The sequence below is a fragment of the Arthrobacter sp. 'calajunan' genome, from assembly GCF_046940185.1.
Classification (GTDB): Bacteria; Actinomycetota; Actinomycetes; order Actinomycetales; family Micrococcaceae; genus Glutamicibacter; species Glutamicibacter soli.
This window is the reverse complement of record NZ_JBKZDY010000001.1, coordinates 1-56920: the sequence shown is the minus strand read 5'-3', so window position 1 is coordinate 56920 and position 56920 is coordinate 1. Positions and strand designations below refer to the sequence as shown.

General features: G+C 65.0%; 50 protein-coding genes, 1 tRNA gene, 1 rRNA gene and 1 pseudogene (1 of these 53 cut by a window edge). 19 read left to right on the top strand and 34 right to left on the bottom strand.

Features of this window, described 5'->3' with window-relative positions; translation table 11 throughout:
- Positions 1–1608, top strand: partial view of an FtsK/SpoIIIE domain-containing protein gene (locus RF641_RS00265; RefSeq protein WP_424572141.1) — the 3' end only. 2115 nt of this gene lie to the left of the window's left edge; only the last 1608 of its 3723 coding nucleotides appear in the window; its start codon lies beyond the left edge, outside the window; its stop codon occupies positions 1606–1608.
- Here RF641_RS00265 and RF641_RS00260 read toward each other — a convergent pair whose 3' ends face one another.
- Positions 1609–2022: a hypothetical protein gene (locus RF641_RS00260; protein WP_053797765.1), complete on the bottom strand. Its 414-nt coding sequence runs from the start codon at positions 2020–2022 to the stop codon at positions 1609–1611.
- Positions 2023–2371: 349 nt separating this feature from the next.
- Between RF641_RS00260 and RF641_RS00255 the strand changes: the two genes are divergently transcribed.
- Together RF641_RS00255 and RF641_RS00250 are read left to right on the top strand one after the other, a co-directional pair.
- Positions 2372–2620, top strand: coding sequence for a WhiB family transcriptional regulator (locus tag RF641_RS00255; RefSeq protein WP_047118688.1), 249 nt, complete (start codon positions 2372–2374; stop codon positions 2618–2620).
- Between the two features lie 202 nt (positions 2621–2822).
- Positions 2823–5042 (top strand): protein kinase domain-containing protein, encoded by a 2220-nt coding sequence (locus RF641_RS00250; RefSeq protein WP_424572140.1) that lies wholly within the window; start codon positions 2823–2825, stop codon positions 5040–5042.
- Positions 5043–5131: 89 nt separating this feature from the next.
- Here RF641_RS00250 and RF641_RS00245 read toward each other — a convergent pair whose 3' ends face one another.
- Positions 5132–6523 (bottom strand): class II 3-deoxy-7-phosphoheptulonate synthase, encoded by a 1392-nt coding sequence (locus RF641_RS00245; protein ID WP_047118686.1) that lies wholly within the window; start codon positions 6521–6523, stop codon positions 5132–5134.
- A gap of 104 nt (positions 6524–6627) precedes the next feature.
- Complete coding sequence (locus RF641_RS00240; protein ID WP_047118685.1) at positions 6628–7302, bottom strand: lysophospholipid acyltransferase family protein; 675 nt, start codon at positions 7300–7302, stop codon at positions 6628–6630.
- Between the two features lie 145 nt (positions 7303–7447).
- On the opposite strand from RF641_RS00240, the gene RF641_RS00235 reads away from it, so the two are divergent.
- From RF641_RS00235 to RF641_RS00225, 3 genes are all read left to right on the top strand, one after another.
- Positions 7448–8221: an alpha/beta hydrolase gene (locus RF641_RS00235; RefSeq protein WP_047118684.1), complete on the top strand. Its 774-nt coding sequence runs from the start codon at positions 7448–7450 to the stop codon at positions 8219–8221.
- Positions 8218–8652, top strand: coding sequence for a hypothetical protein (locus RF641_RS00230; protein WP_424572139.1), 435 nt, complete (start codon positions 8218–8220; stop codon positions 8650–8652). Before RF641_RS00235 ends, RF641_RS00230 begins: the two co-directional genes overlap by 4 nt.
- A gap of 109 nt (positions 8653–8761) precedes the next feature.
- Positions 8762–10573: an AMP-dependent synthetase/ligase gene (locus RF641_RS00225; RefSeq protein WP_424572138.1), complete on the top strand. Its 1812-nt coding sequence runs from the start codon at positions 8762–8764 to the stop codon at positions 10571–10573.
- Here the strand turns inward: RF641_RS00225 and RF641_RS00220 are convergent.
- Positions 10546–11088 (bottom strand): hypothetical protein, encoded by a 543-nt coding sequence (locus RF641_RS00220; RefSeq protein WP_424572137.1) that lies wholly within the window; start codon positions 11086–11088, stop codon positions 10546–10548. The two genes, RF641_RS00225 and RF641_RS00220, sit on opposite strands and share 28 nt — an antisense overlap.
- A gap of 134 nt (positions 11089–11222) precedes the next feature.
- Positions 11223–14675, bottom strand: a complete 3453-nt coding sequence (locus tag RF641_RS00215; RefSeq protein WP_424572136.1) for a pyruvate carboxylase — start codon at positions 14673–14675, stop codon at positions 11223–11225.
- 352 nt (positions 14676–15027) lie between these two features.
- On the opposite strand from RF641_RS00215, the gene RF641_RS00210 reads away from it, so the two are divergent.
- The gene (locus tag RF641_RS00210) at positions 15028–15843 is read left to right on the top strand and encodes a ParA family protein (protein ID WP_047120635.1); all 816 of its coding nucleotides are present in this window, start codon (positions 15028–15030) and stop codon (positions 15841–15843) included.
- Between the two features lie 97 nt (positions 15844–15940).
- On the opposite strand, the gene RF641_RS00205 is transcribed toward RF641_RS00210, so the two are convergent.
- From RF641_RS00205 to RF641_RS00190, 4 genes are all read right to left on the bottom strand, one after another.
- On the bottom strand, positions 15941–16531 hold the full coding sequence (locus RF641_RS00205; RefSeq protein ID WP_047118679.1) for a MerR family transcriptional regulator: 591 nt from the start codon (positions 16529–16531) through the stop codon (positions 15941–15943).
- 247 nt (positions 16532–16778) lie between these two features.
- Positions 16779–17261 (bottom strand): bifunctional nuclease family protein, encoded by a 483-nt coding sequence (locus tag RF641_RS00200; RefSeq protein ID WP_113607901.1) that lies wholly within the window; start codon positions 17259–17261, stop codon positions 16779–16781.
- Positions 17262–17302: 41 nt separating this feature from the next.
- A complete protein-coding gene (gene ftsR / locus RF641_RS00195) occupies positions 17303–18058 on the bottom strand; it encodes a transcriptional regulator FtsR (RefSeq protein ID WP_244910926.1) in 756 nt (251 codons plus the stop codon).
- Positions 18059–18132: 74 nt separating this feature from the next.
- On the bottom strand, positions 18133–18585 hold the full coding sequence (locus RF641_RS00190) for an FHA domain-containing protein (RefSeq protein ID WP_047118677.1): 453 nt from the start codon (positions 18583–18585) through the stop codon (positions 18133–18135).
- A gap of 238 nt (positions 18586–18823) precedes the next feature.
- Between RF641_RS00190 and RF641_RS00185 the strand changes: the two genes are divergently transcribed.
- Positions 18824–19183 (top strand): DUF488 domain-containing protein, encoded by a 360-nt coding sequence (locus tag RF641_RS00185; protein ID WP_424572135.1) that lies wholly within the window; start codon positions 18824–18826, stop codon positions 19181–19183.
- A gap of 193 nt (positions 19184–19376) precedes the next feature.
- Here the strand turns inward: RF641_RS00185 and RF641_RS00180 are convergent, their stop codons facing one another.
- Both RF641_RS00180 and RF641_RS00175 read right to left on the bottom strand, forming a co-directional pair.
- Positions 19377–21266: an FAD-binding monooxygenase gene (locus RF641_RS00180; RefSeq protein WP_424572134.1), complete on the bottom strand. Its 1890-nt coding sequence runs from the start codon at positions 21264–21266 to the stop codon at positions 19377–19379.
- Between the two features lie 150 nt (positions 21267–21416).
- The gene (locus RF641_RS00175; RefSeq protein ID WP_424572133.1) at positions 21417–23132 is read right to left on the bottom strand and encodes an ABC-F family ATP-binding cassette domain-containing protein; all 1716 of its coding nucleotides are present in this window, start codon (positions 23130–23132) and stop codon (positions 21417–21419) included.
- 233 nt (positions 23133–23365) lie between these two features.
- Here RF641_RS00175 and RF641_RS00170 point away from each other — a divergent pair, with 233 nt between their 5' ends.
- Positions 23366–23821: a hypothetical protein gene (locus RF641_RS00170; protein WP_161450082.1), complete on the top strand. Its 456-nt coding sequence runs from the start codon at positions 23366–23368 to the stop codon at positions 23819–23821.
- Positions 23822–23847: 26 nt separating this feature from the next.
- On the opposite strand, the gene RF641_RS00165 is transcribed toward RF641_RS00170, so the two are convergent.
- From RF641_RS00165 to RF641_RS00125, 9 genes are all read right to left on the bottom strand, one after another.
- On the bottom strand, positions 23848–24678 hold the full coding sequence (locus RF641_RS00165; protein WP_424572132.1) for a PhzF family phenazine biosynthesis protein: 831 nt from the start codon (positions 24676–24678) through the stop codon (positions 23848–23850).
- A 73-nt stretch (positions 24679–24751) separates the two neighbouring features.
- A tRNA-Pro gene (locus tag RF641_RS00160) sits at positions 24752–24828 on the bottom strand.
- A gap of 102 nt (positions 24829–24930) precedes the next feature.
- Complete coding sequence (gene der, locus RF641_RS00155) at positions 24931–26463, bottom strand: ribosome biogenesis GTPase Der (RefSeq protein ID WP_047118672.1); 1533 nt, start codon at positions 26461–26463, stop codon at positions 24931–24933.
- Between the two features lie 66 nt (positions 26464–26529).
- Positions 26530–27225 (bottom strand): (d)CMP kinase, encoded by a 696-nt coding sequence (gene cmk / locus RF641_RS00150; protein ID WP_231735975.1) that lies wholly within the window; start codon positions 27223–27225, stop codon positions 26530–26532.
- Complete coding sequence (locus RF641_RS00145) at positions 27222–28322, bottom strand: prephenate dehydrogenase (protein ID WP_047118670.1); 1101 nt, start codon at positions 28320–28322, stop codon at positions 27222–27224. Before RF641_RS00145 ends, cmk begins: the two co-directional genes overlap by 4 nt.
- A 3-nt stretch (positions 28323–28325) precedes the next feature.
- Entirely contained in the window at positions 28326–29459 is a 1134-nt protein-coding gene (locus RF641_RS00140) for a pseudouridine synthase (RefSeq protein WP_053797755.1), read from the bottom strand.
- A 98-nt stretch (positions 29460–29557) separates the two neighbouring features.
- Complete coding sequence (gene scpB / locus RF641_RS00135; RefSeq protein WP_047118668.1) at positions 29558–30148, bottom strand: SMC-Scp complex subunit ScpB; 591 nt, start codon at positions 30146–30148, stop codon at positions 29558–29560.
- Positions 30141–31058, bottom strand: coding sequence for a segregation and condensation protein A (locus RF641_RS00130; RefSeq protein ID WP_047118667.1), 918 nt, complete (start codon positions 31056–31058; stop codon positions 30141–30143). The genes scpB and RF641_RS00130 overlap by 8 nt, the downstream gene beginning before the upstream one ends.
- The gene (locus RF641_RS00125; RefSeq protein ID WP_047120632.1) at positions 31058–31915 is read right to left on the bottom strand and encodes a ParA family protein; all 858 of its coding nucleotides are present in this window, start codon (positions 31913–31915) and stop codon (positions 31058–31060) included. The genes RF641_RS00130 and RF641_RS00125 overlap by 1 nt, the downstream gene beginning before the upstream one ends.
- Positions 31916–32222: 307 nt before the next feature.
- On the opposite strand from RF641_RS00125, the gene RF641_RS00120 reads away from it, so the two are divergent.
- Positions 32223–32606 (top strand): VOC family protein, encoded by a 384-nt coding sequence (locus RF641_RS00120; protein WP_424572131.1) that lies wholly within the window; start codon positions 32223–32225, stop codon positions 32604–32606.
- A 143-nt stretch (positions 32607–32749) separates the two neighbouring features.
- Here the strand turns inward: RF641_RS00120 and RF641_RS00115 are convergent, their stop codons facing one another.
- A complete protein-coding gene (locus RF641_RS00115; RefSeq protein ID WP_047118666.1) occupies positions 32750–34051 on the bottom strand; it encodes a cation:dicarboxylate symporter family transporter in 1302 nt (433 codons plus the stop codon).
- Between the two features lie 69 nt (positions 34052–34120).
- Here RF641_RS00115 and RF641_RS00110 point away from each other — a divergent pair, with 69 nt between their 5' ends.
- The 3 genes from RF641_RS00110 (at position 34121) to RF641_RS00100 (ending at position 37535) form a co-directional block, all read left to right on the top strand.
- Positions 34121–35932 (top strand): sensor histidine kinase, encoded by a 1812-nt coding sequence (locus tag RF641_RS00110; protein ID WP_052772298.1) that lies wholly within the window; start codon positions 34121–34123, stop codon positions 35930–35932.
- A 36-nt stretch (positions 35933–35968) separates the two neighbouring features.
- A complete protein-coding gene (locus RF641_RS00105) occupies positions 35969–36727 on the top strand; it encodes a response regulator (protein ID WP_424572130.1) in 759 nt (252 codons plus the stop codon).
- 67 nt (positions 36728–36794) lie between these two features.
- On the top strand, positions 36795–37535 hold the full coding sequence (locus tag RF641_RS00100) for a VIT1/CCC1 transporter family protein (RefSeq protein WP_424572129.1): 741 nt from the start codon (positions 36795–36797) through the stop codon (positions 37533–37535).
- Between the two features lie 81 nt (positions 37536–37616).
- Here the strand turns inward: RF641_RS00100 and RF641_RS00095 are convergent, their stop codons facing one another.
- Positions 37617–39533, bottom strand: coding sequence for an AMP-binding protein (locus tag RF641_RS00095; RefSeq protein WP_424572128.1), 1917 nt, complete (start codon positions 39531–39533; stop codon positions 37617–37619).
- 187 nt (positions 39534–39720) lie between these two features.
- Between RF641_RS00095 and RF641_RS00090 the strand changes: the two genes are divergently transcribed.
- The 6 genes from RF641_RS00090 (at position 39721) to RF641_RS00065 (ending at position 44997) form a co-directional block, all read left to right on the top strand.
- Positions 39721–40365, top strand: a complete 645-nt coding sequence (locus RF641_RS00090) for a GntR family transcriptional regulator (RefSeq protein WP_047118663.1) — start codon at positions 39721–39723, stop codon at positions 40363–40365.
- A 7-nt stretch (positions 40366–40372) separates the two neighbouring features.
- The gene (locus RF641_RS00085; RefSeq protein ID WP_047118662.1) at positions 40373–41890 is read left to right on the top strand and encodes an MmgE/PrpD family protein; all 1518 of its coding nucleotides are present in this window, start codon (positions 40373–40375) and stop codon (positions 41888–41890) included.
- A gap of 2 nt (positions 41891–41892) precedes the next feature.
- Entirely contained in the window at positions 41893–42822 is a 930-nt protein-coding gene (gene prpB / locus RF641_RS00080) for a methylisocitrate lyase (RefSeq protein WP_424572127.1), read from the top strand.
- 112 nt (positions 42823–42934) lie between these two features.
- Entirely contained in the window at positions 42935–44077 is a 1143-nt protein-coding gene (locus RF641_RS00075; protein ID WP_047118660.1) for a bifunctional 2-methylcitrate synthase/citrate synthase, read from the top strand.
- Positions 44078–44245: 168 nt separating this feature from the next.
- Positions 44246–44743 (top strand): DUF2975 domain-containing protein, encoded by a 498-nt coding sequence (locus tag RF641_RS00070; protein WP_424572126.1) that lies wholly within the window; start codon positions 44246–44248, stop codon positions 44741–44743.
- On the top strand, positions 44743–44997 hold the full coding sequence (locus RF641_RS00065; protein ID WP_047118658.1) for a helix-turn-helix domain-containing protein: 255 nt from the start codon (positions 44743–44745) through the stop codon (positions 44995–44997). Before RF641_RS00070 ends, RF641_RS00065 begins: the two co-directional genes overlap by 1 nt.
- Here the strand turns inward: RF641_RS00065 and RF641_RS00060 are convergent.
- The 12 genes and pseudogenes from RF641_RS00060 to rrf all read right to left on the bottom strand — a co-directional run bounded on the left by RF641_RS00060 (position 44984) and on the right by rrf (position 56918).
- Positions 44984–45481: an 8-oxo-dGTP diphosphatase gene (locus tag RF641_RS00060; protein ID WP_047118657.1), complete on the bottom strand. Its 498-nt coding sequence runs from the start codon at positions 45479–45481 to the stop codon at positions 44984–44986. The two genes, RF641_RS00065 and RF641_RS00060, sit on opposite strands and share 14 nt — an antisense overlap.
- A 21-nt stretch (positions 45482–45502) precedes the next feature.
- Positions 45503–46489: a site-specific tyrosine recombinase XerD gene (gene xerD / locus RF641_RS00055; protein WP_082123838.1), complete on the bottom strand. Its 987-nt coding sequence runs from the start codon at positions 46487–46489 to the stop codon at positions 45503–45505.
- The gene (locus RF641_RS00050) at positions 46443–47105 is read right to left on the bottom strand and encodes an NUDIX domain-containing protein (protein WP_424572125.1); all 663 of its coding nucleotides are present in this window, start codon (positions 47103–47105) and stop codon (positions 46443–46445) included. Before RF641_RS00050 ends, xerD begins: the two co-directional genes overlap by 47 nt.
- Before the next feature lie 155 nt (positions 47106–47260).
- Positions 47261–48943 carry a CTP synthase gene (locus tag RF641_RS00045; RefSeq protein ID WP_047118654.1) on the bottom strand — a complete coding sequence of 561 codons (1683 nt, stop codon included), beginning with the start codon at positions 48941–48943 and terminating at the stop codon, positions 47261–47263.
- 107 nt (positions 48944–49050) lie between these two features.
- Positions 49051–50805: a DNA repair protein RecN gene (gene recN, locus RF641_RS00040; RefSeq protein ID WP_424572124.1), complete on the bottom strand. Its 1755-nt coding sequence runs from the start codon at positions 50803–50805 to the stop codon at positions 49051–49053.
- Between the two features lie 125 nt (positions 50806–50930).
- On the bottom strand, positions 50931–51959 hold the full coding sequence (locus tag RF641_RS00035) for an NAD kinase (protein WP_047118652.1): 1029 nt from the start codon (positions 51957–51959) through the stop codon (positions 50931–50933).
- Between the two features lie 91 nt (positions 51960–52050).
- A complete protein-coding gene (locus RF641_RS00030; protein WP_424572123.1) occupies positions 52051–52842 on the bottom strand; it encodes a TlyA family RNA methyltransferase in 792 nt (263 codons plus the stop codon).
- Entirely contained in the window at positions 52839–53042 is a 204-nt protein-coding gene (locus RF641_RS00025; RefSeq protein ID WP_424572122.1) for a hypothetical protein, read from the bottom strand. The genes RF641_RS00030 and RF641_RS00025 overlap by 4 nt, the downstream gene beginning before the upstream one ends.
- Positions 53039–54055, bottom strand: a complete 1017-nt coding sequence (locus RF641_RS00020; protein WP_161450066.1) for an HAD-IIA family hydrolase — start codon at positions 54053–54055, stop codon at positions 53039–53041. Before RF641_RS00020 ends, RF641_RS00025 begins: the two co-directional genes overlap by 4 nt.
- Before the next feature lie 46 nt (positions 54056–54101).
- A complete protein-coding gene (locus RF641_RS00015; protein WP_424572423.1) occupies positions 54102–54908 on the bottom strand; it encodes a hypothetical protein in 807 nt (268 codons plus the stop codon).
- Positions 54909–55115: 207 nt separating this feature from the next.
- Positions 55116–56387, bottom strand: a pseudogene (locus RF641_RS00010) (hypothetical protein); the annotation flags it as partial.
- A gap of 414 nt (positions 56388–56801) precedes the next feature.
- A 5S ribosomal RNA gene (rrf, locus tag RF641_RS00005) occupies positions 56802–56918 on the bottom strand.
- Between the last annotated feature and the right edge of the window lie 2 nt (positions 56919–56920).

Below are 56920 nucleotides of genomic sequence, written 5' to 3'. Positions count from 1 at the left end.
AACCTGAACACCGTCATTGCGTTGCGGGTCCACGACGCGGCCGAGTCCATGGAACTGGTCGGTTCCCCGGCCGCCGCCCGGCTGTCCGGCCCGGGCAGCGCGATCATCGCGGGTTCCGGTCATGCCAACCGCCAGGTCCAGTTCGCCCTGGCGGTCAGCCCCGCCCCGCACGGGAGCGTTGCCGAACGCGGCCCCGGGAACCTGGTGCTGCATCCCGTGGGAAGCTTCGGCCGGCCTGATCCCGAGGCGGAGGGACAGGCCCTGCGCCGGCAGGTGCGCCTGCTGGCCGAACGCTGGGAGCATTCGCACCTTCCACCGTGCCCCTTTGCCCCGCAGCTGCCGCCGCCCCAGAGTGCGGCGCCGTTGCCGGAGCAGTGGGAGGGCGCCGAGGGCGGCACCATCTACTGCGGAGTCGTCGACAACCTCGCCGCGGGCCGGCTGGAGGACTTGAGCGTAGATCCAGCCCGCGGCCAGGGATTGCTGGTGTGCGGCGTCCCGGAGGCCGGCGGCCGCCGCCTGCTCGAGGGGTTCGCCCGCCTGGAGCGCCGGATCCTGTGCTTCGGCGAGGCCCTGTTCCCGGATCCCGCCTTAATGCCCGGGGTGCGCACCGTGGGTGGAGAAGACCAGTATCAATTCCTGGAAGCGCTCGACTATCTTGAGTCGCTGCCCCCTGACCGCCTGACGCTGGTGCTGGTGCACGGCATCGCCCGGCTGCAGTCCCAACTGGATCCGGCAGTCTTCCAGCGATTCGACCAGGCGCTCATCGAACTGTTGCGGCATGGAGCTTCGGCGCCGGCGCAGCTGGTCCTGCTGGCCGACCGCGACCTGAATCTGCTCAAGGCCGCCGGGCTGTGCGCCGAGCAATGGTACTTCCCGCTTAATGCCACCGATTCCCTGCGCATGTCCTGGCCCAAGCTTCCGCCTTCCAGCCAGTTGCCAGGCCGAGGGGTCAGGTTCAGTCCCGCCAACGGGCCGATGACCATCCAGTTGACGGCCGTAACCGCCAAGCAGGAACCGGATTGCCTGCCCGGGACTTTGTGGCCCGCGCGGCAGCCGTTCGTGGGCGATGGGAATCCGCGCGATCTTGCGGTGGGGCGGACCGCATTCACCGGGCAGGCTTTCGGCTTCGACCAACCCCAAACGGCACTGGCCATCTGCCCTCGCGAACGCGACAGGCAGGAGCTCGCTGCCTTCCTGGCCGAACGCTGGCAGGCGGCCATGGTGGATGGCGCCGCGCCCTGGCTGCGCTGGGTCCAGGAGTTCGAAACTGAAGGCGCGGGACCTGCAGCGCCAACGATCTGCGTCGTGCTGCACGACACCACCGACCCCAGGCTTGCCGAGCTGCGCCAGCGAACCGCCGCGCTGGGCACCCTGGCGGTGCTGTTTCTCCCTCCCTCGGCCAGGCTCGCCTACGATCTGGGGTTGCCGGGCATGATGCTCGATGACCGGCAGGCGATTGCCGTGGAGGCATGCCATCCGCAGGACCTGTTGCCGCTGGCCTGGCGCCCGCTGCCTCCTGCGGCAGGCCGCGGCTCGTGCGGGAAAAGGCAATGGCGCGCGATCGCCGGCTTTGCCGGGCAACCACGCGCCATCATCATCGGGCCATGACTACTGCGAGGGACGGTCTCCGAGGAATTGAGTGGTCTTCGGCGCGAACAGCAGCACTACGGTCGTTCCGGCCACAATGATCGACAAAACCGCCGCGGAAATGACGATCGGCATATCGGACTGGAAGAAGGAGACCGAGAGGATCAACTGGAACAATTGCCAGACGATGATCGGGGCTCGGGTGTACGCCCTGCCGCGGAAGAAGTTGATGGCCACCGAGCCCTGCCAGATGGCCAGGAAGAGGCACAGCGCAAGCATGAAAAGACGTCCGCCGATGTTCACCACGCCATCCGAGGTGAGGTGGATGGCGTAGTCGACGGCGTAGGCAAGCACCGCCAGCGCCTCGAACATCACCAGTGCTGCGACGGCAATGACACTGCTCGGACGCGGGATTTTAGTTTCTTCGTTGCTCACCCCAACCATTTTCGTTGAGGCGCTTGCGGAACTCAAACGACAGCGCCGCAACGGGCTTGTAGCCCCTGCCACATCCGCGTCAACTAGCCTAAGCCTAGGCCGATTTCCATGTGAGAAAGCACTCAGGCAATACGACATATTTCGCATCACTGACCCTTGTTTACTTTCTCGTAACATGAAAACCTTATGTGGTTGGCAAAACGATGACCCCGTCGTTCACGTCCGACGATGCGAAAAGCACTACGGCATTAACACCGTCCCCCGCTGACCTTTCCAAGGCGGGGCGTTCGTGTGTTCAGATCATGAGCATTTCGTCCCCCCTCAAAGATTTCAAGGAGCATCAATAAGCATGGATTGGCGTAGCCGCGCGGCGTGTCTGGATAAGGACCCGGAACTTTTCTTCCCGGTGGGTAACACCGGTCCGGCCCTCTTACAGATCGAAGAGGCCAAAAGCGTCTGCCGTCGGTGCGAAGTGACCGAAACCTGCTTACAGTGGGCCATCGAGTCCGGTCAGGACGCTGGTGTGTGGGGTGGAATGAGCGAAGACGAACGTCGCGCTCTGAAGCGCCGCGCTGCACGTGCCCGCCGCGCATCCTAAGAGACCGCTCACGAGGTAGATCTCGCAACCCGGGAAGCTGCACGAAATCCGCCAGAGGTAGACACCACTGGCGGATTTCGGCTTTAAACCGGAAATTCTCAGGTCGGCTGGGTACATTAAAAGGTAGTAAGCATGTTCGAAAGGAGCAGTGGGTGAATCACGCCTATGCGGCGCGCCATCCCAAGTCAGGAGTGCGTGCACCATGAGCCCTGCTCTTGCCGACCCCAATCTGGGTACGACCCTCGATGACCGTTACCGCATCGACCACCTGCTCGCGCTGGGCGGGATGTCCAGGATCTACCGCGCCATGGACAAGCGCCTGCACCGCGCGGTGGTCGTGAAGATCCTGAACGACAACTTCGCCAGCGAGTCCACCGTCCGCGAGCGCTTCGAATCAGAAGCCGTGATCGCAGCGAACATCACCCACCCGAACGTGGTGTCGATCCGCGACCACAACGTCACGGACAACATCGTCTACCTGGTGATGGAGTACGTCCGCGGACGCAACCTCGACCAGGTGATCTCCGAACGCGGTCGGTTCACGCCGCGCCAGATGCTCAGCGTGCTGGAGCAGGTCTGCCACGGGCTGGGCGCCGCCCACTCCGAAGGCATCATCCACCGCGACATGAAGCCAGCGAACGTGCTGCTGGCGGATACCGGCGAGGTCAAGGTGACCGACTTCGGGCTGGCCCGCGCGGCCAGCGCCCACACCCAGTCCGCAACGCTGGTGGCCACCCTTTCCCATGTCTCCCCGGAGCTGGTCTCCGGCGCACCGGCCGATTCGCGCAGCGACATCTATGCGGTCGGCATCATGATCTACCAAATGCTCACCGGGCGCCTGCCGTATTCGGAAACCAATGCGGCCGCGCTGATGAAGCACCATCTGGACTCCCCCATGCCGCTGCCCTCGGATGTCGTGCCCGGGCTGGCCACCGATCTGGACGAGCTGGTGCAGTGGTGCACCGAGAAGGACCCCGAGAAGCGGCCGCAGAACGCCGAGCTGCTGCTGGACGAGGTCATCCAGATCCGTTCGACGCTCAGCGAAGAGCAGCTGGACTTCGACGCGGACACGCTGGGTGGCATCGAGGACCTGACCCCTGGCTCCATGGCACACATGCCCACCACCGTGCAGCAGCGCCTGGACGACTGGCAGCGCGAGCGCGAAGAAGCCCGCGAACGCCGTTGGCAGCTGCAGGGAACCGGCGCCACGGCGGACGGCTATTCGCTGGACGCGCAGCCCGATCAGGAAGAGACCACCATCATCGCCGCGTCGGATGCCACCGAGGTGCTGGATCTGCGCGATGCGCAGGCCACCGTGGTCCACGCCCCAACGGCCGGCGCAGGCTCCCCTGGAGCAGATGCCACCGCCGCCTACTCGCGGACAGACATCGAAACCTTCGGCGCCGATGAGCCCAACGAGCAGGATCCACAGCCGGCCGCGCGCTCCCCGCGCGGCGAGAAGCGTGCCACCAAGGCGGCGCAGAAGCAGTGGCGCAAGGAAGCCCAGGTGCCCACGCACCGGCTGCGCAAGCCCAGGACCGCAGCGCAGAAGACCGGGTTCATCGCGGCATGGGTGCTGATCGTGGCGCTGGTGGCCGCCGCAGGCTGGTTCTTCGGGCGCGGCCCCGGAACGGTGATCCGCATCCCGTCGCTGAACGGCCTGCTGCAGGAACAGGCGGTTTCGCAGATGTCCGAGCAGGGCGTCCCGGTCAGGCTCGGCTCCGCCTTCGACGACGAGATCGCCATCGGGCGCGTCGTCGATTCGCATCCGGCCAGCGGCGAGAACATCATGAAGTTCCAGGGGGTCGAGCTGATCGTCTCGCAGGGCCCCGAACGCTTCGAGATCCCGCAGGTAGCGGGCAAGAGCCTCCAGTCGGCCACCGAGCTGCTGGCCGAGCACGAGCTGGCCAAGGTCAAGGAGGTCCGCGAATACTCCTCAGAGGTGGAGAAGGGCAAGGTCATCTCCTCCTCGCCGGCCGCGGGCAAGACCGCCGCGCGCAAGGACGCCATCACCCTGACGGTGTCCAAGGGACCGGCCCCGGTGCAGGTTCCGGCGCTGCAGGGCTTAAGCGAAGACGACGCCGCCGCGGCCCTCGAGTCAGCGGGACTGCGCCTGCAGGTGGGCGATCCGGTGTATTCCCGCGAGGTCCCTTCGGGCCTGGTCGCCGCGCAGTCACCTCAGAACGGCACCGCCGAGGTGGGAAGCTCCGTGACCGTGAACCTGTCGCAGGGCCCGGAGTTCGCCCAGGTCCCCTCGGTGATCGGGCTGGGTGTCGAGGAGGCGACCCGCGTGCTGGAAGAGGCAGGGTTCACCGTCAAGGCGCACCATGTGCTCGGCGACTTCTCGCAGACGGTGCGCATGCAGTCGCCGCTGAACCAGAGCATCGAGCTGGGCAGCGAAATCAGCATCTACGCGTTCTAGCCGGCAACAGCCGGTGCACGCAAAAAGGTCTGGCCCATCATCCCCGCGAGAGGTGACGGGCCAGACCTTTTCAGTTCTCCGGTGCGGGCCTAGCGGCGAGCGCGGCTCTGCAGCGCCGAGGAGACCAGGAAGGCCATTTCCAGGGACTGGCGGTGGTTCAGGCGAGGATCGCAGACCGACTCGTAGAGCTCGTCGAAGTCCTCTTCGCGGATCGGATCGGCGCCGCCGAGGCACTCGGCGACGTCGTCGCCGGTCATCTCCACGTGCAGGCCGCCCGGGTTGGTGCCCAGCGAGTCGTGCACCTCGAAGAAACCGCGGACCTCGTCCATGACGTCGTCGAAGTTGCGGGTCTTGTAGCCGTTCTTGCTGGTGACGGTGTTTCCGTGCATCGGGTCGGTGACCCACAGGACCTGCGCACCGGTGGCGGTGACCTTCTCCACCAGGTTCGGCAGCTTCTCGCGGATGTTCTTGGCGCCCATGCGGGTGATGAACGTCAGGCGGCCGGGCTCGCGGTTCGGATCCAGCTTCTCGATCAGGGCCAGGGTGTCCTCGACCGAGGTGTTCGGGCCGAGCTTCACGCCGATCGGGTTGCGCACGCGGGACAGGAAGTCCACGTGGGCGTGGTCCAGCTGGCGGGTGCGCTCACCGATCCACAGGAAGTGCCCGCTGGTGTCGTACGGCAGGCCGGTGCGCGAATCGGTACGGGTCAGCGCACGCTCGTAGTCCAGCAGCAGCGCCTCGTGGGAGGCGAAGAACTCGGTACGGGTCAGGCCCTCGAAGCCGGCGCCGCAGGCGTCCATGAAGCGGATGGCGGAGTCGATTTCGCCAGCCAGCTGCTCGTAGGCCGAGTGCGCCGGATTGGCCATGAAGCCGCGGTTCCAGGAATGCACGCTGCGCAGGTCGGCGAAGCCGCCCTGGGTGAACGCGCGGATCAGGTTCAGCGTGGCCGAGGAGGTGTTGTAGGCCTGGACCAGGCGCTTCGGGTCGTGGGCACGGGACTCCGGGGTGAAGTCGTAGCCGTTGACGATGTCACCACGGAACGCCGGCAGGGTGACGCCGTCGCGGGTCTCGTCGTTCGAGGAACGCGGCTTGGCGAACTGTCCGGCCATGCGGCCCATCTTGATCACCGGCATCGAGGCGCCGTAGGTCAGCACGACGGCCATCTGCAAAATGGTGCGCACGCGGGCGGAAATCTTGTCCGCGGTAGCGTCGGCGAAGGTCTCGGCGCAGTCGCCGCCCTGAAGCAGGAAGGCCTTGCCCTGGGCCGCCTGAGCCAGGCGTTCACGCAGAACGTCGACCTCGCCGGCAAAAACCAGTGGCGGACGCGAACCCAGTTCAGCAATGGAAGCACTATAGTCCGGGTGCTCACTCCAGGTGGGCTGTTGGGCAATAGGCAGATCACGCCACAGATCAAGTTGCGGGTCGGTGGCGGGGCCGGCTACGGATGAGCCGGGCAATGGGGTTCGGTTTTCTTCGCTCACCTTGACAAGTCTACGTGCCTTGCGCGCAAAGCACCGCGTGCAATGTAACAACCGGACGTAACACAGGGCACGCTCCCCGCTGGTTCCCCTGCCCCGGGCGCCGGCTACTTCTTTTTGGCCTTGGTCGGCGCGTAGACGTCGACGTAGCTCTGCCCGGACAGCACGTTGATGGCCTTGCGGATGTCGTCTGCCACCTGGCGCAGCACCGCCGGGTCACCTGACTGCTCGGCGAGGTGGGAGAAGTCCAGCGGCTTGCCGATCTTGATGCCGATGCGGCCCGGGTGCGGCAGGCGCTGGCCGATGGGCTGCACCTTGTCTGTGTTGATCATGGCGATCGGGATCACCGGCACGCGGGATTCCAGGGCCAGCTTGGCGACGCCGAGCTTCGCCCGGTAGAGCCGGCCGTCGGGTGAACGGGTGCCTTCGGGGTAGATGCCCAGCAGCTTGCCCTCGGCCAGGGCGGTATTGGCGCTGGCCAGGGAGGCGGCCGAGCCACGGCCGCCCGAACGGTCCATCGGCAGCTGGTTGATGTTGCGGAAGAACCAGGCGACAAGCCGTCCCTTGGGGCCCTTGCCGTTGAAGTAGTCGTCCTTGGCCAGGAACACGACCGGCCGCTCGATCATCGCCGGCAGGAACACCGAATCACTGACCGAGAGGTGGTTGGAGGCAAGGATCGCGCCGCCCGCGACGGGAATATTATTGATGCCCTGGATGTCAATCTTGAAGAAGATTCGCAGCAGCGGCTTGACCGCGAAGCGTTTCAGAAAGTCGTACAGCACGATGGGGCGGTTCCTTCTTCTCGTCATCAGGCGTCGTGGGCGGACACGCCCGTCGAGGTGTTGACTGGCGTGGGTCCGTACCCTTCAATTGTGCACTACGCTCGAATAAGAATGCAGTACAACGCAGCACCTCAAGGGGGACGTGATGAGCCACGACGTACATCAGGGCGCGGCTGGCCAGCCGGCAAGGAAGCCTGCCGTACTGCTGATCCACGGGTTCACCGGATCCAGGACCGCCATGCTGCCGTGGGCGCAGGCGCTCGAGTCCGCCGGATTCGACACCCTGTGCCCGGTCCTGCCCGGCCATGAGACCTCCTGGCAGGACATGATCGGCCGGAATTTCTCCGAATGGATCCTGGCCACCGAGCAGTCGTTCGACGAACTTGCAGCAACGCACGAGCAGGTGTTCGTCGCGGGGCTGTCGATGGGCGGCGCGCTGGCGTTGCACCTGGCTACCCGGCGCAACGTCGCCGGGGTTTCGCTGGTGAATCCGGGGCTGGTCGTGGACAGTCCGCTGGCCCCCTATACCAAGTACCTGCGGCGTATGGTGCGTTCGGTCGCCCCGATCAGCAACGACATCGCCAAACGCGGGGCCGACGAAAAGGCCTACGGGCGCACCCCGGTGGCCGCGGTGCACCAGCTGTACCAGCTGTTCGCGCAGACCCGCAGCAGGCTTGGCCTGGTCACCGCGCCGGTCCAGCTGTTCCGTTCGACGGTGGACAACGTGGTCTCCGACGCCTCGGTGCACGCGCTGACCGAAGGGCTGAACCCCGGCACCCTGGCCGAACACCACCAGCTGCTGCATTCGAAGCATGTCGCGACCCTTGACTACGACGCCGCGCAGATTTTCGAGGAATCCGCCCGGTTCTTCCACCACCTAGCCGCGCAGGCCACGCACTCCCCGAAGGGCAGGCCATGAACCCTGCAGAAAATAAGCCGTCCGGCGCCGACGATCCGCGCTGGGACGAACTCGTTGAGAATTTCCGCACCCTGGACCAGGGCGCCCCGCGCGAACCGAGCGCCGCAGAGCGCCAGGCCGAGCTGCGCCAACTGTTCTCCACCGGCCCCGGCGCGGTCACCGGCCCCCGCAACTACGAGGTCGAGGACACCGAGGAGGAGTTCATCCCCGACGAGCCGGCGGCGCTGGGCTCCGGCAACCCGATGGTCAACCTCGCCTGGACGATGGCCGCCGGCGGGCCCATCGGCTTGCTGCTGTGCGTGATCTTTTTCCGCTCGGCCCCGACCTTCGTCTACATCGGCCTGGTCGCGCTGTCGATCATCGGCGTGATCTACCTACTCAGAAGGCTACCTACCGAACGCGATCCGGGAGATGATGGAGCAAGGGTCTGATCGACTTTGAACCCGAGGAACGCTAGGTTACTGTAGAGTAATAACAATGTGATGCGGATTACCCCGCATTGCCCACCGGGTCACACCGAGTTCAGGAGATGAGACACAGATGCGCGAATACAGCACTCCGCTACGCATCCACTCGCCGGCAGAGTCGAACATCACCGACCTGCTGCTGCGCCACGCGAATTCAGCTGCTAATCCGGCGCTCTTCTCCAAACCGGCTCCCGGCGGCACCTGGCAGGACGTCACCGCCTCGCAATTCGCCGCGGAGGCCGCAGCCATCGCCAAGGGCTTCATCGCCAACGGCATCAAGGCCGGCGACCGCATCGCCCTGATGGCGCGTACCCGCTACGAATGGACGCTCGTCGACTTCGCGATCTGGTACGCGGGCTGCGTCACCGTCCCGATCTACGAGACCTCCTCCCCTAGCCAGGTCGCCTGGATCGCCGCGGATTCCGAAACCGTGGCAGTGGTCGTGGAAAGCCCGGCCCACGAAGCGGTGGTCCGCGAAGCCGCCCACCAGGAGCAGCTCGAATGCCTGGACCACGTCTGGCAGTTCGACGAGGGCCTGGCCCAGTTGACCGAGGACGGCAAGGACGTCAGCGACGAAGAGCTGGAGCAGCGACGTTCCTCGGCGAACCTGCAGGACATCGCGACCATCATCTACACCTCGGGCACCACCGGACGGCCCAAGGGCTGCGAACTGACCCACTCCAATTTCGTCGAGCTCGCGGAGAACGCGGTGGCTGAACTGCCGGCGGCCGTGTATCCCGGCGCTTCCACCATCATGTTCCTGCCGCTGGCCCACGTCTTCGCGCGCTTCATTTCGGTGGTCAACGTGGCCGCAGGCTGCCGCACCGGCCACACCCCTGACGTCAAGCACCTGCTCGAAGACCTTCAGTCCTTCAAGCCGAACTTCATCCTGGCCGTGCCGCGCGTGTTCGAGAAGGTCTACAACTCGGCCATGCTCAAGGCCGAGGATGGCGGCAAGTCCAAGATCTTCCACGCGGGCGTGGATGTCGCGGTGAAGTACTCGCGGGCCGAACAGTCCGGCAAGATTCCGCTCGGCCTCAACTTGAAGCACAAGCTCTTCGACGCACTGCTCTACAAGAAGCTGCGCGGGGCCATGGGCGGCAACATCCGCCACGCGGTTTCCGGCGGCGGGCCGCTGGGAGAGCGCCTGGGCCACTTCTTCAATGGCATCGGCGTCACGGTGCTCGAAGGCTACGGCCTGACCGAGACCACCGCCCCGGTCACCGTGAACACCCTGGACCGCATCAAGATCGGCACCGTGGGCAAGCCGTTGCCGGGCAACGCGGTGCGCATCGCCGAGGACGGGGAGATCCTGGCCAAGGGCGTGTGCGTCATGCGCGGCTACCGCAACCGCCCCGACCTGGAAGCCGAGACCTTCACCGACGGCTGGCTGCATACCGGAGACATTGGCGAGCTCGATTCGGACGGGTTCTTGAAGATCACCGGCCGCAAGAAGGAAATCATCGTCACCGCCAGCGGCAAGAACGTCATCCCCGCAATGCTCGAGGACCAGATCCGCGCCGATGCGCTGGTTTCCCAGTGCGTCGTCGTCGGCGAGGGGCGCCCGTTCATCTCGGCCCTGGTCACGCTGGATCCCGAGGCGGTGCCGGGCTGGCTGGAACGCCACCACCTGGACAAGAACCTGTCCATGGACGAGCTGTCCACGCACCCCGAGGTGCTGCAGGCCATCCAGAAGATCATCGACAAGGCGAACACCTCGGTCAGCCGGGCTGAGTCCATCCGCGCGTTCCGCGTCGTCTCCGAGGACTTCACCGAGTCCTCCGGACACCTGACCCCGTCGATGAAGATCAAGCGCGCCGTGGTCCTCAGCGACTACGATGCGCTGATCGAGGACATCTACTCGGCACCCAAGCCCGTGGCATAGTCCAGCACGGCTCCGGCAAGTTCCCACGATGCGCGGGAGGAAGCGGCCCAGGGAAACCTGAGGCCGCTTTTCCGTGCCTCGGCGGCGAAATTCCGCTCAAGCACCACACGGGCGAAGGCCGGCGCCGGGCGGTTCTTGGGCTGGTGGCCCAGCTGGGCGAAGACGAGGTTCTCGGCCAGCGCGCGGCGCCCGTTGGCCAGCAGCCATTCAACCAGATCCATGAGCCGGTCCTCGGTCTCGGCGCTCGCGTCCCCCAGCACCACCAGCACGTCGATTCCGGTGAACTTGCCGTCCATGACTGCGGCAACCCGCTGCGGTCCTGCGGCGGCGACTCGGGAGGGCAGCTGCAGTTCGGCAAATTGCTCGGCCAGCTGCTCGGCGAGCTCCGCCAGCGGCAGGGCCGGGTCCAGGGTGAACAGCAGCACGCCCAGTTCGGCGCGCAGGGCGGCGACCTCCTTGGCCTGCTGCTGCCGCGCGGCAGGGACGCCGTCGGAAGTGTTCCTGCCAGCTTTCATATTCCCTCCTGGGTAGTTCGTGGCCGGCGCCGGGTGGGGTGCCGCCTCCATGATCGTGCCATAAACAAGTCGTGGCCCACGACTTTCGTCGTGGGCCACGGCTTGTTTACGGCAGGTTCGCGTTGCCTAAGATGCTACTTCGGTTCAATGACCACCAGCAGATCCCCGCCTTGGACCTGGCTGGTGCCGTTCAGGGTGATCTGGGTGACGACGCCGGAAGCGTTGGCGGTGATGCCTGCTTCCATCTTCATCGCCTCGATGGTCGCCACCGACTGGCCGGCTTCGATCAGGTCGCCGACCTGGACGTTGACGGTCACGGCGCCGGCGAACGGCGCGGCCACGTGGCCGGCGTTGTTCGGGTCGGCCTTCGGTGCGGACTTGACGGTGGATTCCACAGACTCGTCGCGGACCTTGATCTGGCGGGACTGGCCGTTGAGCGTGACCACAACGGTGCGCATGCCCTTTTCGTCGGCTTCCGAGACGGAGACCAGCTTGACCAGCAGGCGCACGCCGGTGCCCAGCGAGATGACGTGCTCGTGGCCGCGGACCAGGCCGAAGAGGTAGTCGCGGGTGTGCAGCACCGACAGGTCGCCGTAGTTCTCCACCGAGGCCGCGAAGTCGCGGGTCGGGCCGGCGAACAGCAGGCGGTTCAGGGTTCCGCGGATTGTGTCCGAGTCGCTGGTCAGCGCCGCGGCATCCTCTGCGCTCAGGTCCTCGATGTGGGACTTCACGTTGCGGCCCTGCAGCGCCTTGGTGCGGAACGGCTCAGGCCAGCCGCCTGGAGGGTTGCCCAGCTCGCCCGAGAGGAACTGGATGACCGAATCCGGGATGTCGTAGTTCTGCGGGTTGGCCTCGAAGTCCGCGGCCGGAACGCCGGAGCCGACCAGCTGCAGCGCCAGGTCGCCGACCACCTTGGAGGACGGGGTCACCTTGACCACGTTGCCCAGCATTTCGTTGACTGCGGCGTACATCGATTCAATGGCCTCGAAGCGCTCGCCCAGGCCCAGTGCGATGGCCTGCTGGCGCAGGTTCGAGAGCTGGCCGCCGGGGATTTCGTGCTGGTACACGCGGCCGGTCGGCGCCGGCAGGCCCGACTCGAACGGCTTGTACATGGCGCGCACGGCTTCCCAGTACGGTTCCAGCGAGGCGACGGCGTCCAGGGACAGGCCCGGGTCGCGTTCGGTGTTCTCCAGCGCGGCAATCAGCGCGGAGGCCGAAGGCTGGGAGGTGGTGCCGGCCATGGCGGCGCTGGCCACGTCCACTGCGTCCACGCCGGCGTTGATGGCTGCCATCAAGGTGGCCATCTGTCCGCCGGAGGTGTCGTGGGTGTGCAGGTGCACCGGCAGGTCGAAGCGCTCGCGCAGCGCGGTGACCAGCTTGGCCGCCGCGGCCGGGCGCAGCAGGCCTGCCATGTCCTTGATCGCGATGATGTGGGCGCCGGCGTCGACGATCTGCTGCGCCAGGTCCAGGTAGTAGTCCAGGGTGTAGAGCTTCTCGTTGGCATCCAGCAGGTTGCCGGTGTAGCACAGGGCCACCTCCGCGACCGCGGTGCCGGTCTCGCGCACTGCCTTGATGGCCGGGGCCATCTGGGACACGTCGTTCAGCGCGTCGAAGATGCGGAAGATGTCGATGCCCGCGGCGGCGGCCTCCTTCACGAAGGCGTCGGTCACCTCGGTCGGGTACGGGGTGTAGCCCACGGTGTTGCGGCCGCGCAGCAGCATCTGCAGCGGGATGTTCGGCAGCTCGGCGCGCAGCAGCTCAAGGCGCTTCCACGGATCCTCGCCCAGGAAGCGCAGCGACACGTCGTAGGTCGCACCGCCCCAGACCTCCATGGAGAACAGCTGCGGCACGGTGTGCGCGTAGGCGGGCGCGGCGGCCAGCAGGTCCCGGGTACGCACCCGGGTGGCCAGCAGCGACTGGTGCGCGTCGCGGAACGTGGTGTCGGTGATGCCCACGGCGGTGGACTCGCGCAGCGCCTTGGCGAAGCCTTCCGGACCCAGCTCCAGCAGCTTCTGGCGCCAGCCGTCGGCCGGGTGCGCGGTCTTCGACGGGCCGTCGAACGGCGAGCGCTCCGGCTCGTCGGACTTGTCGCCCGGGAAGGTCGGCAGCTTCTTGCGCGGGTCGATGCCTTCGATGCGCGCCCCGTTGGGCTGGTTCACGGTCACGTGCGCCAGGTAGTTCAGCGCCTTGGTGCCGCGGTCCTGGGACTCGTTGCCGGTCAGCAGGTCCGGGCGCGAGTCGATGAAGTCGGTGGCGACGTCGCCGGCGATGAACTGCGGGTCGTTGAGCACGTTCTGGATGAACGGGATGTTGGTGGCCACGCCGCGGACGCGGAATTCGGCCAGTGCGCGGCGGGCGCGGGCCACGGCGGTGGCGTAGTCGCGGCCGCGGCAGGTCAGCTTCACCAGCATCGAGTCGAAGTGCGGGGAGACCTCGGCGCCGGTGTAGATGGTGCCGCCGTCCAGGCGCACGCCCGAACCGCCGGCGGAGCGGTACACGGTGATGGTTCCGACGTCCGGGCGGAAGCCGTTGGCCGGATCCTCCGTGGTAATGCGGGACTGCAGGGCCCAGCCGCGGACCTGGATGGAGTCCTGGGAGATGCCCAGATCGGCCAGCGATTCACCCGAGGCGATGCGCATCTGCGCCTGCACCAGGTCGATGTCGGTGACTTCCTCGGTCACGGTGTGCTCCACCTGGATGCGCGGGTTCATCTCGATGAACACGTGTTGCCCGGCTCGCTCGCCCACTGTGTCGACCAGGAACTCGACGGTGCCGGCGTTCTGGTAGCCCAGGGCCTCGGCGAACTTCACGGCGTCGCGGAACAGCGCCTGGCGGATGCTCTCATCCAGGTTCGGCGCCGGGGCGATCTCCACGACCTTCTGGTGGCGGCGCTGCAGCGAGCAGTCGCGCTCGTGCAGGTGCACGATGTTGCCCTGCTCGTCGGCCAGGATCTGCACCTCGATGTGGCGCGGGCGCAGCACTGCTTGCTCCAGGAAGACGGTCGAGTCGCCGAAGGCGGTGCCGGCTTCGCGCATGGCGGCGCCCAGCGCCTCGGGCAGGTCTTCGCGCTTGTCGACGCGGCGCATGCCGCGTCCGCCGCCACCTGCAACGGCCTTGACGAAGATCGGGAACCCGATCTTGTCAGCTTCGGCAATGAGCAGCTCAGCATCGTCGCTGGGCTCGGAGGAGGCAAGCACCGGAATGCCGGCAGCCTTGGCGGCCTTCAGTGCTGCAACCTTGTTGCCTGCAAGTTCAAGAATTTCGGCCTTCGGGCCAACGAACTTAATGCCGTTCTCGGCAGCGGCGCGGGCCAGGTCGGGGTTTTCCGACATGAAGCCGTAGCCTGGGTAGATTGCATCTGCGCCGGCTTCCTTGGCGACGCGGATGATCTCGTCAATATTCAGGTAGGCGCGGACCGGATGGCCCTCTTCGCCGATCTGGTAGGCCTCGTCGGCCTTCTGGCGGTGAACGGAGTTGCGGTCTTCGTGCGGGTAGACTGCAACGGTTTTTGCGCCTAGTTCGTAGCCTGCACGGAAAGCGCGGATTGCGATTTCCCCGCGGTTGGCGACCAAGATTTTTTCAAACATAGTGTCCCTACATCGAATCAGCACACATGGGTCCGGGCCGCGTTTCGGAAGGCAACTCCCGGAACTTCGATGGCCCGAGACCGGTGTGTCGGGTCTCTCAAAAATGCTCGTTCGAGCACGTTCTTCAATCACCCTACACGGACGAGGCCTAGATCACCCAAACATTTCTCCCTGTGGTCTGACCATAGGAAATATTGACCGGTGCTGAAGTTTTAATCACTAAGTTATGTCAAACCTCGAAATCGACCGTTGCAAAGTCGGGGAATCCACGCCGGGCACACTATGATGAGGAGAGACTAAAATATTCGGCGGGACGTTCAAGAATCGAACAGCGAAAGGCGTGGTCTGGTCCGTGCACGTAGTGAGCATCAGCAGCCTCAAGGGTGGTGTAGGAAAGACCTCCGTAACACTCGGTTTGGCTTCGGCAGCACTGGCCGCAGGGATTCCGACCCTCGTAATCGATCTCGACCCGCATGCAGACGCAAGCACCGGTCTTGGTGTGCGCGCCAACGGCAAGCAGCCTATCGGGCAGATGCTGAAGAACGCCCGGCGCGTGCGGCTGCAGGACAACGTGGTTGCGTCCGCCTGGCAGTCGAAGGCCGCTGAAAAGAAGTCCCGTACCCGCATTCCAGTTCTGGACGTTGCGGTGGGTGACGCGTTCACTGGGATCTACGACCGACCGGACCTGCGAACCAGGGATCTTCGACGCCTCACCCAGCTGCTCAGCCGCACTAGCGGCTACCAGCTGGTCCTCATTGACTGCCCGCCATCGCTGAACGGCTTGACCCGCATGGCATGGAGCGCCTCGGATCAGCTGGTCCTCGTAGCCGAACCGAGCCTGTTCTCCGTTGCCGGAACCGAACGCACCCAGCGTGCCCTGGAACTGTTCCGCCGCGAGTTCGCCCCGTCGCTGGGCCCCGTGAGCGTTGTCGCCAACCGTGTGCGCAAGGACTCCGCCGAGCACACCTTCCGCCTGTCTGAAATGCGCCAGATGTTCGGCGATTCCATGGTCAAGCCTGAAATCCCCGAACACCCGGAATGGCAGCAGATCCAGGGTGCAGCGTACTCGGTGCATCAATGGCCTTCCAAGACCACCGCACCGATGCTCACGCAGTTCGACGCCCTGCTCAAGGACGTCATGGAGAAGGCTGCCCTCCCGAACTCCTAATGGGCTCGAAGCCAGACGTCAAACAAAAAGGCATGGTCCGGACTTCCCGAGGGAAGTCCGGACCATGCCTTTAATGTCTATTAGCCTGGCGCACCTGCTAGCCGACCTGGCGAGCCGCCTTGGCTGCGCGGCGTGCTGCCAGCTCATCTTCCGGCGCTTGCTGCTCGGAGTTCTCCGAGGGAAGCTGCGCCAGCGAACCTTCAACCTCGCGCCAAACTCGGCCTACCGCAATACCGAAGACGCCCTGCCCCTTCTGGACGAGGTCGATGACCTCGTCGGCGCTGGTGCACTCGTAGACCGAGGCACCATCGCTCATCAGGGTGATCTGTGCAAGATCTTCAACACCGCGTTCACGCAAGTGAAGGACCGCAGTGCGGATCTGCTGCAGTGATACCCCGGTGTCCAGCAGGCGCTTGACGACCTTGAGGACTAGGATGTCGCGGAACGAATACAGCCGATGGCTGCCCGATCCCTTGGCGCCCCTCACGGCTGGCTCGACGAGCCCGGTGCGGGCCCAGTAGTCGAGCTGCCGGTAGGTGATTCCTGCGGCCTTGCAGACGATTGGCCCGCGGTAGCCCGCGTGCTCGTCCAGTTGCGGCAGGTCATCCGTGAAGAGCAGGCCTTGGGCATTGGATCGCTGAACGCCGCCGCGAGCCCCGTGATGTGGGCCTGTCTGGCTTGTCTCCATCCAATTGCTCCTTGCGTGTAAGCACGTACCGTTTGCGAGTGTCAAAATATTCGCCGTCCGGCAGGGTGCGAGTGATGAACGACCACGAAACCGGGTGAGCGAAAAATATCCCTATGCAATGACGGTACGGCCATATTCAACCCGGGTCAAAGACCTTCAAGTTTAACTTTAAGGCGTGTCGGAATTTACCGGCGACCTCCCGCAGCACAGCAGTCCGGATGCCAAGCGGCAAAGTCGGTCTGGCGGGCTAGGAGGAGAAGTCTTCCGGGTCGATGTTGTCGAGGAATTCACGGAACTCGCGCATCTGCTCTTCCGGGGCTTCTTCGTCTTCTGCGGCCCCTTCGATGATGACTCCGGCTTCCTGCATGACCTCTTCGGTGCACTTGATGGGGCACTGCACGCGCACTGCCAGGGCTACCGCGTCGGAAGATCGGGAGTCCACGCGCTTGCCGTTGGAGAGCACGAGTTCGGCGGCGAAGACGGCGTTCTGGACCGAAATGATTTCAACCCGGTCCAGGGTGATGCCCAGCGCTTCGAAGACGTTGATCATCAAATCGTGGGTCATGGGGCGCGGAGGGGTCAGCCCCTGCTCCGACATCGCGATGGCCGATGCTTCGGGTGCACCGATCCACAACGGCAGATAAAGTTCTTTTTCGTGTTGCTTAAGCAGCAGCAGCGGTTGATTCGCCGGCAGTTGAATGCGGATTCCCGCAAACTCCAGATCCAGCATGATAGCCCCCTGAGGGTTGAAAACTCGTTGCTGACTTCAGCTTAGCGATCGATCTGGGAAATAGCACGCTGCACCAGAGCTTCATGCAGCTCCAGGCACTGGCGTGAAATTTCCTGGGCTTCTTCGGCAGCCCGCGCCCTGGCGGATACTTCGGGCTTGCGTAGCTCGTTGCCCACGATCGATTCGATCAGCGAGAATTCGCGTTCAGCAGCGGTGCGGAACTGGCGCAGGTGGCGCGGCTCGATGCCGTGGTTGGAAAGCTGGACTGCAGACTTGGTGATGCGGATGCCGTTGGAATCGAACAGTCCGCCCTGCGTCTCGATCAGCCCGAACTTCATCAGGTCGTGGATGAGTGTCTCGCTGGCACCGGTGATTCCTTGCAATTCCGCCATGGATACCGAGCGGGAATGGTTTTCCACGGCTTCGGCCATGTCCTTGCCGACGGCGACCGGCGCCACCGGAGCGCCGCCTGGCAGTGCTGCCGGGGCTTCGCCGCGGTCCAGGGCGTCCAGATGGTCCTTGATGACCTTCAATGGCAGGTACTGGTCGCGCTGTACGGACAGGATGAAGCGCAGCCTGCTGACATCGCTAGCGCTGTACTTGCGGTAGCCCGCCGAGGTGCGCTGCGGGATGATCAGGCCCTTGTCTTCGAGGAAGCGGATCTTCGAGGCGGTGACCCGCGGAAATTCATCCTTGAGCTCGGCCAGCACCTCGCCGATGTTGAGCGCAGCCTGCCGCACGCCCTCGTGACGGATCGCCTCGAGTCGTGGGCTACTGGCTGCATTGAACATCGGCAAAGAACTAACACCTCGGTGATTACGTGGTTGCCGGCGCGATCGATGCAGGCAACAAAACCTCTAACTGAACCAGTTTAAAGGTTAGGCACGCTTTGGTAGAAATTGAGTCGGAACTTCCCGATCTGAACCTGGACACCGTTGGTCAGGGTAATGGAGTCGATGCGGTCGCCGTTGATGTAGGTGCCGTTCAGCGAACCGATATCGGTCAGCGTGAAGCCCTTCTCGGTGCGGGTGAACTTGGCGTGGCGGCGCGAGACCGTGACGTCGTCAAGGAAGATGTCAGCGTTCGGGTGGCGGCCGGCGATGCTTTCGTCGGTGTCCAGCAGGAAGCGGGCGCCCTTGTTCGGTCCGGTGTGGGCTACCAGCAGTGCGGAGCCGGACGGGAGCGCGGCGACGGCGCGCTTTTCATCCTCGCTTAGCGTGTAGATGACGGCAGGCTCGGAGGAGCTCTGGAACGAGGGAAGCGAAATATTGGTCGTCTCGGACGCAGACTCGTTGTGCGGGGTTACCGGCCCATTTTCCGACATTTGTGGTCCTCCAGAAGTTCTGCGTTAAGTTCGTGCAAGACGACCTTGAATCAACATTAGTTCGATACGCTCTACCAAACTATTTCCAGATTAGCCTACTCAAGAGGTCGGCGATAACAGAAAAGCCGATATTTCCAGCTCCCCCCATGCTCATTCGTGGGATCATGCAAGTATTGGAGATGGTTCGGGGTCCAAAACATCCGCGAGCCCCGTGGTGCGTAGTGAAAGGGTGAGCGTCATGACCAGGATTCTCCTGAAGCGTGCCTATGCGGATCCTTCGGATTCAGATGGCTACCGGATTCCGGTGGATCGCCTCTGGCCTCGTGGTTTGACCAAGCAGCAACTGGAAATCGAGAAATGGGCCAAGGCGGTGACTCCGAGCTCGGAGCTGCGCAAGGCCTGGCACCACGACCCTGAGCGGTTCTCCGAGTTCGCCGAACACTACCGGCAGGAGCTGAACCAGAATCCTGCGGTGGACGAATTCCTGGAGCTGCTAGCGCAGCACCCGACGGTGACGTTTGTTTACGGAGCGAAAAACGAAGAGGTCAATCACGCGGTGGTGCTGCGGGACTATCTTCTTCCGCAGCTCCAGTCGTAGCAGCGGGTACAAAGCACACGCCGTCGACACAGGCCATGTCCGATTCGACGACGTTCTGCAGGTTGAACGAAAATTCCTGGCTCATGTTTCCCCTTGATGGATTGCCTTCGTCAAGAATCAGCTCCCGGCCGGGAGTAAAAATTCCGAAGCGGGCCCTCGGGAGCCCTGAGGCACCCGCTGGCCCGCTTCTGACCTAGCGCTGTTCGCGCAGCACAGGGGTGAAGAAGTCGCGCAGCTGGTCGGTTGCCTGCAGCGGCAGGATGTTGGCCACGTACATGTCGGGTCGCACGATCACGATGGCTCCCTCGTCGGCGATGCCGCGCTGGGCGAAGATGCTGTTGCCTTCCAGCGCCGTGTACACCTTCTGGTAGTCCATCAGGCCGAACTGGCCGCAGTGCGGGCGGAAGACCGCTGGCGCGTCATTGAGGTTGATGGTGGTGTAGTCCTGGCGGTAGATGACCTTGACGTCGAAAATCGAATCTATGTCGGCGCCGGCCGGAGTGAAGCGTCGCAAGGGCGAATCCTCCGAGTCCAGCAGCCAGTCCGACAGTTTCGCCACGGCTGATACGGCACCGGCCGCCGCCTGGTCGGCGAAGACGTAGATGCGGTAGCGGCCGTCGGCGCGGTGGTGGTGGCCCAGGTGCACCGGGTTGTTGTCACCAAGCCGCATGACCTCGGCCGACTTGAAGCGCTTGCCCACCGGGAATCCCGTGGCCAGGTGCTGGAACTCGTTCACGGCAGTCAGCTCCGACGGCTGGTATTCGGTCATGAAGCCGGCCGGGAATTCAGCGGTGCGGACGTAGAATTCGGCGACGCCTTCCTCGCCTTCGAGCTCCTCGGGCTTCGCGGCCATCAGCGAGGACCACTTCTTGTCGAAATCGATCAGGTCCTTGGCGATGACCTTGCGCTCGGCGGAATACGTGGCCAGCAAGCTTTGCGGGGACCGTCCGCTGAGCACGTAGCCCAGTTTCCAGGCCAGGTTGAAGCCGTCCTGCATGGACACGTTCATGCCTTGGCCCGCCTTGGCCGAGTGCGTGTGGCAGGCGTCGCCGGCAATGAAGACCCGGGGATCCCGCATTCCGATCTCCTCCAGCGGCACATCGTCGAAGCGGTCGGTGAGCCGGTGGCCGACCTCGTAAACGCTGTGCCAGGCAACGTTCTTCACGTCCAGCGTGTAGGGCTGCAGAATCGCCTGCGCACGCTGGATGATCTCATCCAGCGAGGTCTGCCGCACCTTTCCGTTGTCGTCTTCCGCTACCTCGCCCAGGTCGACGTAGAGGCGGAACAGCTGGCCGCCCTCGCGCGGGATCAGCAGGATCGACCCGTTGCTCGAATGAATGGCCGACTTGGTGCGCACGTCCGGGAAATCGGTCAGGGCCAAGGTGTCCATGACGCCCCACGCGTGATTCGCCTTGTCGCCCGACAAGGTCGCGCCGATGGAACGGCGCACCCCGCTGCGGGCGCCATCCGCACCGACCACGTACTTGGCGCGGACCTCGCGGCTTTGCCCGAGGTTGTTCTCTCCGGTTCCGGTGACGGTGACCTTGACCGGGTACTCCCCCTCGTCTTCAATCACCAGGGTCTCGAAGTCCCAGCCGTAGTCCGGTTCGATGCGCGCGGATGAGTTCCGGGCGAAGTCGGCGAAGTAGTCGATGACGCGAGCCTGGTTCACCACCAGGTGGGGGAATTCGCTGACACCGCTCGCGTCGTCCGGGGTGCGGTCGGTGCGGATGATGTGCTTTGGGTTCTGCGGGTCCGGGTTCCAGAAGGTGGTTTCGGTGATGCGGTAGGCTTCGGCGGTGATGCTCTCAGCGAAGCCGAAGGCCTGGAACGTCTCTACTGTGCGCGACTGGATGCCGTCGGCCTGGCCGATCTGCAGGCGGTGCGGACGGCGGTCGATGATGCGGGTGTGCACGTCCGGGAACTGGGAGAGCTGGGCTGCGGTGATGATGCCGGCCGGGCCTGCACCCACAATGAGCACGTCCATGGTGTCGGGCAGGTCGATGGGACGATCGACCCCGGTCCCCTCCGCAGGCTTGATGCGCGGATCTTCCGAGACGTATCCATTGTGATGAAACTGCACTGTTTCTCCCCATTCAGCTGAGTCGAGCAAATCATATGTTCAATAATCGAACGCGACGTTCTCATATCGCACTACAACTGTATCTGAGGCGTGAACCAAGGCACAACAAGACACTTCACAAAAGGCGGGCGCCACGCAGGCGCCAGCGGTTCATCGGTCGAAGCGCACCCGTCCCTGCTTGACTTCAAGTAACCGGACACCGCGATGCACACCTTGCTTTTCCCTCCAGCGTCGGTCGTGGGTCACTGTGACAACGGCTCCGGGATAATCCGCCACCGCATCTTCCAACTGCTCGACCAGGTCCGGAGAAAGGTGGTTGGTCGGCTCGTCCAACAGCAGCAGGTCCGCTTCCCGGCTGACCGCGATGGCCAGTTCGAGCCGGCGGCGTTGTCCGGCTGACAGCGCCCTGGGGTGCACAAAGAGATCGCGCGGGGCAAAGAGCCCGAGCGTGAAAATCCGCGACACCGCCTCGTCCTGGTAGATCCCCAGCGCGGCCGCGAACGCCTCGATCACGGTTTCCCCGGGCAGCTTGCCGAGTTCCTGCCGCAGCCATCCGATGCGCAGCCCTTCCCGGCGGCTGACCAGGCCTCGCTCTACGGGAAGCTCTCCGGCCAGCACCTTCAGCAGCGTGGTTTTGCCGGCGCCGTTGGGTCCGCCCACAAGCCAGCGATCCCCCGCGGCCAGCGTCATGTCGCCAAGAACGAGCCGCGGGACTCCCAGCCGCGCCGCACCGGTGGAGTGCAGCAAGGGCTGCCGCGGTTCTTCGGGGGTGTCCCCGCCGTGCGGCATCCTGAATTCGAGCTGTTCTGCCGGCCTGGGCGCGGGGTTTGACTCAAGTTCTTCGATCCGGGATTTTGCCTGCCGGATCTTGCTGGTTGATCCGTGGTCCCTGCTGCGCAGCCTGAAGGAGCCGTGCCCAAAACCAGCTTTGTCCTGCTTTCGCGGGATGGCCGCCACGCGTGCGGCGTTCTTCGCGACCAGGGTTTCGGAGCGTTCAAGCTCGTCGCGCCAGCTGTCGAAGGCGGCGATGGCGGCGGCCCGTTCGGCGGCCTTGGCCCGCAGGAATCCCCGGTAGCCGTCGCCGTAGGCTGTCAGGGCGCGGTTTTCGACCAGGATGATGCGCCGGGCGAAACGCTCCAGGAAGACTCGGTCGTGGCTGACGAGCACCAGTGCGCCGCGGTGCCGCCGGAGCGTGGTTTCCAGCCAGTGCAGCGCGGTGTCATCGAGGTCGTTGGTGGGTTCGTCGAGCAGCAGCAGTTGCGCACCGGAGCTGAGCACGCAGGCCAGCGCCAACCGCGAGCGCTGGCCCCCGGACAACGTGCCAACCGGCGTCCCGCGGGGAATGCCTCCGAGCCCGAGCTGCTGCAACGAACTGTCCAGCCGCGGACCGACGGAGTATCCGTCGGCCGCCTCGTACAGGTCGGTCACCAGCTGGAGCTGGGCCAGCAGCCGTTCAGCCTCGGCGTCTTCGGCTTGCGCGAGCCGGGCCCCGATGGCGCCGATCAGTTCTTCCAGCTGCCGCAGCCGGTGATGGTAAGAGTCGATGACCTCGGCGATGCTGGCGGTGCCGGGGAATTGCGGATTCTGCGCGGCGTAGGCGATGGCGCCGGGCACGGTGGCGCGCCGCTCGCCGCGGTCAGGCGCAAGCGTGCCTGCCAATACACGCAGGAGCGTTGATTTTCCCGAGCCGTTGTCGCCGAGCACCGCGATCCGATCGGCCGGTCCGATCGCCAAGTCGATGTTTTCCAGGACGTCGCGGTCGCCGAAGCTCACGCTCAGGTCCAGAAGTTGGCAGGTGAATTCCGCTGAGGGCACCGCGGCCTGCTCAGCCGCAGGAATATTCGAGGGGTCGTGTTGTCGGGTCATGGCCATCCGTCATCTGCTGGCGGCCCGCGAATCAAGCGGAACCGGTACGTTCAAGGGTGCCGCCGCAGGTGACCTGCGGCGGATCAGAACTGTCCATCGCGGAGCACGGCTCAACGCGGCGGCAGTCTTAATGATGCAACGTACCCATGGATTCAGCCTACTCTCAGCCGCTGGCGCGGGCAATGAGAGCGTGCGGCAACTAGAATTCAGAGTGCGGCAATCCAGGAGGTTCAATGCGCAGGCTCGCAGTTCCCAGCGTCCTGCTGCTCGTCTGCGCCCTGGTTGGTTGCGCGCCGCTGGAGTTCGAGCCGAGTTCGCCCACGGCCCCGGCGGTATCCCCCAAAGAGCAGACCGAGCTGGAGCGGAAACGCGGCGAAGCCGTTGAGGGCCAACGCTGGGCGGACCAGCTGATGGAAGCCTATTGGCTGCGCGATGATTCCTCGGTGCAGCTGTGGATGCCGGGGACCGCCGAACGCCAGATCGTCAGCTGGGGAGCCTCGAAGCCCGGCGAGCTGGAACTGAGTGTGAACGGCTCGGAACCCACCACGGATCGGGATCTGAAATATTTCGCGCTGCGGCTGCTGGAAGAGTTTGGCGATCCGTCGCTGAAGTCCGTGACGGTGACCGTGCTGGGTACCGAGGTGAGTGTGGTGGCCAGAACCGAGGAGCTTGACACCAGCCAGGCCTGAATCCGGCAGGACTGCCGCCGCGGTGCTCAGAGCTCTATATGGCCGTCGATCAGCACGTGGGTTGCGCCTCCGGTCCACAAGGCTCCGTCCTCCTGCTGGAATCGAACCAGTCCGCGACGGCCCAGCACGGTGCCCTGGCGGTTGCAGAACGGGGCTTCGGCCAGCTGGTGCGCGACGAGCCACTCGGCCGCGGCGGCGTTCAGGCTGCCGGTGACCGGGTCTTCGCGCAAGACGCCGTCGGCGAATTTCAGCGCGCGGACCTCGAAGCCACCGGACTCCAGCGGTCCCAGCACCCCGATCTTCCTCATGCCGGGATGGCGCGACGCATCCGGCGCCAGCGCCAGCACCGCGTCGGCGTCCTCCAACAGCACCGCGCGCCACCCCGGACCGTTGTCTGCCCAGAAGGCGGCGGTGATCGCCCCGGCGTCGATGCCCAGGATCTCGCTGATCTTCCGGACTTCTGCCTCCTCCAGCGCCTCGGAGCGCAGCAACGCAGGGCTCTGGAAGAACAGCAGCTCGTCCTGCACCCGCACGGGAAGCGGGCCCGCCTGGCATTCGGCGATCACCTCGGCAGCGTTTTGCGGTCTCCCGCCGGCGGCCAGCCAGGCTTTCACCGTGCCCAGGGTGGGGTGTCCGGCGAAGGGGAACTCCCGCTCGCCGGCGAAGATCCTGAAACGGAAATCCGCGCGCCCGTCGCTGGGCGGCAGCACGAAGGTGACCTCGGAGAGGTTGGACCAGCTGGAGTAGTCCTGCATCTGCGCGGTGTCCAGCCCTTCGCCGTCCAGCACGACCCCCAGCGGGTTGCCCTTGTACGGGTCTCGGCTGAACACGTCGACCTGGATGAATCTGCGGCGCATCGTTTTCCCTTGCTCGGCGGGCGGTTTTCGGGCATGAAAAACCCCGGCGAGAATCTCGCCGGGGTTGATCCGCTGGTCGGGCTAACAAGATTTGAACTTGCGACCTCCTGACCCCCAGTCAGGCGCGCTACCAAGCTGCGCCATAGCCCGATGCCTTCGCAGCCGTTATCCCCAAGTCGTGAGAACCAAGGGTGCCGTCTGCGAAAAGCTCCTAGATAAGCCTACACCAAGTCGGGTGGACTTTTCGAACCGTTACCTGTTGCGGCCGCGGCGTTCGCGGATTCGCATCGATACTTCGATCGGGCTGCCGTCGAAACCGAAGGTCTCACGCAGGCGGCGGGTGATGAAGCGGCGGTAGCCCGGATCCAGGAATCCGGTGGTGAACAGCACGAACTTCGGCGGGCGGGCCGAGGCCTGGGTGCCGAACAGGATGCGTGGCTGCTTGCCGCCGCGCACCGGGTGCGGGTGGGCCGCGACGAGCTCGCCCAGGAAGGCGTTGAGCTTGCCGGTCGGGATGCGCTTGTCCCAGGATTCCAGCGCGGTGTGCAGCGCCGGGATCATCTTGTCCTTGTGCCAGCCGGTCTTGGCCGACATGTTCACCCGCGGCGCCCAGTGGATGTGGGCCAGGTCGCGGTCGATTTCCTGCTCCAGGTAGTAGCGGCGGTCCTCATCCACCTCGTCCCACTTGTTGAAGACCACCACCAGCGCGCGGCCGGCCTCGATGGCCAGCTGGATGATGCGCACGTCCTGCTCGGACACGGTTTCGTTCGCGGCCAGCAGCACCACGGCGACCTCGGCCTTCTCCAGGGCCGACTGGGTGCGCAGCGAGGCGTAGTAGTCCGAGCCGACGGCCATGTGCTGACGGCGGCGGATGCCCGCGGTGTCCACGAAGCGCCAGACTTCCCCGCCCAGTTCGACCAGTTCGTCCACCGGGTCGCGGGTGGTGCCCGCGTAGTCGTCGACCACCACGCGCTGCGAGCCTGCGAGCTTGTTCAGCAGCGAGCTCTTGCCCACGTTCGGGCGGCCGATCAGCGCGATGCGGCGCGGGCCGCCGGAGGGGATGACTCCCCCGTAGGCCGAGTGGGTGGGCAGCTTCTCCATGACCGCGTCCAGCAGGTCTGCGGTGCCGCGGCCGTGCAGCGCGGAAACCGGCCACGGCTGGCCGAAGCCCAGGCCCCAGAGCACTGCGGCCTCGGCTTCCTGGTTGAAGTCGTCGACCTTGTTGGCCACGAGGAAGACCGGCTTGCCCTTGCGGCGCAGCATCTTCACCACTGCCTCGTCGGTGGCGGTGGCCCCTACATGGGAGTCGACCACAAACATGATGGCGTCGGCCACGTCGGCGGCGATCTCGGCCTGCTCGGCCACGGAGGCGTGGATGCCCTTGGCATCGTGCTCCCAGCCACCGGTGTCCACAATGGTGAACGGGCGTCCCATCCACTCGGCGGAGTAGGACACGCGGTCGCGGGTCACGCCCGGGGTGTCTTCGACGACCGCTTCGCGGCGGCCGATAATGCGATTGACCAGGGTGGACTTGCCCACGTTGGGGCGCCCGATGACGGCGAGCACCGGCGGGATGACAACGTCCTTCTCATCCTCGTCGTACTCGTCCAGGCCCGCGAGCAACGCGGCGTCCTCGTCGTCCAGGTCGTAGTCGTCCAGGCCCGAAAGCAGGGCCTGGGTGCGAATCGCGGCGTCTTCTTCGCTCAGTTCGGCAAGGCGCTCGGCGATATCGTCGTCTCCAACGGGGATGTATTCCTCGTCGTGGGTGGAGTTGTTCTCGCTCATGATTTTCCCTTCACAGCGATCGGTAATCTTCATCGGCTCTCGCCGAGGATGGGCACCAGCTCGTGGCTAGTTGGTGGTGGCGGTCTCGACGGCGTCGAGCACGGCGGCAATGGTCTGTTCGAAATCCAGGTCTGAGGAATCCACGGTCATCACGCCGTCCGCGGCCTGGGTGAAGTTCACCACGGTCGAGTCCTTGGCGTCGCGCGCCAGCACCTGGGTAGCCAGCTGCGCGTCGTTCTGGGTGCCGCCCAGCTGCAGTCCGCGGCGGCGCAGGCGCGCCTCCTCGGACGCGGTGAGCAGGATGCGGGCGTGGGCGTGGGGGGCGACCACGGTGGTGATGTCGCGGCCCTCGGCCACGATGCGGGTGTTCGCAGCGATAATCTCCTGCTGGCGGCGCACCAGTTCGGCACGGGCCTCCAAGTTGGTGGCAACCGTGGAGACCTGCTCGGAGATGCGCGGTTCGCGGATGGCGGCGGTCACGTCGGTGTCCCCGATGACCACCAGTTCGGCGTCCGGGTCCACCGAGATGCTCAGCTTGGCGTCGCGCACTGCCTGGGCCACGGCGGCGGCGTCGGCCAGGTCGGTGCCGTCGGCGAGCACCGAGTAGGTGATCGCCCGGTACATCGCTCCGGTGTCAAGGTAGGCAGCGCCCAGCTTGCGGGCCACTGCCTTGGACACCGAGGACTTGCCCGAACCGCTGGGTCCGTCGATGGCGACGACGAGCTTGGCGTCCGCGAGGTCCTGGTTGTTCTCGATGCTCACTGGGCAACCTTCCATCCGTTGAAAATCAATGCGTTTATCAGTTCGTCGCGGCGTCCCGGCAGCACCGAGACGTCCACCAGTCCGACCTGATGGCCCGCGGAGTGCTCCATGCGCAGGTCCTCGATGTTGATCCCGGCCTCGCCGATCTGCGCCAGCAGCGCGGCGATCTGCCCGGGCTTGTCATCCACGACCACGGTGACCAGGGCGAAGGCCTGCGGCGGGGCGCCGTGCTTGCCCGGGATCCGGGCGCGGCCGGCGTTGCCCTCGGTCATCAGCTGCGAGAGGTCAAGCAGCGCGCCGGGTTCCTCCGGGTGCTGCAGGGTGTTGATCAGCCGGTCCAGGTCTTCCTTCATGCCGGTCAGGATCGGGATCAGCGCCTTGGAGTTGTGCGCGAAGATCTGGATCCACAGCTTCTCGTCGCTGGCGGCGATGCGCGTGGTGTCGCGCAGCCCATTGCCGGCCAGGGCCAGCTGGTGGCCCTCGGCGTTCAGCAGCCGAGAGGCGATCATCGAACTGGCGGCCTGCGGGAAGTGGCTGATCAGCGCCACCGACTCGTCGTGCTCGGTCACCGACATGCGGTGCATGGTCGCGCCCAGGTCGATGGCCAGCGATTCGGCGGCAATGACGCGGTCCGGCTGCGCGTTCTGGTGTGCGCAGATGACCCACGGCATGGCGGTGAACAGCTCGCCGCGGGCGGCGGCCGGGCCCGACTTCTCGCGTCCGGCCATCGGGTGGGTGCCCACGTAGCGCGAGGTTTCCGCCTCGCCCAGCCGCTCGTCGGCAAGCACCGCGTCCAGGATCGAGCCCTTGACGCTGGCGATGTCCACCACGGTGGCGTTCGGGTAGGCCAGCAGGGCGTCGCCGACCAGACGGGCGGTGACGTCCGGCGGTGCGCCGATGACCACGAGCTCCGGAGCGATCTTCTCCCCGTGCAGCACCACGCCGGCGCCGATGTCCTGGGCCACGCCCTGGGCGGTCGGCGAAATGTCCTGCAGGTAGACGCTCACGCCCTTGGCGCGCAGCCCCAGTCCCACGGAGGTGCCCAGCAGTCCGGTGCCGATGACCAGCACCGGCCCGGCGAGGTGTGAGGTGGCCATGGGCTACATCCCCACCATTTTCATCAGGTGGCCGACTTCCTGGTTGCCCAGGGAGCGGATGACGCCCTGCTTCTGGTCGCCGAGCTGGATCGGGCCGATGGCCACGCGCACCAGGCGCTCGACCGGGTGGCCCACGGCGTCGAACATGCGGCGCACGATGCGGTTGCGGCCCGAGTGCAGGGTCACTTCCACCATCACGTGCTTCGGGGACTGGTCGATCAGCTTGAAGTCGTCGACCTTGATCCAGCCGTCCTCCAGCTTGACGCCGTCGCGCAGCTGCTTGCCCACGGAGCGCGGCAGCGGGCCGGGGACCTGCACCAGGTAGGTCTTGGGGACCTCGTACTTCGGGTGCTGCAGGCGGTTGGCCAGCTCCCCGTCGTTGGTCAGGATGAGCAGGCCCTCGGTCTTGTAGTCCAGGCGGCCGACGTGGAACAGGCGCTGGGAGAGGTGCTCGTTCTTGAAGTAGTCCGCAATGGTGCGGCGGCCCTCGGGGTCGTCCATGGTGCACATGACGTGCTTGGGCTTGTTGAAGACGTAGTAGCGGGCGGCCTTGTTCAGCTGGATGCGCATGCCGTCCACGTGGATGGAGTCCTTCGCCGGGTCAATGCGGGTGCCCAGCTCGACGACCAGGTTGCCGTTGACCTCCACGCGGCCTTCGAGGATCATCTCCTCGCAGACGCGGCGCGAAGCGACCCCGGCGTTGGCCATGGCCTTCTGCAGGCGCACGCCGTCCATCAACTCGCCGTACTGGGCGCGGGCGGCCTGGCTCTCGGCGCGGGCCTGGGCGCGGGCGCGCTGGGTCGGGCGGGCGTAGTTGGTCGGCACCGAGTTGCCGAAGCGCTCCTTGGAGAAGGCGCGCTCGGAGTTCTTGCGCGCCGCCGAGGTGTTGCGCTTGGCCGAGCCGCCGGCCTGCTTGGATCCGCCGGACTTGGCGCCCGCGGACTTGCCGTAGGGCTTGGAGTCGGCCGGCTTGCCGTAGGGCTTGGCCGGGCCGGAGCCCGGGCGTCCACCGGTCTTGCCGAAGGACTTGCCGCCGGCGCCGGGCTTGCCGCCCTGTCCCGAACGGGAACCGGCTGGCTTGCCGAAGTTTGAATTGTTGCCGCGTGGGTTGCGGCCGGAGGAGGATCCCCTGCTCATGCTAAGACTTGTCCCTTGCTGTTACGTATTCGCGCGCCTGCGGCCGGTGGGCCCAGGCGTCGTTGGTCCTGTCGGGCAATGCTGCACAGCTGCATTGCCTAGTCGTCGTAGGTTGCCGAATCCAGCGATTCGAGATCGGCCACCCCGGGCAGATACGGGGACAGCGCGGGCAGCTCCTGGAGCGAGCCCAGTCCCAGTCGTTCCAGGAAGTATTCGGTCGTTTGGTAGAGCGTCGCTCCACCATCGCCCATCTCCGGATACTCCGTGATCAATCCGCGGGTGAGCAGTGTGCGCACCACCGAATCGACGTTGACACCTCGAATCGCCGAAATACGTCCACGCGAGACCGGCTGTCGGTAAGCGATGACAGCCAGGGTTTCTAGGGCGGCCTGTGACAGGCGTGCTGTTTGCCCGTCGAGCACATAACTGGAGACGAAATCGGCATAATCGGCCCGCGAATAGAAGCGCCACCCGGAGGCGACGCGTCGCAGTTCAAATCCGCGCGGGCGATCCTTACTATCATACTCGTTCGCCAGGTTCTCCAAGGCGGCAGCGATCCGGGGTACCGGCACCTCGAAGATTTCGGCCAAACGCGCCGAGGATACGGGGGTATCTGCGACCATCAGCACCGCTTCGAGCCCCGATTCCAGGCCTCCGGGAAGCTGGTCAATGGGTGCAATCTCACTCATGATCCGCCTCACCACTCCCCTCGTAGTCGTCCTGCACCGCGTCGGCGTCGAAGTCAGACTCCCCGGCCAGGCTGATCTGCAGCGGGCCGAGCGGGTCCAGCTGCTCGAAGCTGATGACCTTTTGCCTGAACATCTCCAACAATGCCAGAAAACGCACCACGACCACCAGATGCTCGGCGGCGTCGGCGACCAGCGCGGTAAAGTCCATGGCCCCGTGCGCGGCCAGCAGTTCCGCGATGGACTCCGCCTCGGCGGCGATGGTGACGTTCGCTCCATGCAGGTGGCCGAGCCCCACTTCGGTGATCGGCTCGGGCTTCGGCGCCAGCGCGCCGGCGGCGATCTGGGCGAAGCGTTCGGGGCCGATCGAGAAGATCAGCTCGGGCAGCAGCGCGGCGAATTCCGGCTCCAGCGCCACCTCGCGCGGACGGCGCGAGCCTTCGGACTCGTAGCGCTCCCCCAGGAAGGCGGCGGCGTGCTTGAACGCCTTGTACTGCAGCAGCCGCGCAAACAGCAGGTCCCTGGCTTCGAGCAGCTCGAAGTCCTCCTCGTCGGCCATTTCCCCGCGCGGCAGCAGCCGGGCGGCCTTCAGATCGAGCAGCGTGGAGGCGACGACCAGGAATTCGGTCGTTTCATCCAGGATCTTCATCCCGTCGCTGCCGGCTTCGCGACTGCTGTCCTGCAGCTCGCGCAGGTAGGCGATGAATTCGTCCGTCACTTCGGCGAGCGCCACCTCGGTGATGTCCAGTTCGCGTTTGGTGATCAGGTGCAGCAGGACGTCAAAGGGCCCGTTGAAATTTGCCAGGGCAAGGCGAAAACCGCCAGCCGATTCCCCCTGGCCCGTGTCGGGGCTTTCGTCGGGGGTGCCGGTGGCGGTTTGTTCGCGTTGGTCCTCGCTGAGCATGGTGCTCATTACGGGGCACCACCACGCCAGATCAGCTCGCGGGCCAGGTTGCGGTAGGCCTCCGCGCCGGGGTGGTTGGCGGCGTAGGAGGTGATCGGCTCTGCGGCCACGTTCGCGTCGGCGAACTTGATGGTGCGCTTGATGACGGTTTCGAAGAGCTTGTCGCCGAAAGCCTCATCCAGGCGGGTGATGACCTCGCGGCTGTGCAGGGTGCGGGCGTCGTACATGGTGGCCAGCACGCCGTCGAGTTCCAGCACCTGGTTCAGGCGGTCCTTGACCTTGTCGATGGTTTCCATCAGCAGGGCCACGGCGCGCAGTGCGAAGAATTCGGCGGTCAGCGGGATGATCACGCCGTGGGCGGCGGTCAGCGCGTTGATGGTCAGCAGGCCGAGGGATGGCTGGCAGTCGATGAGCACCACGTCGTAGTCGTCGATCACGTGGCGCAGCGCGCGTTCGAGCACCTGCTCGCGGGCGACCTCGTTGACCAGCTGCACCTCGGCGGCGGACAGGTCGATGTTCGCCGGGAGCAGGTCGATGTTCTCCACATCGGTCTGGCGGATCGCGTCGGTGATCTTCACATTGCGGTCCATCAGCACGTTGTAGACGGTGACGTCCATTTCATGCGGGTTGGTGCCGAAGCCCGCGGACAACGCGCCCTGCGGGTCGAAGTCCACCAGCAGCACCTTGCGGCCGTACTCGGCGAGCGCTGCGGCCAGGTTGATGGTCGAGGTGGTTTTGCCCACCCCGCCTTTCTGGTTCACCATGGCGATGACGCGTGCCGGGCCGTGGGACGGCAGGGCGGCGGGTACGGGGAATTCCGAGAGTGGTTTGCCGGTGGGGCCCACCGGGCGGGGCTCCTTGAGCATCCCGGCACCGCGGACCTTGCTTGCCTGTTCCTCGCTCACGATGGGTCAACCACACTTCCCGTTATTCCTGACAAAAACTTCGAGCTTTCGGCTCATTTAAAGGTTATCGGGCGGGAGGGACATTCGGCGTATTTTCAACTTTTTCACGGCGAGCCTTTACCTTGAACCTTAACTCAAATGTTGTATGGACGCTGGGTATTTTCTCCGACGCTCCGAAAGGCAGCGAACCCCGGACTCGGGGTCCTCGCGAGGGCACGGACCGTTGCGGACAACGTACCCGAGTGCTCGAATCATTGGAGACTGCACTATGGCCACATCGCAAAAGGAGATTGGGATGTTCAAAAGCTTGCTTGCCAATTGCACGGTTTCGGATCTAAAACGCGCCGAGCAGTGGTACATGAGACTGCTTTCCCGCGAGCCGGACCGCCGCCCGATGGATGGGCTGCTGGAATGGCACCTCGGTCACGGGTTCGGGCTTCAAGTCTGGCATGAGCCTGAACGCGCCGGCCGCTCTACGGTCGTGTTGGAAGTTTCCAATCTCGATTCGGAGGCACTTCGGCTATCCAAGGCGGGATTCGTCCATGGCGGACCGGAACAGGGCGGTGGGGCACGGATCCTGCAGCTGGCAGATCCCGATGGCAATCGGATAGTCATCGCCGGCCCCGGCGTCATTCCGGACCCCGGCGAGTGAACGCACGGCCAATCTCAGTTCCACACCGTGCATAACCCGTGGCCTGTGCAGAGCGGCGTTCCAGTGGCGGTTAATGAGAAACATCCGCCCTCCCGCTGGGTGCGGGAGGGCGGATGCTTGCGAGGCTGGTGGCCGGTTGGCGGCTAGTGCATGCTTTCTTCCATGAGCGCCTCGTCGAACGGGCGCTGTCCGGAGAGCACTGCCTTGGCCTGGTCCAGGTCTACCTCGTGGGTCCACTTGCCGATCAGCAAGGTGGCTACCGCGTTGCCGGTGAAGTTGGTCAGCGCTCGGGCCTCGGACATGAACTTGTCGATGCCCACGATCACGCCCATGCCGCCGAGCAGCTCCGGGCGGTGCGCCTGCAGGCCAGCGGCCAAGGTGGCCAGGCCGGCGCCGGTCACGCCGGCTGCGCCCTTCGAGGCGATGATCATGAAGACCAGCAGGCCGATCTGCTCACCGAGGTTCATCGGCATGCCCATGGCCGTCGAGACGAACAGCGCCGACATGGTCAGGTAGATGGCAGTGCCGTCGAGGTTGAACGAGTAGCCGGTCGGGACGGTGATGCCGACCACCGGCTTCGAGACACCCACGTGCTCCATCTTGGCGATCAGGCGCGGCAGGGCCGACTCGGAGGAGGAGGTCGAGAAGATCAGCAGGTACTCGCGGGCCAGGTACTTCAGCAGCAGGAAGATGTTCAGGCCGGTGACCAGGCGCAGCATGGTGCCCAGCACGAAGACGATGAAGATGATGCAGGTCAGGTAGAACGCGCCCATGAGGATGGCCATGGAACCGATGGCGGCCCAGCCGGTGGCGCCCACGACGGCGGCGATGGCGCCGAAGGCACCGATCGGCGCAACCCACATGATCATCATCATGATGCGGAAGACGACCTTCTGGATGGCCTGGATGCCGTGCAGCACCGGTTCGCCACTCTTGCCCATGCCCTGCAGCGCGAAACCTACGAACAGTGCGACCACCAGGGTCGGCAGCACCGGCAGGGATCCCGGGATCAGCGACATGAAGAAGTCGACGGTGCCGTTTTCGGTCTTCGGCTTGTTCGGATCGTAGGGCTGCAAATCAAGGCCCTCGCCCGGGTGGATGATGTTGCCCACGACCAGGCCCAGGGCCAGCGCGAAGGTGGACATGCCGATGAAGTACAGCAGCGCCAAGCCGCCGACCTTGCCCACGGTCGCAGCCTTGGCGATGGAACCGATGCCGAGCACGATGGTGCAGAAGATCACCGGGGCGATGATCATCTTGATCAGGGCGACGAACCCGTCGCCCAGCGGCTTCAGGGCCTTGCCCAGATCAGGGGCGACCAGGCCGATGATGGCGCCGAGCACCACCGCGGCGATCACCGAGATGTAGAGCCAGTGCGTCCGGTCCTTCTTCTTTGCCTGCTGCGGCGCATCGGATGCCGCCGAATCGTGCTCGGTGATAGCCATGAAAGTGACCTGTCTTGTGAGTGGGAACCGCGACGGCGTCGTTGCCGGACGGCATTCCGTAGAATCGTTATGTCCATCGTGCGCGCCTTCGTGATTTTCATCTCCGTTGAGTTCATATTGGTCACGCACACCAGTGCAGCCACGGCCGGCCGGCCGCGCGGCGGCCACGCGAAGGGGGAAGCCTTGACCGATCATTTCGCCGATCACCCCTTGCCCCGCCCGCTGGATTCCCGCAACGACCCGGCCCCGCTGACCCGCGACGGCTGGTCCTTCGCGGTGCTGATCTTCTCGGCGCAGATGCTCGTGGTGCTGCTGGTGGTCGCCGGGCTGGCGATCGCCACCTACCAGCAGCAGAACCGGGTAATCCTGGAGGACAAGCAGTCAACGGTGGCGGCCATCTCCATCACCCTGGCCAACGACCCGTTCGTCAGCCAGGCCCTGGCGGGCAAGAACCCCACCGAACAGCTGCAGCCCTATGCGAACGAGATCCTGAACCGCGCCCCGGTGGTGGACTTCATCACGATCATGACCCCCGACCGGATCCGCGTCACCCACCCCGACCCGGAGCAGATCGGCAGACCCTATTCCGGCTCCACCAGCCAGGCGCTGCACGGTGAGGTCTACAACGAGCAGGCCGTGGGCACGCTGGGCAACTCGGTACGCACCATCGCCCCGGTCTACCACCAGGGCAGGCTCGTGGGCATGGTGTCCACCGGCATCACGCTGCACAACCTGCAGCTGATCTACCGCAGCGAAATCCCGCAGATCCTGCTGGTCTCCGCGCTGACCCTGCTGCTGGCAGGCTTCAGCGCCTGGTTCTTCTCCCGTTACGTCAACCAGGCCACCCTGGGTTTCGGCCCGCACGGGCTGCGCCGGCTGTACGCGTTCTACTTCTCCGCCCTGCACTCGGTGCGCGAGGGGCTGGTGCTGCTGGACCGTCGGCACCGCATCGTGCTGTACAACCAGGAAGCGGCCCGGCTGCTGGGCTTGCCCGAAGAAGTCCCCGGCGAGGGCATGGATCCGCAGGAAGTGCAGATGCCCGAGACCCTGCGCGAGCTGATGGTCACCGGGCGCAGCTGCAAGGACGAAATCCATCTGGGCGCCCACACCGTGCTGTCAGTTTCCCAAGGCCCGGCGAAGCTGACCAATACGAACCTGCCGCGCGTGGGCGGTTCCTGGCGCGGCTGGTTCGGCATCCAGCCGCTGACCGGGCAGGTGCTCACGCTGCGCGACCTGACCGAGGTGCAGGAACTGGCCGGCGAGCTGCAGTCGCTGAAGACCTTCTCCACCGCGTTGCGCGCCCAGACCCACGAGCACGCCAACCGGCTGCACACCATCGCCACGCTGATCGAGAACGGCAAGGTCGACCAGGCGCTGGCCTTCGCGGTGGACGACCGGCAGCACTCGCAGCAGCTGACCGACGCGATCGTGCACAGCATCGACGACGTCTACCTCTCCAGCCTGCTCGTGGCCAAGGCCGCCCAGGCCCATGAACGCGGCATCCAGCTGGACATCAGCGCGCAGGGCGTGATGCCCACCGACGCGTTCGCCGCCACCGACATCGTCACCATAGTCGGCAACCTGCTGGACAACGCGCTGGACGTCTCGGTAGGCACCGAGGATGCCACGGTCTGGGTGGAGGTCACCGCACTGGACGACGAGCTGATCATTTCGGTGGCCGACTCCGGACCTGGCATCGAGCCCGAGTTCCTGGAGAACCTGCTGCGCTTCGGGGTCAGCACCAAGTCCGGGGCGCAGCCGCGCGGGCTCGGGCTGGCCCTGGTCCAGCAGGCGGTGCTGCGCCTGGATGGCACAATGAATGTGGACAACGACGCCGGGGCGATCTTCACGGTGACCTTGCCCTTCACCCCGCGCAGCTAGCCCGCGCCGAGGGCACAACGATTTCGGGAGGAGCCGATGGGCACCATGCAGACCGCGAACACCCCCGGGCCGGGAACCCTGCACCCGCTGCGGGTGCTGGTCGTCGACGACGAACCCGACACCGCCGCCGCCCACGCGGCCTTCGTCAACCGCATCGAGGGCTTCACCGCGGCAGCGGTGGCGGGCAACGGGCAGCAGGCGCTGAGCCTGCTGGCCGACGCGGTGCAGGCCGGCGAGCCCTTCGACCTGGTGCTGCTGGACATGACGCTGCCCGACCTGCACGGCATCGACGTGGCCAAGCGCATGCGCGGGCGCGGGCTGACAACCGACATCATCGCCATCACCGCGGTGCGCGACCTGGCGGTGGTGCGCTCGGCGGTGGCCACCGGCATCACCCAGTACCTGATCAAGCCCTTCACCTTCGCGGTGTTCGCCGAAAAGCTGGAAAACCACCGCCGCTTCATCGCCTCCATGCGCTCCACCGGGCCGGACGCCAGCCAGGCGGCCCTGGACACCGCCTTCTCCGCGCTGCGCACTTCGAGCGCCTCCACCACGCTGCCCAAGGGGCTGATCCCCGAAACCCTGGCGCAGATCAGCGAGCATCTGAATGCGAGCGCCGGCACAGCCTTCTCCGCCACCGAGCTGGCCGACCAGCTGGGCATGTCCCGGGTCACCGCCCGCCGCTACCTGGAACACCTGGCCGAGTCGAAGGCCGCGGTCAAGCAGCCCCGGCACGGCACCCGCGGACGCCCGGAATACGAGTACAGGGCCGTGTCCGCGTTCTCCGGCAGGTAACCCATGCCAAACTTACCCAAGCCAAACCATCCTTGTCAGCGCCCGATCCACGGCGCATGATGGCAGTATGAGCAATGAAAACCAGGATATCATCTCCGCGATCCAGCACCCCGGCGAAGCCCACGGCGAGCAGAACGTGGGCCAGCGGCTGAACTGGCTGCGCGCCGGAGTGCTCGGCGCCAACGACGGCATCGTGTCAGTGGCCGGCGTGGTGGTGGGTGTCGCCGCGGCCACCCCGAACAATCTGGCAGCCATCGCCACCGCTGGCATCGCGGCCCTGGTCGCCGGCGCCTTCTCCATGGCCGGAGGCGAATACGTCTCGGTCAGCACCCAGCGGGACACCGAGCGCGCTCTGCTGGCCAAGGAACAACGCGAGCTGCGCGAGCAGCCGGAGGAGGAACTTCAGGAGCTCGCCGGGCTGTACCGCCAGCGCGGGCTGTCCGAAGAGCTGGCCCTGCAGGTCGCCCGGGAGCTGACCAGCCACAACGCGTTGGCGGCGCACGCGGAGGTGGAGCTGGGCATCGACCCGCAGGAGCTGACCAGCCCGTGGCATGCCGCGCTGTCCTCCTTCATCGCCTTCACCGTCGGCGCGCTGATCCCGCTGGCCATGATCCTGCTGCCCTTCGGCAGCGAAATCATCAACACCGCGTTGGCTGTGGTGCTGGGACTGTTCCTCACCGGCTGGATCAGTGCGCGGCTGGGCGGCGCCCCGCTGGTTCCGGCCATCGTGCGCAATGTCCTGATGGGTTCGGCCACCATGGCCGCCACCTACCTGATCGGCCTGCTCTTCGGCGTCGCGGTCAGCTGAGGCTTCCGCCCCGATTAAACACCCGTGCCCTGCCTGCGACGATTCGCACGCAGGGCACGGGTGCTTCGGGGTCGCCGGGCTCTAGGCTTCCGGACGCAGCAGCGGCATCAGGTCATCGAGCACCGCGGTGTCCTCGATGGTCGAAGGCACGGTGTATTCCTTGCCGTCGGCAATCTGGCGCATGGTCTTGCGCAGGATCTTGCCCGAGCGGGTCTTGGGCAGCGCGGCGACCACGGTGACCTCGCGGAAGTCGGCCACCGGGCCGATGTGCTGGCGCACCAGGGCCACGATTTCCTTCTTCAGCGCTTCCTCGTCGGCTTCGACGCCGGACTTGAGCACCACGTAGCCGCTGGCCCGCTGGCCCTTGAGCGCGTCGGCCAGGCCGATGACCGCGCATTCGGCCACGGCCGGGTGGCTGGAGAGCACCTGCTCCATGGCGCCGGTGGACAGCCGGTGGCCCGACACGTTGATCACGTCGTCGGTGCGGCCCATTACGAACAGGTAGCCGTCCTCGTCCAGGAAACCCGAGTCGCCGGTGAGGTAGTAGCCTTCCAGCTGGCTCAGGTAGGTGTCGATGAAACGCTGGTCGTCGCCCCACAGGGTGACCAGCGCGCCCGGAGGCAGCGGCAGGCGAACCACGATGTTGCCTTCCTCGCCGGTGGGCACCTCCTCGCCCAGAGCGTCGCGGATCTGCACGTCGAAGCCCGGCACCGGGGTGGTGGGGCTGCCGGCCTTGGCGGGAAGCTGTTCCAGGCCCAGCGGGTTGGAGGCGATCGGCCAGCCGGTTTCGGTCTGCCACCAGTTGTCCACCACCGGGATATTCAGCAGCTCGGAGGTGAAGTGGTAGGTGTCCGGGTCAAGGCGTTCGCCGGCCACGAACAGCGCCCGCAGGCTGGACAGGTCGTGGGAGGTCATCAACCCGCCGGTCGGATCCGCCTTGCGCACCGCGCGCAGCGCGGTCGGGGCGGTGAACATGGTGGTGACCTTGTGGTCTGCGATGATGCGGCCGAACACGCCGGCATCCGGGGTGCCCACCGGCTTGCCCTCGTAGAGCACCGTGGTGGCGCCGGCGATCAGCGGCGCGTAGACGATGTAGGAGTGTCCCACGACCCAGCCCACGTCCGAGGCGGTGAACATGGTGTCCCCCGGGTGCACGTCGTAGATGGCGTTCATGGAGAACTGCAGCGCGGTGGCGTAGCCGCCCGTGTCGCGCACCACGCCCTTGGGGGCGCCGGTGGTTCCGGAGGTGTACAGCACGTACAGCGGGTGGGTGGACGGCACCGAGACCGGCGCGGCAGGCTGCGCGGTTTCAGCCAGCTGGTCCCAGTCAAGCCAGTTGATGTCCTGCCCGTTGATCGGCTTGCCGTGGTATTCCTCGATCGAGTGGGCGAAGCCGTCGCGGTGCGCGACGATGACGTCCTTGACCGCAGGCTCGGCGAGGCTCAGCGCCTCGGCGACGGCCGGCAGGTACTCGATGCGGCGCGAAGGCTCGATGCCGCCGGTCGCTGCCACGATGGCCACCGGCGCGCAGTCGGTGATGCGCGCTGCCAGTTCCTTGGGGGCGAAGCCGCCGAAGACCACCGAGTGCACCGCGCCGATGCGGGCGCAGGCAAGCATGGAGACCAGGGCCTGCGGAACCATCGGCATGTAGATCAGCACGCGGTCCCCGGTCTTGACTCCGCGTTCGCGCAGCACGCCGGCGAAGATCTCGACCTCGCGCAGCAGCTGCGCATAGGTATAGGTCTGGACTGTCCCGAGCATGGCCGAATCGTAGATCAACGCGGCCTGGTCGCCACGTCCGGCGGCCACGTGGCGATCTAGCGCATTGACCGACAGGTTCAGCATGCCGTCGGGGAACCAGCTGTACAGCGGCTTGCGCGAAGCATCGACGGCTGATGTCGGCACCGTATCCCATTGGATATCCTTGGCGGCCTCAAGCCAGAATGTCTCCGGATCAGTGCTCGCGTGATCAAAGGCCTGGCGGTAGGTCTGCGCCATGGTGTTCTCCTCCGGCGTCGGGCGTCGCTGCCCGGCGTCCTGTTAAATATCTGGACTCGTCCTCGTATACATAAGCCTATGACTACAGTCACACAATCACAACATCCGTGTATACATATTTCGTACTTTTCTAAAATATTTTCCGAGCTTTGCCCCATTTGACTCGGTTTGTGTATACACTCGAAGCATGAGAGCAAGTGACAAGGTCTACGAAAGCCTGCGCACCGACATCGTCGAGTGGCGCTTGCACCCGGGAACCGTGCTTGCCGAGGTTGAACAGTCGGAACGACTAGGTGTTTCCCGCACTCCGGTACGCGAAGCCCTGGCCCGATTGGTGGCCGACGGATTGGCGGTTCCTCAGCGGGGCCGCGGAGTGGTGGTTTCAGAGGTCAGCGAAGACCATCTGGAAGATCTCTTCGTGCTGCGCCGCGCACTGGAAATCACCAGCGCCAGGCAGGCCGCCTTGTCGGAAAACCGTGCTCAGTTCGCATCCCTGGCCGAGGATTTCGACCGGTCGGTGCATCTGGCGGATCTCTCCGGCGCCCGCGACGACTACTACCAGCTGGTCGCCCGGCTCGACGAGATGGTCGACGACGCGGCCAACAACCCGTACCTGGCCACCGCGCTGCGCACCCTGCGCGTGCATCTGCAACGGGTGCGCCGGCTGGCCAAGGACAATCCCGACAGGCTGCGCGACTCGGCCCGCGAACACGCGGCCATCGCCTGGGCGATTGCCGAGGGGAACGCAGAGGTGGCGGCGGCCGCCACCACCGTTCACCTCCACAAATCTTTTACACACATCAAGACATACACAGTTGGATCCGAAAGGTAGCATCTCCATGATCAACCACCCAGTACGCGTATACCGCTCCGAGGAAAACCTGGCCCGCGAAGACCAGCTGGCCCACAAGATCGCCACCGTCGCCGCCGACCCGGTCGAGGTCACCAGCGAAGTCACCGAGATGATCATCAACCGCATCATCGACAACGCCTCGGTGGCCATCGCGTCGCTGAACCGCGGCCCGATCGTCGCGGCCCGCGCCCAGGCGCTGACCCACGCGCCGTCCACCGGCGGCCAGGGCGCCTCGGTGTTCGGCATCTCCGAGAAGGTCTCCCCCGAGTGGGCTGCCTGGGCCAACGGCGTGGCAGTGCGCGAGCTCGACTACCATGACACCTTCCTGGCCGCCGAGTACTCCCACCCGGGCGACAACATCCCGCCGATCCTGGCCGTGGCGCAGCACACCGGCGCTTCGGGCAAGGACCTGATCCGCGGCATCGCCACCGGCTACGAGATCCAGGTCGACCTGGTCAAGGCCATCTGCCTGCACAAGCACAAGATCGACCACGTGGCGCACCTGGGCCCATCGGCCGCAGCCGGCATCGGCACCCTGCTGGGCCTGGACGTCGAGACCATCTTCCAGGCCGTTGGCCAGGGCCTGCACACGACCACCGCCACCCGCCAGTCGCGCAAGGGCGAAATCTCCACCTGGAAGGCCCACGCCCCGGCCTTCGCCGGCAAGATGGCAGTTGAGGCAGCCGACCGCGCCATGCGCGGCCAGACCTCCCCAGTGCCGATCTACGAAGGCGAAGACGGCGTCATCGCCTGGATGCTGGACGGGCCGGACGCAGCCTACGAGGTTCCGCTGCCTGAGGCCGGCGAAGCCAAGCGCGCCATCCTCGACACCTACACCAAGGAGCACTCGGCCGAGTACCAGGCGCAAGCCTGGATCGACCTGGCCCGCAAGCTGCACGGCGAGCACCCGGAAGCCGCGGATCCGAAGAACGTGAAGTCGGTGCTGATCAAGACCAGCCACCATACCCACTACGTCATCGGCTCCGGCGCCAACGACCCGCAGAAGTACGATCCGACCGCTTCGCGCGAGACCCTGGACCACTCGATCCCGTACATCTTCACCGTTGCACTACAGGACGGCGCATGGCACCACGTGGATTCCTACTCCCCTGAGCGTGCCGGCCGCGCCGACACCGTTGAGCTGTGGAACAAGGTGACCACCGAGGAAGACGCCGAGTGGACCCGCCGCTACCACTCACTGGACATCGCAGAGAAGGCCTTCGGCGGTTCGGTGGAAATCACCCTGAACGACGGTACCGTGATCACCGATGAAATCGCCGTCGCCGACGCGCACCCGCTGGGCGCACGTCCGTTCGCCCGCGAGCAGTACATCAACAAGTTCCGCACCCTGGCCGAGGGCCTGGTCGACGAGGCGGAGATCAACCGCTTCATCGCCGCCGCCGAGAACCTGGAGAACCTTGCAGCCGGCGAGCTGGACCAGCTGAACATCCAGGCCGCCGACGGTGTCATCAACCTGGAAACCGCACCTAAGGGACTGTTCTAATCATGTTGTACTCAACCAAGCCCCCAGCCGCGAAGCGCGTAGCGCTGCGCGAAATGCTGACCCCGGGAGCTGCCCGCCAGTTCCCCGGAGCCTTCAACCCGCTCTCGGCCAAGCTGATCAGCGAGAAGAACTTCGACGGCGTCTACATCTCCGGTGCGGTGCTGGCCAATGACCTGGGCCTGCCGGACATCGGCCTGACCTCGCTGACCGAGGTCGCCACCCGCGCCGGGCAGATCGCCCGCATGACCGACCTCCCGTCGATCGTTGACGCCGACACCGGCTTCGGCGAGCCGATGAACGTGGCCCGCACCATCCAGGAGCTGGAATACGCCGGCCTGGCCGGTTGCCACATCGAGGACCAGTTCAACCCGAAGCGCTGCGGGCACCTGGATGGCAAGAACGTGGTGGATACCGAAACCATGCTCAAGCGCATCGCTGCCGCCGCCGACGCACGCATCGACGAGAACTTCCTGATCATGGCCCGCACGGACATCCGTGCGGTCGAGGGCCTGGCTTCGGCCGTGGACCGCGCCAAGGCCATGGTGGATGCCGGCGCGGACGCGATCTTCCCGGAGGCCATGAAGAACGTCGCCGAGTTCGAGGCGATCTGCAATGCAGTGGACGTGCCGGTGCTGGCCAACATGACCGAGTTCGGCAAGTCCGAGCTGTTCAACCGCCAGGAACTGGCAGATGCCGGCGTCGCGCTGATCATCTACCCGGTCACCCTGCTGCGCAGCGCCATGGGCGCGGCGGAGCGGGTGCTGGACGCGATCAGCGAAGACGGCACCCAGCAGCGCGAAGTGGATAACATGTTAACCAGGTCACGTCTGTACGAGCTGGTGGACTACGAAGCCTACAACCGGTTCGACACCGGAATCTTCAACTTCCAGGTCCCAACCCTGGACATCGAATCCAACAGCGCGAATCTCTAAACAGGAGCCACCGCACTGTGGCAGCGTCCGGTTGCGCGGGCCGTCTGAATTCTTCGACGGCCCGCGCTACCGGCCTAAAAGTCTTGAAAGACAATTCAGGAGGAGTACGACCATGAGCACGAGCACCGAAGACATCAAGAAGGGTCTGGCTGGAGTCGTCGTCGACTACACCGCCGTATCCAAGGTCAACCCAGAGACCAACTCCCTGCTCTACCGCGGCTACCCGGTACAGGACCTTGCAGCATCCAAGTCCTTCGAAGAGGTTGCCCTGCTGCTGTGGAACGGCGAACTGCCGTCCCAGAGCGAACTGACCGAATTCACCGCCTTCGAGCGCGCCAACCGCACGCTGGATCCGGCCGTCAAGGCCGCCATCGACCTGTTGCCGGCCGACTGCCACCCGATGGACGTGGGCCGCACCGCGGTCTCCGTGATCGGCGCCAACCACTCGCAGTCGGAGAACTCCTCCGTCGAAGCCGAGCTACTGAAGTCCAAGGAGCTGTTCGCCGCCTTCCCTGCTGTCGTGGCCTACGACCAGCGCCGCCGCCGCGGCCTGGACGTCGTCCCGCCGCGCGACGATCTGGATTACGCAGCCAACTTCCTGTGGATGACCTTCGGCGAAGAAGCAGCGCCTGAGGTTGTCGACGCTTTCCGCGTCTCCATGGTGCTGTACGCGGAGCACTCGTTCAACGCGTCGACCTTCACCGCTCGCGTGATCACCTCGACCCTGTCGGACCTGCACTCGGCAGTCACCGGCGCCATCGGCGCCCTGAAGGGCCCGCTGCACGGCGGCGCCAACGAGGCCGTCATGCACACCTTCACCGAGATCGGCATTGACAAGGACGAGTCCCGCGAGGACGCCGCCAAGCGCGCCAAGGCCTGGATGGAAGAGGCCCTGGCAGCCAAGAAGAAGGTCATGGGCTTCGGCCACCGCGTCTACAAGCACGGCGACTCCCGCGTTCCGACCATGAAGGCCGCACTGGATCGCATGATCGAGCACTACGGCCGCCACGAAATGCTGGGCCTCTACGACGGCCTGGAAGCTGCCATGGACGAGGCCAAAGCCATCAAGCCGAATCTGGACTACCCGGCAGGCCCGACCTACCACCTGATGGGCTTCGACACCGAGATGTTCACCCCGATCTTCATCGCGGCGCGCATCACCGGCTGGACCGCACACATCATGGAGCAGCGCGCCTCGAACGCCCTGATCCGCCCGCTCTCTGCCTACAACGGCCCGGAGCAGCGCGCACTGTAAATAGTAGCGCCTTGCCGCCGGCCCGGACCTCGCGTCCGGGCCGGCGGTTTTTTGTGTCCGCCGCACGTCCCCACGGGCGAGCGCCTCCGAATGGGATTGCCTGAATATCGATCAGGAGTTATCGTTTAACGATAGATACCATCTGTCAAACGATAAGTAAGGTGAACTGTGAGCCGATTCAGCATTGTGGCACTCAGGGGGATTTTGGCTGTGGTCCTGGCTGGGACGCTTTTTGTCCAATTGGTCATGGTGCCGATGATCGCGGTGAACGAGGTGTCGCGCCCCGGAGCTCCGGAAGTGCCCGCGGTCGCGCTGCTCGCGTACTTGGTCCTGGCCGGGATCGTCATCGAGATCTGCTCGGTCTGCGTCTGGAAGCTGGCCACCCGCGTGGCCCGCAGCACGGTGTTCGACCCGGCATCGTCCAAATACGTCGGACCGATCATCTGGTCGATCGCCGCCGGATCGCTGGCCACCTTCGCCCTTGCAGCCCTGCTGGCGCCCGGCGAGGATATCGCCCCGGGAATGGTCTTGCTCATCGGCGGCTTCGGAATCCTGCTGGCCGGAATCTCGGTGATCGTGTTCGTCTTACGCCAGCTGCTCATCCAGGCCACGCAGACCGAAGCGCAGGCCGCCGCCCTGCGCACCGAGCTCGGCGGTGTCATCTGATGGGCATCCGTGTCGATATCGACGTCATGCTCGCCAGGCGGAAGATGGCGGTCGGAGAGCTGGCAGAACGCATCGGCATCACTCCGGCCAATCTGGCGGTATTGAAGAACGGGCGGGCCAAGGCGGTCCGCTTCACGACCTTGCAGTCGTTGTGCGAGGTCCTGGGCTGCCAGCCCGGGGACCTGCTCGTCTACGAACCCGACAGCGCCCAAGCCGAAGCCGGGCAGGACACCACGCCAGCTACCAGGGGCTGATCTGCACCGACTCGACGCCGAGGTTGTCCTGCGCCATGATTACTGTCGCGGTGAACATCTCGCCGCCGATGATGAGCGGAAGCCAGCGCTCCGCGTCTTGCCACATGTGATCGACCGGCAGGTTGGCCACCGGGTACCAGCGCGGTTCCAGCTCCTCGCTGGCCACCGGCTCACCCTGGTAGCTGGTCGCCAGGAAGACTTGGCAGTCCATGTCCGAGGCAGGCCGTGCGGGAAAACGGAACAGGATCGTGGCCCGGTGGACCGGGGCGCCTTCTGTGACTTGCAGCCCCGTCTCCTCTTCCAGCTCCCGGATCGCGGCGGCCGCGGCCTGCTCCCCCGGCTCGATTTTTCCGCCGGGGGCCACCATGTTGCCGGCCCCGAAGCCGGTGAGCTTGCGGCCCAGCAGCACCTCCTGCCGCTCGCCCTGGCCACGCAGGACCAGCATCAGCACCACCGGCTGGGGATGGATCTTGTTTGCGCTCATGATTGCTCTCCTGCTGGGACTCTAGTTCACGCGCGGGTGCGCCAGCTGATAGGCCTCGCGCAGTGAATCGACGCTGACCTTGGTGTAGATCTGGGTGGTGGTCACCGATGCGTGTCCCAACAGCTCCTGCACCACGCGCACGTCCGCACCGCCCTCCAGCAGGTGGGTGGCGAATGAATGGCGCAAGGTGTGCGGCGAGACTTCGGTGCTGATACCGGCCCGCTGCGCGGCCTTGGACAGGATCATCCAGACGGACTGCCTGGAGAGCCGCCCGCCGCGCTGGTTCAGGAACAAAGCGGGAGTGCCTTTGCCCCTGGCCGCCAAGCCGGGACGGGCGCGGACCAGGTAGTCGCTGACCGCGCGCTGGGCATAGGCCCCCACGGGGACTACTCGTTCCTTGGAGCCCTTGCCGAACAGCCTGACCACCGAGTCATCGGAAAAATGCAGATCGTCTACGTCCAGCGCGACCACTTCGGAAATGCGCGCCCCGGTGGAGTACAGGAATTCAAGGATTGCGCGGTCGCGTAGCCCGGCCGGGGTGTCCACCGCGATTGACTCGAGGATGCTCGTGACCTCGGCGATGGAAATGGCCTTGGGCAGCGATTGTCCCACCGCGGGAGGCTGCACCTCGCGCGCCGGATTAGGGGCGCAAATGCCTTCCAGTTCCCAGTACTTGTGCAGCTGCCGCACCGCCACGGTATGGCGGGCCACCGAGCGGGCGCCGAGCGGTGGGTGCACCTCGTCGCCACGAGCCAGCTGCTGCAGGTACCCGTTGACGTGCGCCTCGGTGATGGCGTCGGGAGTTCCCACGCCGGCCTCTTCCAGCGTTTCAAGATAGCGGGTCAAATCCCGCCGGTACGAGGACAGCGTGTTCTCGGCCAAGCCGCGTTCAATCGCCAGGTGCTGCAGATAACGGCGCAAACCGGGGGCCAGCGAGGGGCCCAAAGCGGTTTCGGCTGGCTTACTGATTGCGAAGCCCCGGGTGCACGTCGAAGGGCTCCTCGGCATCGCGCAGCGTGGCATAGCCAGTGGCGCGGGCCGCGTTGGCCGCCAGCAGGCCGATGACCGCCGTCGGGTTGTGGATCTTTCCGGCTAGCACCTGGGCGATGGCTTCGTCCAGCGGCACCCATTCGGTGATCATTTCTGCTTCCTCGTCGGTACGGATGTGGCGATGGTCTTCGGGGACCAGCTCGACTCCGCGTGCCAGATAGATGCGCACGGCTTCGGAGGATGAGCCCGGGCTCAGGAACACGTCGGTGAGGATCGACCACTGCTGCGCGGTGCGGTCGGCTTCTTCCCACAGCTCGCGCTTGGCGGCGTCCAGTGGCGGCTCCCCCGCGATGTCCAGCAGACCGGCTGGCAGCTCCCACAAACGCATCCCCACCGGGTGCCGGTACTGGTTGACCATGAGCACACGTTCGCTCTCGTCGATCACCAGCACGGTGACCGCTCCGGGGTGCTCGATGTAGTCGCGTTCGATGACGGCGCCTTCGTCGGACAGCTCCACGGAATCATGCAGCACATTCCAGATCCGGCCTTCGTACACGGTTTCGCGGGCGACCAGTGTGCGCGGGGAAAGTTCGTCCGAGATCTGCTGGCTCTGCACGTTGTGGTCCTTGCTCATGAAACTTGGTTCTCCTGTACTAGACGGCGGGTCCGAAAATTCGGCTGGCTCCATGTCCAGCTTAAATGCATACGCGCCGGTCACGATGACCGGCGCGTATGGCTTCAGCTCTGACGCTGCCTGCGAGGCGCCGTCAGCGGCTGAAGTGTGGCTGTTTAGACGTCGCGCTGAGCGATTGCCGCTTCCACCAGACCAGCGAACAGCGGGTGCGGGCGGGTTGGGCGGCTGGAGAGCTCAGGGTGGGCCTGGGTGGAAACGTAGTAAGGATGAACGTCCTTCGGCAGTTCCACGTACTCGACCAGGCTGTTGTCCGGCGAAGTTCCGGAGAAGACCAGACCTGCTTCCTCCAGCTGCGCGCGGTAGGCATTGTTGACCTCGTAGCGGTGGCGGTGGCGCTCTGCGACCTCGGTCTTGCCGTAGGTCTCGGCGACGACGGAGCCTTCCAGCAGCTTCGCGTCGTATAGGCCAAGACGCATGGTGCCGCCCAGGTCGCCCTTGCCCTCGACGATGTCCAGCTGCTCTTCCATGGTCGCGATGACCGGGGTCGAGGATGCTGGATCGAATTCGGTTGAGGAAGCCTCCGGCAAACCAGCCATGTTGCGAGCGTACTCGATCACCATGGACTGCAGGCCAAGGCATAGGCCCAGAGTAGGCAGCTTGTTCTCGCGGGCGAACTTCAGTGCGCCGAGCTTGCCTTCAAGGCCGCGGATGCCGAAGCCGCCCGGGACGCAGATCGCCTCCGCGCCGGCCAACGCCTTCTTGGCACCGGCTTCGGTGGCGCATTCGTCGGATGGGACCCAACGGATGTTGACCTTGGCCTGATTGGCGAAGCCGCCAGCCTTCAGTGCTTCGGTGACGGACAGGTAGGCGTCCGGCAGGTCGATGTACTTGCCGACCAGCGCGATGGTCAGTTCGGTCTTCGGATTGTGCACCACGTCCAGCAGGCGGTCCCAGTCTTCCCAGTCCACATCACGGAACTTCAGGTCAAGGGTCTGCACAATGTAGGCGTCCAGGCCCTGGGCGTGGATGACCTTCGGAATGTCGTAGATGCTCGGGGCATCGGCGCAGTTGATAACCGCTTCGGTATCCACGTCGCAGGTGCGGCCGAGTTTGGCGCGCATCTCGTCCGGGATCTCGCGATCCGAGCGGATGACCAGCGAGTCAGGCTGAATGCCGATCGAGCGCAGGGCTGCGACCGAGTGCTGAGTAGGCTTGGTCTTCAGTTCCTGGCTTGGGCCGATGTACGGAACCAGGGAAACATGGACGAAGAACGCGTTCTTTCGGCCGATGTCCTGGCGTACCTGGCGTGCTGCCTCCAGGAATGGCTGGGACTCGATATCGCCAACGGTGCCGCCGATTTCGGTGATGATGACGTCGGGAGCCGACTTGCCTTCACCCGGTTCGGTGGCGGCCAAGCGCATACGGCGCTTGATCTCGTCGGTGATGTGAGGGATGACCTGGACGGTGTCGCCAAGGTACTCGCCGCGGCGTTCGCGTTCGAGGACGGTGGAGTAAACCTGTCCGGTGGTCACGTTGGCGCTGCCCGGTAGGTTCTCATCCAGGAAACGCTCGTAGTGTCCGATATCCAGATCGGTTTCGGCGCCGTCATCGGTAACGAAGACTTCACCGTGCTGGAAGGGGTTCATGGTACCTGGATCGACGTTCAGGTACGGATCGAGCTTCTGCATGGTCACAGAAAGACCACGAGCTCGAAGAAGATGTCCAAGGCTGGATGCCGTCAAACCCTTACCCAGGGAGGAGGCCACACCGCCGGTGACGAAGATATGCTTTGTCGTTTCAGACGACCGAGAATCACGAGTATTATTACGCTGCACCACGGGATTTCATCCTATCACCATTCTTTTACCAAGCATCCACACTCACTGTAGTGCACGGGTTCGCGAAGCCCTAGTTTGCTTCGAGATTTGCGCGCCGACGTTGAAAATCAAGGCTTCTTCGATTCGCTGGCGGTGAGCGAACACACTAATTTTTGCGCATCCGCCAGCAATTCTTCAGCATGCGCCTGCGCCGTATCGGATTCTTCCTGCCCGGCAAGCATGCGCGCCAGCTCGCGGATGCGGGCTGGCTCATCGAGAGCGACGACGTCGCTGGCGGTGAACCCGGCCCCAGCGTTGGATTTAGCATCCGAATTCTTGATGACACGGATGTGCCGGTCGGCGTAGGCGGCGACCTGCGGCAGGTGGGTCACGATGATAACCTGAACATGACGGGCCAGCATGGCCAAACGTTCGCCGATGCTGACCGCCGCCTTGCCGCCGACGCCTTGGTCGACCTCGTCGAAGACAAACGTCGGCACGGGATCCACGGCCGCCAGCACCACTTCGATGGCCAGCATGACGCGGGAGAGCTCGCCGCCGCTGGCGCCCTTGCCCAGCGGGCGCGCAGAAGCCCCGGCATGCGGCGCGAGCAGCATGGAAATCGAATCCTGGCCGAAGGCTCCCGGTTCTTCGAGTTCGTTGACCTCAATGACGAGCTTGGCATCAGGCATGGCCAGTGCGGTCAACTCCGCCGAAACTCGGGTCGACAGCTTCTTGGCGGCCTTGCGGCGGGCGTCGGAAAGGTCGGAGGCTAGCGCCGCGACCTTCTGTTCCAGCGCGACGACCTCATCTTGGAGCACTTCGATGCGCGAGTCATCCCCTCCCAGAGATTCCAGGCGTTTACGAGCGGTCTGCGCCCACTCGATGACTTCGTCGATGCTGGGTGCGTATTTGCGCAACAGCTTGCCCAGGTCTGCGCGGCGCGCCTCGACCTGCGCCAGCAGCTCGGGGCCTTCCTCGTCCAGATCCGCCACGTAACCGGCAAGATCGCTGGAAAGCTCCGACGCCAGAATGCCGAGTTCAGCGGCCCGTTCAGCAAATCCGGAGAGCACCGGGTCGTCCCCGCTCGCCTGGACCAACACTCCCCTGGCTGTTTCAACAAGGGTGGTGATTCCAGGGCTCTCGAAGTCCTCGGAGTCGATGACAGCCTGGGCCTGCAGGCTGGCGTTGCGCAGGGACTCGATATTGCCCAGCTTCATGGACTGCTCGCGCAACATGTCGTCTTCTCCGGGCTGCGGATCCAGCGAGTCGATTTCATCCAGTGCCAGGCGGAGGTTCTCGGCCTCCCGCACCCGGTTGCGCGAATCCTGCGTCAACGAGGCCAGCTCCTTGGTGGCTGCGCGCCATTGGCGGTAGCTGCGCTGGTAGCTGCCGAGGATACGGGCTACGCCGCTGCCGGCAAATCGGTCGAGCGCGTCACGCTGGGCCCCGGGCTCCTTAAGGCGGATCTGGTCGGACTGGCCGTGCACGGCCACAAGCTCCTGGCCCAGTTCAGCCAGCAAGCCGACAGGCGCGCTGCGCCCGCCTACGGTGGCCCGTGAGCGCCCCTGCGCCGACAGCGACCGCGAGAGCAGCAGTTCACTGCACTGGCCAGCCGGTTCGATGAAGGCGCCGGCCTGGGCGGCCGCGTCGAGCACGTGGTGGTCAGGGTCCAAGTGGATGACGGCCTCCGCCAGGGCATGGTCAGCCCCGGTGCGCACGGCGCCGGCATCTGCGCGGCGTCCCAGCAGCAACGAGAGCGCGGTGATCACCATCGTCTTGCCTGCACCGGTTTCACCGGTGACAACCGTCAGCCCGGGGCCGAGCGGCAGGGTGGCATTGGTGATGACGCCCAGGTTGGAGATCGAGATTTCCTGAATCATGGCCTGCTCCCGAAAGTCGAGTTCAAGTTCAAACGTGCACGATTAGTATATGTGTTCTAAGCGCACTTTCGTAGCTAGATTCGAAGAAGTGGAAAACTTATGGCGTTTTCCGCTGCAGGGAAGGTCTATGGGCGAGGCTCGTCCCCGCTGCCGACCATGGGGATTCCGGGCTCGTCCTTATGGTGCGGTTCGACGCTCTGCAGACCCGGACCGATCACCGGAAGCGCGGTGGTGGCGGCCCGCCGCATGTCGTCCTTGGCCGGCCCGCGCCAGCCGGTGATCGGCAGTTCGAACTTGTTCACCAGGCGCTCGGAGAACGGGGTGGTATTCAACCGCGCAAGGCGCACCGGCGTGTCGCTGCGCGTGACCTCGATACGCGCTCCCGGCGGCAGGTCGATGGTGCGGCGGCCGTCGCACCACAGCACTGCTCCTGCATCCGTGCGCGTGAGCATTTCCACGGCCATCACCGAGTCGGGCGACACGACCAAGGGTTTGGCGAAGAGCGCGTGGGCGGAGATCGGAACCATGATCAGTGCAGCCACGTCCGGCCAGACCACTGGGCCGCCGGCAGAGAAGGAGTAGGCCGTCGAGCCAGTCGGAGTGGCCATGACGACGCCGTCGCACCCGAAGGTGGAAATCGGTCGGCCATCGACCTCGATGACCACCTCGACCATGCGTTCACGGTTGGCCTTTTCCACCGCTGCTTCGTTCAGCGCCCAGGTTTCGGCCAGGCAGATATTGTCTTGCCAGACCTTGACCTCAATGGTCATGCGCTCCTCGACGGTGTAGGTCTTCTCGACCAGCGCCTTGACGGTGGCTGCCAATTCGGTGCGCTCAGCTTCGGCCAAGAATCCCACGTGGCCCAGGTTCACGCCGACCAGCGGCAAAGGGGCGGCGCGGACTAATTCCGCGGCGCGCAGCACCGATCCATCGCCGCCGAGGACCACACCCAACTCGATGTCTTCCACCGCGCAGTCGTCATGCAGGATTTCAACACCGGGAACAGGCTCTCCGACAGCGCGAATCACCGCTTCCTGGTCCTTGGCCCGCATGACCGGTACGGTTCCGGCTTCGGCAAGCAGTTCGCAGGTTTCCAGCGCTGCAGCGATCGCTTCTTTTCGGCCGGTGTGGGCGAAGACTAGGATCTTGCGCAAGGCGGCGTGCCCCTCTCAACAGTGATGAGTGATTGGCTCTGCGATATGCAGTCGGTTTCCCTAAGTTCTCGGAAAACGCCGCATCTCTTAACTAAGAATAGTCAACGGCATGGATCATTGCGGATTTCTCGGCATCATCCTGCGATTTCGCTGCAGCGCTGAGCCAGAGGAAAAACTCCATGTTGCCGTCCTGGCCGGCCAGCGGGCTGCGCGCCAGACCTCGCAACGCGAGACCGCATTCAGCGGCCTTGGCGACCACTGATTCCACCGCGCCTTGGCGCAGCTGGGGGCTCGTGACAACGCCGGTGCGGTTCAGGTGTTCGCGCCCGACCTCGAACTGGGGCTTGACCATCAGCACCAGCGAGCCGCCGGGACGCGTCGCCCCGGCCAGCGCCTCGAGCACAAGGCGCAGCGAGATAAAGGACAAGTCCCCTACAACCAAGTCGACATCTCCACCGATATCCTCCGGCGTCAGGTACCTGACGTTCAGCCCCTCATGGACCGATACGCGGGGGTCAAACCGGATTTCGTCGACGAGTTGGCCATGGCCGACATCGGCGGCGACCACGTGGCCGGCTCCCCGCCGCAGCAAGACGTCAGTGAATCCTCCGGTGGAAGCCCCTGCGTCAAGGCAACGCAAACCTTCAGGAGAAATGGTGGTAAATACATCCAGGGCGCCGGCAAGTTTGTGCCCCGCCCGGGAAACGTAGTGCTCCCCTTCGACCTGGGTGAGCACTACTGACGTTGAGTCGGATACCTTCTTGGACGCCTTGGAGGTTTCCAGCCCATCCACGAGCACCCTGCCTGCCTCGATGAGCTTGGCGGCTTCGGTGCGCGAGCGCGCCAAGCCGCGTACCACCAGCTCCTGGTCCAGACGGTTCACGAGCCTGACTCCGATCGATTCAGTTCCTGCTGCAGGCCGCCGAGCAGCTGCTCGTAGATGCCCGCATGCTCGGTAACGTCATGGTCTGCCAGGGAGGAGAGCGCGGCTTCCAGCGCCTGCTCGTCGAACTGGGGCGCACCGCCGTGCATGGCGCCGGGGACCCCGGTACGCGGCGTCGGCGCGGAAGGAAGATCGCTCACTGCTTTTCACCGTTCTTGCGGCGCAGCATCTGCAAGCCGCGCGAGGTGAATTCGATTTCAGGGGATTCATGGGTGCTCTGGCGCGGGTGCGCGAGCCACCAGGCGTGGCAGGCCGCACGCCAGGCGTTGAGATCCGACTCGTTGCCGTCGACGGCGATCTTGCCGTTGTCGATGCGGGCCACCGCATCACCGACCTGCACGCCGTAGCCCAGCACCTTGATGGTCGGGTAGGGACGGTAGATGTCGGCCAGCGTGGCAATTAGGTAGTTCGGGCGTTGCTCCACCGGTGCACCGAGTGCGGTGGCAGGGGTGTCGACACCCGTGAGCACCATGGCGGTGGAGAATCCGGCATGGAATCCGCCGAGGATATCGGTGTCAAGGCGGTCGCCGAGCACCAGCGGGCGCTTGGAATCCAGGCGGTCCGCGGCGCGGGAGAAGAGATAGGATTCGGGTTTGCCGGCCACACGGGGGGTTACCCCGGTGGCCAGCTTCACCGCGTGGACCAGCGATCCGTTACCCGGGGCAATGCCCTCGGCGCGCGGAATGGTCAGGTCCGTATTCGTGGCAACCCATTTGGCGCCGTTCTGGATTGCGTAGGAGGCCTCAGCCAGGTCGTTCCAGGAGACCTCTGGATCGAATCCCTGGATAACCGCTACCGGTTCGTCCTTGTGGGATTCGACCACTTCAAGGCCCCGTACCGCGATGCATTCTCGCAGATACGGGGAGCCCACCACCAGCACCTTGCTGCCGGGATTCAATTCACGCGCCAGCATCTCCGCCCCGGCATCTGCCGAGCCGAAGACCTGTTCCGCGCTAGTCTTCACGCCCAGCTGGCGCAGGTGCGCCGCGACCGACATGGGCGAACGTCCGGCGTTGTTCGTGATGAACGCGTGTGCCACGTTCACCTCGGCCAGCGCGTTCAGCGATTCCACTGCGTCGGGAATCGCGTTCGGTCCGGCGTACACGACGCCATCCAGGTCGGAGAGGACAGAATCAAATCCGGAGATCAGCATGGGGAGGTGGTTCCTACTTCATCAAACGACGGGTACTACTGCGAGTCTACTTTGCGGCGTCCTCGTCGGTGATCTCCGAGACCTCGCCGGAGATGTGATCAGCGTCAACCTCGGCCAGACCGTCTTCCTCGTCGATACCGGTTTGCTCGGCGGTCGATTCGGTGTCGTCCTCTGCGCCGGATTCGGCGGTTTCCCCAGACGAAGCGCCCTCTTCAGGGGTTTCGTCGGAGTCAGCTGCTGCCTCGGAATCGACCAGATCGCGGGCACGAGGAGCTTCTTCTTCCTCCTCGTCCATCTCGGGAGCAAGATCGACGATGAAGGACTCGGTCTCTTCCTCGATGCCCAGGGCACGTTCGGCTACTGCAACCTGCTTCTCCCAACGGGCGGCTTCCTCGGTGCGGCCGGCGGCTGCGAGCAGCTCGGCGTAGACGGCGAACAGGCGAGGGCTGAAGGAGAAGGCACGGTTGAAGTTCAGCTGCTCCAGGGACTCCAGTGCGGCCAAGGCCTCATCAAGCTTGCCGAGGTCTGCGAAGCAGCCGGCCAGGACGATCTGCATCTCGACCTTGACCGATGGTTCCAGATTGGCGGACTCTTCGGATTGGGCCAGCTCGATGGCCTTTTCCACACGGCCCAGGCCGCGCAGCGAATCAGCGATCAGCGGCAGGTTGTAGTCCGAGCCGGAGATACGGCGGTGGGTGCGCAGCTCGCGCAGCGAATCGGCGTACTTGCCTGCGTGGTAGGCGGCGATGCCAACGGCCTCGCGGACCACCGCCACGCGTCCGCCACGGCGGGAAGCAGCCAGGGTGTGCTCGTAGGCCAGCTCTGGATCCTCTTCCAGCAGACGGCCGGCCATCACCAGGTGCTTGGCAACCCAGCTGGCGGACCGTTCTTCCAGGTAGCGCAGCTGGGCGCGGGCGACGCGGTCCAGTTCCTTGCCGGTGACGTCCTCATCGATCTCCGGGGACTGCGAGCGGTCTGCTCGGTTCGAAATACGCAGATCACCAGGGTTGTGCGCCTTCGGCTCCTGGGCGCGGGGATCTTCGAACTTCTTCTCGCCACGAGGCTTGAAGTCACGATCGTTGCGCTTGAAATCGCCGCCACGATTGTCGTCGCGGCGCTTGAAGTCGCCTCGGTCGTTGCTGCGCTTGAAACCGCGATCATCATTACGGTCGTCCCGGCGCTTGAAGTCGCGTCGGTCGTTACTGCGCTTGAAAGCGCGATCGTCATTGCGGTCATCGCGGCGCTTGAAATCGCCGCCACGGTTGTCGTCATTACGGCGGAAGCCAGCACGGTCATCATTGCGGTCACCGCGGAATCCGCCACGGTTATCGTCACGGCGCTTGAAGTCTCCACCACGGTTATCGTCACGGCGCTTGAAGTCTCCACCACGGTTATCGTCACGGCGCTTGAAGTCGCCCCCACGGTTGTCATCGCGACGTTCGCCACGGAAGCCACCGCGGCTGTCGTCGTTACGGCGGAAGCCACCGCGCTCGTCATTGCGGTCATCGCGGCGCTTGAAATCGCCGCCACGGTTGTCGTCGTTACGGCGGAAGCCACCACGATCATCATTGCGATCCCCGCGGAATCCGCCACGGTTATCGTCACGGCGCTTGAAATCGCCACCACGGTTGTCATCGCGACGCTCGCCATGGAAGCCACCGCGGCTGTCGTCATTACGGCGGAAGCCACCACGATCATCATTGCGATCCCCGCGGAATCCGCCACGGTTATCGTCACGGCGCTTGAAATCGCCACCACGGTTGTCATCGCGACGCTCGCCACGGAAACCACCACGGCCATCGTTGCGGTCGCCACGGAAGCCACCGCGGTTATCATCGCGACGCTTGAAGTCGCCACCGCGGTTGTCGTCATTTCGCTTGAATCCGACGCCACGGTTGTCATCGCGGCGTTCGCCACGGAATCCACCGCGGTTGTCGTCGTTACGGCGGAACCCACCACGATCCTCATTGCGATCCCCGCGGAACCCGCCACGGTTGTCATCGCGGCGCTCTCCACGGAAGCCACCGCGGTCATCGTTGCGGTCGCCGCGGAATCCACCGCGGTTATCATCGCGGCGCTTGAAGTCGCCGCCACGGTTGTCGTCATTTCGAGTGAATCCGCCACCGCGGTTATCGTCACGACGCTTGAAATCGCCGCCACGGTTGTCGTCACGGCGCTCACCACGGAATCCGCCACGATCATCGTTGCGCTTGAAACCGCTGTTGTTGTCATCGCGACGCTTGAAACCGTCGCGGGAGTTGTTGCGGTTTGAATCTGAGTTCCGGAAGTCGCCCTGTCCATTGTCGGAACTACGGCGGAAATCGTTAGACATTTAATGTCCCCTTCAGCGGATATCTCAATACCGCAACCTTCGTGTTCGCCTCAGCAAAACACTTCACTATTTACAAATCACCATGCATCAATGGCATGTACGTCTAGTTCAAGTCTACGGGAGTAAGCACTTCTACCATAGGGATTCGCCTCTAATGTGTGCAGACACTCATGTGACCAGAAGCAGCTACTAATCCGCACCCACGATTCGGGCGAGGCTCATGAATAGGCAGCAAGGAGTTCCGCCGCATGCCCAGGTATGTTGCTTCTTTCCCCGTTAAACAAAAAAGGGGGGAGCCACCGCTCCCCCACCCCACCGGCAGGCCGTCCCGGCCAGACCACCCGCCCCGTGGATCCACCGGTTAAACCAGCAGAAGGCCCCAACACTGTTGGAGCCTCCCACTTCTCAAGTTAAGTCCGGCGGTGACCTACTCTCCCACACCCTCACGAGTGCAGTACCATCGGCGCAATGGGCCTTAGCTTCCGGGTTCGGTATGGGACCGGGCGTTTCCCCCACGCTATGACCGCCGTAAC

What these genes read in the sequence shown, in the direction of transcription:
- RF641_RS00255 (WP_047118688.1), top strand. Translation starts at nt 2,372, where the DNA reads ATGGATTGGCGTAGCCGCGCGGCGTGTCTGGATAAGGACCCGGAACTT.
- RF641_RS00250 (WP_424572140.1), top strand. Translation starts at nt 2,823, where the DNA reads ATGAGCCCTGCTCTTGCCGACCCCAATCTGGGTACGACCCTCGATGAC.
- RF641_RS00235 (WP_047118684.1), top strand. Translation starts at nt 7,448, where the DNA reads ATGAGCCACGACGTACATCAGGGCGCGGCTGGCCAGCCGGCAAGGAAG.
- RF641_RS00230 (WP_424572139.1), top strand. Translation starts at nt 8,218, where the DNA reads ATGAACCCTGCAGAAAATAAGCCGTCCGGCGCCGACGATCCGCGCTGG.
- RF641_RS00225 (WP_424572138.1), top strand. Translation starts at nt 8,762, where the DNA reads ATGCGCGAATACAGCACTCCGCTACGCATCCACTCGCCGGCAGAGTCG.
- RF641_RS00220 (WP_424572137.1), bottom strand. Translation starts at nt 11,088, where the DNA reads ATGAAAGCTGGCAGGAACACTTCCGACGGCGTCCCTGCCGCGCGGCAG.
- RF641_RS00215 (WP_424572136.1), bottom strand. Translation starts at nt 14,675, where the DNA reads ATGTTTGAAAAAATCTTGGTCGCCAACCGCGGGGAAATCGCAATCCGC.
- RF641_RS00205 (WP_047118679.1), bottom strand. Translation starts at nt 16,531, where the DNA reads ATGGAGACAAGCCAGACAGGCCCACATCACGGGGCTCGCGGCGGCGTT.
- RF641_RS00200 (WP_113607901.1), bottom strand. Translation starts at nt 17,261, where the DNA reads ATGCTGGATCTGGAGTTTGCGGGAATCCGCATTCAACTGCCGGCGAAT.
- RF641_RS00190 (WP_047118677.1), bottom strand. Translation starts at nt 18,585, where the DNA reads ATGTCGGAAAATGGGCCGGTAACCCCGCACAACGAGTCTGCGTCCGAG.
- RF641_RS00185 (WP_424572135.1), top strand. Translation starts at nt 18,824, where the DNA reads ATGACCAGGATTCTCCTGAAGCGTGCCTATGCGGATCCTTCGGATTCA.
- RF641_RS00175 (WP_424572133.1), bottom strand. Translation starts at nt 23,132, where the DNA reads ATGACCCGACAACACGACCCCTCGAATATTCCTGCGGCTGAGCAGGCC.
- RF641_RS00170 (WP_161450082.1), top strand. Translation starts at nt 23,366, where the DNA reads ATGCGCAGGCTCGCAGTTCCCAGCGTCCTGCTGCTCGTCTGCGCCCTG.
- RF641_RS00165 (WP_424572132.1), bottom strand. Translation starts at nt 24,678, where the DNA reads ATGCGCCGCAGATTCATCCAGGTCGACGTGTTCAGCCGAGACCCGTAC.
- der (WP_047118672.1), bottom strand. Translation starts at nt 26,463, where the DNA reads ATGAGCGAGAACAACTCCACCCACGACGAGGAATACATCCCCGTTGGA.
- RF641_RS00145 (WP_047118670.1), bottom strand. Translation starts at nt 28,322, where the DNA reads ATGGCCACCTCACACCTCGCCGGGCCGGTGCTGGTCATCGGCACCGGA.
- RF641_RS00140 (WP_053797755.1), bottom strand. Translation starts at nt 29,459, where the DNA reads ATGAGCAGGGGATCCTCCTCCGGCCGCAACCCACGCGGCAACAATTCA.
- scpB (WP_047118668.1), bottom strand. Translation starts at nt 30,148, where the DNA reads ATGAGTGAGATTGCACCCATTGACCAGCTTCCCGGAGGCCTGGAATCG.
- RF641_RS00130 (WP_047118667.1), bottom strand. Translation starts at nt 31,058, where the DNA reads ATGAGCACCATGCTCAGCGAGGACCAACGCGAACAAACCGCCACCGGC.
- RF641_RS00125 (WP_047120632.1), bottom strand. Translation starts at nt 31,915, where the DNA reads ATGCTCAAGGAGCCCCGCCCGGTGGGCCCCACCGGCAAACCACTCTCG.
- RF641_RS00120 (WP_424572131.1), top strand. Translation starts at nt 32,223, where the DNA reads ATGGCCACATCGCAAAAGGAGATTGGGATGTTCAAAAGCTTGCTTGCC.
- RF641_RS00115 (WP_047118666.1), bottom strand. Translation starts at nt 34,051, where the DNA reads ATGGCTATCACCGAGCACGATTCGGCGGCATCCGATGCGCCGCAGCAG.
- RF641_RS00110 (WP_052772298.1), top strand. Translation starts at nt 34,121, where the DNA reads ATGTCCATCGTGCGCGCCTTCGTGATTTTCATCTCCGTTGAGTTCATA.
- RF641_RS00105 (WP_424572130.1), top strand. Translation starts at nt 35,969, where the DNA reads ATGGGCACCATGCAGACCGCGAACACCCCCGGGCCGGGAACCCTGCAC.
- RF641_RS00100 (WP_424572129.1), top strand. Translation starts at nt 36,795, where the DNA reads ATGAGCAATGAAAACCAGGATATCATCTCCGCGATCCAGCACCCCGGC.
- RF641_RS00095 (WP_424572128.1), bottom strand. Translation starts at nt 39,533, where the DNA reads ATGGCGCAGACCTACCGCCAGGCCTTTGATCACGCGAGCACTGATCCG.
- RF641_RS00090 (WP_047118663.1), top strand. Translation starts at nt 39,721, where the DNA reads ATGAGAGCAAGTGACAAGGTCTACGAAAGCCTGCGCACCGACATCGTC.
- RF641_RS00085 (WP_047118662.1), top strand. Translation starts at nt 40,373, where the DNA reads ATGATCAACCACCCAGTACGCGTATACCGCTCCGAGGAAAACCTGGCC.
- prpB (WP_424572127.1), top strand. Translation starts at nt 41,893, where the DNA reads ATGTTGTACTCAACCAAGCCCCCAGCCGCGAAGCGCGTAGCGCTGCGC.
- RF641_RS00075 (WP_047118660.1), top strand. Translation starts at nt 42,935, where the DNA reads ATGAGCACGAGCACCGAAGACATCAAGAAGGGTCTGGCTGGAGTCGTC.
- RF641_RS00065 (WP_047118658.1), top strand. Translation starts at nt 44,743, where the DNA reads ATGGGCATCCGTGTCGATATCGACGTCATGCTCGCCAGGCGGAAGATG.
- RF641_RS00060 (WP_047118657.1), bottom strand. Translation starts at nt 45,481, where the DNA reads ATGAGCGCAAACAAGATCCATCCCCAGCCGGTGGTGCTGATGCTGGTC.
- xerD (WP_082123838.1), bottom strand. Translation starts at nt 46,489, where the DNA reads ATGCCGAGGAGCCCTTCGACGTGCACCCGGGGCTTCGCAATCAGTAAG.
- RF641_RS00050 (WP_424572125.1), bottom strand. Translation starts at nt 47,105, where the DNA reads ATGAGCAAGGACCACAACGTGCAGAGCCAGCAGATCTCGGACGAACTT.
- recN (WP_424572124.1), bottom strand. Translation starts at nt 50,805, where the DNA reads ATGATTCAGGAAATCTCGATCTCCAACCTGGGCGTCATCACCAATGCC.
- RF641_RS00020 (WP_161450066.1), bottom strand. Translation starts at nt 54,055, where the DNA reads ATGCTGATCTCCGGATTTGATTCTGTCCTCTCCGACCTGGATGGCGTC.
- RF641_RS00015 (WP_424572423.1), bottom strand. Translation starts at nt 54,908, where the DNA reads ATGGCCGGCCGTCTGCTGGAAGAGGATCCAGAGCTGGCCTACGAGCAC.